Genomic DNA, 57,671 nt, shown 5'->3' with positions numbered 1-57,671 from the left:
TACCCCAAACATAAGCGTCGACCATAACGTCGCCGATAATCAATACATTTAATTTGGAGAAGGATTCAAAGATTTGTTCTAATTCAATTATATTCACTATTTCTTGATTTTTGAATTATGAAAGCAAAGATAAACAAATTCGTGTGTTCGCGAATTTTTAGTACATCCCTTATGTATTTTTAACACTTTTAAAAAACGTACGAGCCCTGTGAAATTGGTTGAGAAGCCAGATGTTCCTATCATTCGGGAAATAGGGCCGGTAGTGAAGTGAAAGATTTGGTTCATGATGCAATTTGTGACGGCTTTGGAGTAAAACGCTTTGTGTTTGCATGAAAAAGCGTATGTTTCGGTGTATTTTACATCGCTAGTGCAGTAAAAAGCTACGTTAAGTCACCAGATAGCATTTTATGCGTAGCTAATAGCATCGAAGTGGTAGTAAAAAGAATCTCGTTCGTAGCTAATAGCATTGAGTAGGTATCAAAGAGAATCGGAAAGGAAGTATAAAGCATCTTATGCGTAGCTTTTAGCATCGATCAAGTAGCAAAAAGTTCTGTTATTGGTGCTTTTAAAATTGAGGAAGAAGTTTTTTACATCGGATCAACATCAAAATTCACTTGAATAGATTTAAATTGATCCATACTTTTTAAATGATTCGCGTGTTGATTTAAAATCCATTTGGCTTTTGATGGCGAACTTTTCTTCTCTATTTTCAAAAGTATATTAACGATGTGGTAGTTTTGAATTCGGTTTATAACAGGCGATTGCGGGCCAAAAACGCGAATGCCAAAAACTTTATGCAAGGATTTTGCAAGGATCGCAGCAGCCTGATTCACCAATGTCTGGTTTTTGTGTTTCAAACAGATATTGATTAATCTGTAGTAGGGTGGATAAATGTATTCTTTTCTTTCTGCCAGTTGACCATTATACATAGATACGTAATCATTTTCGATCACATTTTTAATGATTGGGTGTTCTGGTGTATAAGTTTGAATCAACACTTTTCCTCTTTTCTTTTTTCGTCCGGCACGACCGGAAACCTGAGCCATCATTTGAAAGCTGCGCTCATAGGCACGGTAATCCGGATAATTCAGCATCGAGTCAGCATTCAATACCCCAACTAAACTAACATTATCAAAATCGAGACCCTTTGAAACCATTTGCGTCCCTACTAAAATATCGAGTTCATTGTTTTCGAATTTGTAAATGAGTTTTTCGTAAGCCATCTTTTTTCGAGTGGTATCCAAATCCATTCGTGCAATTCGTGCATCAGGAAATAAGCCCGTCAATTCTTCTTCAATTTTTTCGGTTCCAAATCCCCGGTCTTCAATTTCGGTTGAACCGCAATGCTCACAACTCGTTGGCGGATGAATACTGTGTGCACAGTAATGGCAAACCAGCTGATTGTTGTATCGGTGATACGTTAAGCTAACCGAACAGTTTGGACAATGAGGAACCCATCCACAACTTTTACATTCCAGGTAGGGAGAATATCCTCTTCTGTTCTGAAATAAAATAATCTGTTCCTTATTCTCCAGGCAAGTCTCCATCATTTGCATCAGTTGAGGAGAGAACATTGATTTCATTTGTTTCTTTCGCGTTGCTTCTTTTACATCAGCAATAATTATTTCGGGCATTTCCAGATTTTGGTGTCGCTGAAACAATTCTACCAAACCATACTTGCCCGTTTTGGCATTGTAGTAGGTTTCTATTGCTGGAGTTGCAGTACCCAATAAGGTTTTTGCTTTGTGCAGATGAGCCAGATAAAGAGAAGCATCGCGGGCGTGATACCGGGGAGCCGGATCAAACTGTTTGTAAGTGTTTTCATGCTCTTCATCGACAATAACCAAACCTAAGTTTTTGAAAGGCAGGAATATCGATGATCGAACCCCTAAAATAACCTGATAGGCATTTTCAGGATCATTTTGATTGATGTTGTTGTAGATTTCTACGCGCTCGGCATCGTTAAATTTGGAATGATAGATTCCTACCTTATTTCCAAATACGGTTCGTAAGCGGTTAATAATCTGAGTTGTTAAAGCAATTTCTGGGAGAAGGTAAAGAACCTGTTTACCTTGCTGTAATTGCTCTTGAATCAAATGAATGTATATCTCGGTTTTACCGCTTGAAGTTACTCCGTGAAGCAACACACAATTCTTTTCCTCGAATTGCTTACGGGTCTCAATAATTGCTTTCTGCTGATGTTCATTCAACTCTTTTAGTCCCGAAGTTTCCGTTTCCGAAAGATCAATCCGATCCAGTTTTTCATGGTAAATTTCAAGAATGTTTTTTTCGACTAAACTTTTTAAAATTCCTTTCGAGGCATCAATAGACTTTAGAAGTTCTGTCACCGAAACTTTAAGGGCATTTTCTTCAAAATAGTGTTTGGAAAGATTGAGGTAGGAGTGAAGAATCTCCTGCTGTTTTTTAGCTCTTTTTAAGCCATCAATTACAGCCGCTATATCTGATTCGTTAAAATTAGATGCCAGTCGAACAAATTCTTTCTTTTTCTCTTTATAGGTGTTAATGATTTGTTCCTCAATAGAAACAGCTCCTTTTTCAAGCAAAGATTTTACCTGTGGTAGGGTGTTTTTTAGACCAGTTGCCTGATTTAAAGTCGAAATATTTACATCTTTTGAATGCTTTAGTACATTCAGAATTTGTTCCTCGGTTTTGCTAAGAACTTCCTGAGCCTGAAAATTTTCATTTACAGTTATCTTGGTCTGACTTTCCAACTTTAATCCGGAAGGAAGAGCTGCCTTAAAAACGTCACCTATTGTACACTGATAGTATTGTGAAATCCACTCCCAAAAACTGAATTGAAATGAATTGATAATTGGAGATTCATCCAGACAAGTGATAATCTCTTTGGTGGAATAATCTGTTGGAGGAGTATTGTGAATGCTTTTTACAATTCCGGTGTAGAACTTTTTACTGCCGAAAGGAACAACTACCCTTTTTCCAATGGCAACATCAGCTTTTAATTCCTCTGGAATAGAGTAGGTAAAAAGCTGAGCCAATGGAAGTGGTAGTATGATATCTGCAAAATCGGTAGTCTTGTTCATTAAAGTGTTCATTTTCCTCAAAGTTATGAGTTCTGATTAGAATCTCATCATTCCGATGTTATTTCCTAAAAGGGAAAACTATGCATGAACAAAAACCACCGCGTTTGATAATTTAGATCGAAAGAATATCGTTAAGAATCAGTAATGAATCTTTTACTTTCTTTTTGTTTTTAATTGCTTTGTTGAATGAAACATGTGAAACTTCACCGTGCACCAATCCTACCATGATGCTCTTCTGATCATCAAGTAATGCATCAACAGCAGCAACACCTAAAGTAGATGCAGTTACGCGGTCGAAAGCTGATGGAGAACCACCTCTTTGCATGTGACCCAATATCGAAACACGGATATCGTATTCAGGATGATCTTTCCCAATTTCCTGAGCAATTGTATAGGCACCACCCGATTTATCACCTTCGGCTACAATTACAATACCACTCGTTTTGTGTTCTTTGTATTCTTTTTCAAGGTATGTTTGCAACTCTTGAGTGTGAGTTTCTCTTTCAGGGATCAAAATTGCTTCTGCTCCCGTAGCAATACCGCTGCGTAAAGCAATAAAACCAGCATCACGTCCCATTACTTCAATAAAGAATAAACGGTTGTGAGCACTCGCAGTATCTCGTATCTTATCAACAGCTTCAGTTACAGTATTGATAGCTGTATCGTAACCAATGGTATAATCGGTACCGAACAAATCATTATCAATAGTACCCGGAATTCCAACTACAGGGATATCATATTCCTGAGTAAAAACACGGGCTCCTGAAAAAGTTCCATCTCCGCCAATAACAACAAGAGCATCAATTTTGTTGGCAATCATTTGCTCATGTGCCTTTTTCCTTCCTTCTACGGTTCTAAATTCTTCACTTCTGGCCGAACAAAGAATGGTTCCTCCTCGTTGAATAATGTTGCTTACATCATGAGATTTCATTTTTTTGATTTCTCCATTAATTAAGCCTTCGTATCCTTGCATTATACCTACAACCTCAAGTTTGTTGTAGATCGCAGCACGTACAACAGCTCTGATGGCTGCATTCATTCCTGGAGCATCTCCTCCTGAAGTTAGAACTCCAATTTTCTTAATTTTAGACATGCTTAAATCGCTTTTGTTTTCAAGTTTTATTTTTTCCATTGTTTCATTCATCAGCCAGTTGGGAGTGGATGTTGCACCGCTTACACCAACTGATTGCGCATTCACAAACCAATCCATATTCAGTTCATCAGGGCAAGTGATAAAGTGACTGTTTTGATTCGTTTTTTTACAGACATCGAACAGTAATTTTCCGTTCGAGCTTTTTTTTCCGCTCACAAAAATGATCACATCGTGTTGGTTTGCAAATTCTTCCAATAGAGGAACACGATTTGATACTTTTCTGCAAATGGTGTCGTTGATAATCAGACTGCTTTTGCATTTTTTTTCCAGATGTTCTGAAATTTCAGCAAAGCCGCTAATGGTTTTTGTTGTCTGTGAAAACAACACGACAGGCAAGCTGAAATTCACCAATTTCAGATCTTCTGTGTTTTCAACAACAATTGCCTTGCCTTCGGTTTGACCTACCAGACCATTTACCTCTGCATGACCTTTTTTACCGTATATAATTATTTGTCCTTTGGATTTCTGAATCTCCAGGTACGCTTTTTTTATTTTCTTTTGTAAGTTCAAAACTACAGGACAAGAAGCATCAATAATTTCGATGTTTTGTTTTTTTGCAGTTTCATAAGAGGTAGGAGGCTCTCCATGTGCTCTAAATAAAACTTTTTCTCCTGATAATTTTGAAAACTGAACATGACTGATCGATTTTAATCCTTGAGCAGTAAGACGATCAACTTCAATATTGTTGTGAACGATATCACCAATACAATAAAGTTGATTTTCTTCTTTTAGTATTCCTTCTGCTTTATTTATGGCATTTACTACGCCAAAGCAGAATCCAGCATTGGAATCAATTTCAATCTTCATTCTCTATTCCTATTCCGTTGATTACTTAATCTCATTCATGCGATCAACAATCCAATCCAATTGTTCTTCAGGAGTCAAATGGCTGTTGTTAAGGATGATTGCATCATCAGCTTTTCGGAGCGGACTTTCGTCACGATTTTCATCAATAAAATCTCTTTTTGAAACGTTCTCTCTGATTTCATTCAAAGAAATATCTTCTCCTTTGTTTTTAAGTTCTTTATAGCGGCGAATGGCTCTTATTTCCACATCAGCAGTCATAAATATCTTTAAATCGGCATTTGGAAAAACAACTGTTCCAATATCGCGACCATCCATGATCACACCACCTTCTTTGCTCAATTCACGTTGGAAAGCCACCATCTTTTCGCGAACAAATTTAATTTTTGCGATCAGGCTAACCTTGTTCGAAACATCCATTTTTCGAATCTCATCTTCAACCAATTCGGCATTTAAATAAGTTTCGTGACGCTGTTTCTCAGTGTTGTACTGAAAAGAGATATTTACCTGACTGATTAAATGAGCCAACTTGTTTTCATCTACTTTGTCACCGGAAATTAAGTTGTTTCGCATTGCAAAAAGAGTAATCACTCTATACATTGCACCACTATCGATATAAGTATATCCAATTTTTTTTGCCAAATCTTTGGCTACAGTACTTTTTCCGCACGACGAATGTCCGTCAATTGCTATAATTAGTTTCTTTTCAGGTATATCCATTCTTTTTATTGCTCGATTTTTTTGTGCAATTGGATACAAAAGTATAAAGAAAATCCATCAAATTGTGAGAAATCCCACTAAAAAAGGGGGTGTAAAACCATATGGCTTCCTGTAAACGATTGAAATGCGCTTTTTCGATAAAAATCATCTGAAATTGAAGTCGCTTAAGCGGGTACTTATGGAAAAATGATTGCTCGTGCCAGCTAAATGATACTTCGCAGAAGCAAAATTTATGTGGAAACGGGACACTTTTACTCCGAATCCCCAAGTGAATCCAACGGTAGAGGTTTTTTCATCTACTTTAAGTTCTGCTCTTCGCTGAAAGTTGTAACCTAATCGAATGCTGAAGTTTTTCGATGGCAAAAATTCGATGCCTAAAATAAGGTGTTTCAGAGCTTTGTCGGAGAAACTGTTTTTGTTTGATTTTGAAAAGGAATTGTCTTCACTGTTTAATTCTGATTCGTAGCTCGTATCGAATTCTTCCAAATGGCGATAGGTGAGCGCAAAACGAAAGGGTGCATATTGCAGTTTGGTGCTCATTCCAATCAAAATTTCATTAGGAAGATCTTCCCGATGCGATCCGTAGTAGGCTTTTATTTGATAGCCAAAATTCCGGGCAACAATAGAAGTTCTGAATAGTTTGTTGGAGCTGTCGTAGATCAGAGCCAAATCGGCGGCCAAGCCAAAAGAACTGTATTTCTCTAAAGACGAATAGATTGGTTTCACGGAAGCACCTACCCGAAAATTTGTATTCAATTGACGGCCATAGCTAATAATTAAGGCGTAATCGGAAGCCTTGAAATTACCGGTTCGTTCTCCAAACTCATTTGCTTCGGTAAATTTTCCATAGTTCACGTAATGCATGGCCAACGAAAAGGTGCCAATCTTCTTGTAATATTTGGTGTAGGAAGCGTATCCGTAATTGATATCTGTGAGGTAATTTACGTAATTCAATGCCACTTTCTGATCTAAATCGGGATGTAGGGCAGCAGGATTGTAAAAGGAATAATCAGCATCAACATCGTCCAATGCAATTTGATCTCCTCCCATGGCTGCAACTCTGGCCGAACTCCCCAAATTAAGGAATTCGTAGATGTTCTCACCACCGCTTTGGGCTTTCGCCGAAAGAGTAACAAGAAGATAAATGAAGATTAGAATTACTGTTCGGTTCATGTAATTGATTGCTTAGGCGGCTTAAAGATAGAAATCGAATTGAAAAGATTCTTGCTTAGACTTGTTCTTTTTTCTTTTAAGGCAATCGACTACTTGATAAACTCCGAAGGTTTCCCTCTAAACTATTTTGTCAGGGGGCAATATCCTTGGCGATAACAATCGGACTAATACTCCTGCAACAATTAGCGCATTTCAAACGATCCAAATCTTCAAATATAGTTTGTGAAGCGCGTGAACAATAGAATTCAATTGTTTTGGTTTTTTCTTTTTTAGTTTGGCGTAATATTGTCCCAATTGAGATTTCCGCCCATTATTTCATCCTGGTTTTTGGGAAATTCAGCTTTACTTGCGAGAAATAATAAAATTCAACTTCAGGAATTTGAATGGAATTATGGATATTATTTGAGGAAAGAATGTATTAGCATGAGAAGTCTAATTTCTAGGCGTTAATTGTTGTATGTCAATATGAAATTATTGAAAAGCGATAATAAATAGTTGTAAAACGAGTATTTATGCTAAATTCGTGTAATCATATATCTAATATATTATTGCTATGAAAAGTAACAAAATAGTTTTAAGGCAGTTAGCATCATCTTTTTATTTGTTCTATATAGTCAGCCTTTTAGGCCTAGTTGGTGTTATATTGTCATTTTTTATGGATTTAATTTTTGAGTGGGATGGAGCGGTAGAAATGAGATTTAAGTTAATTTCAAGTTTCGTAGAGCTTCCGACTAGTTTTACAATGCTTGATGGTAGTAAGTTTGATGGTGTTGGTGAGTTCTATATTTTGCCACGTGTTCTTGAAATAAATAATCTATTTTATTGGATTCTCAGTTGGTTAGATCAGTTTGTATTGTTTGGTGTTGTGGTGTTTATAACAAGGCAATTAAAGGAGGTTTTTGGATCAATATCATTAGCTTCAAAGAGTAATCTGTTCTTCGTTCGCGAAAATTACATTCGAATTAAGAGGGTTGGTCTTATTTCAATCATTTTTTGTATTTATGTGTTTATTGAATCTACTATTTATTCATATCTTTTTTTGAAAGATTTACATGTTATGGATATAGCAATCCATGTTAATCCTGACTTTAGTGTATTGTTTGGGATTTTTCCAGCTTTGATAATTCTTGCAATTGCTCAAGTGTACAAAGCAGGAATTGATATGAAAGAGGAGAGCGAATTAACAATTTAACGGAGAGATTGATTTTATGCCTATTATAACAAATTTAGATGTGATGTTGGCCAAGCGAAAGATGAGTTCGAAAGTACTTGCAGATCGAATTGGGATTACTGTAGCCAATTTATCCATCTTGAAAAGTGGTAAAGCGAAAGCCATTCGTTTTTCTACACTTGAGGCGATATGCAAAGAATTGGATTGTAAACCTGCCGATATTTTGGATTACGTGCCCGATGAAGATAATTCTGATAATTAGTATTGGTTGAAATTATTTGGGATGGAATTTTTAGTGAGCTGAAAAATAAGTTTTGCGGACTACTTCGAGAAATATTACTTACACACTTTGCCGGATAGTGTCTTAAAAAAATAACGCATAAAAATTACCTGTTGGAGGCAAGTTTCATGCGTTTCGTTTTTATTTGTAGTTAGTTGTTATTCTGTTATTTCAAGTTGAGCTCTTGCTAAAATATTATTTGAAGCTGCTCCAACTAGTATTTCAAACTGACCGGGTTCTACTTTCCAATCTTCTGATTCTGCATCCCAAAAGGCAAAATCTCTATTGGTTAACGTAAAATATAGAGTTTGTTTATCACCTGCAGCCAACTGCACTTTTTGAAAATCTTTCAGTTCTTTCAATGGTCGTGCTACCGATGATTCAACATCGCGTACATATACCTGAACAATTTCTTTGCCATCAACCGATCCGGTATTTTTAATATCAATTTTGAAGTTAAGCTTTGCTCCGGCTTTTATCGATGCGTTTTCTAATAGTAAGTTGCTGTATTCATATGTTGTGTAGGATAAGCCATACCCAAATGCGTAAAGAGGTTCAATTGCTTTGCTTTCGTACCAACGGTAACCAACAAATACACCTTCGTCATACTTCACATCGTTTATTGGGTCTATAATTCTGTGATCCTGATCCCAACCGGTATACAATTCTTGACCTTCTGGTAGGTACCCATATCCTGGTGAATCTTCAAATTTTTTCTCAATGGTAATAGGCAATTTGGCCGATGGATTAGTGATACCGGCAATTATCTCGGCAAAAGCCGTAAAGCCTATTTGACCCGGATACCAACTGTAAATTAAACCGGCAACATCATCATTCCATTCTGTCATGTTCATCCCGCCACCAGCGTTTACAGCAACAATCGTGTTCTTGTTTAAGGAAGCAATTTGTTTGATTTCTTTGTTAAGTGCTTCTGGGAAATCAAAGGATTTGTCCCATCCTTCAGAATCAAATGTACCAGTGCTATAAATCACATAATCAGCAGCTTTTATCGCTTCGTTATCCGGATTTTCAATATAAGTAAGCTTATTGCCATACACCTCTTTAAGAGCTGTTAGCATTGTTACAGGGTCGTATCCAACAACCTCTGCAGCACCTCCTCCATGGGGTATTTTATCTGAATATTCGCCAGTAAGTAAAATCGAGATTTCACCTGTCTTATCAATAGGTAAAATATTGTCATTTTTAAGAAGTACAATACTTTCTCTTCCGGTTTGCAAGGCTACTTCTACGTGTTGGTCGAAGTTCTTAAAATAAGTAGAGTCTTTTATCGGGCGCTCAAGCAGTCCCATTGCGATTTCTGTCGTAAGAATGTTGGTAACCATTCTGTTGATATCTTCTTCTTTTACTTTTCCTTCTTCGAGAAGCGATTTTGCAGAATAACGTAAAAAGAATTCATCTTTCTTCATGTAATCAGGATATTCAGCTCTTGGCTCCCCAGGCATATCTAGGTCAAGTCCCGATTTTATTACTTTTTCGGCATCATATACCGACCACCAATCACTCATGACCAACCATTTAAAACCTAAATCCTCACGTAAAAGACCTGTTATTACATCTTTGTTTTGTCCGGAATATTCTCCGTTTACTAAATTATAAGATGTCATAACAGCCATAGCGCCTGCATCAACACCAGCTTCGAATGCTGGTAAATAAATTTCGTGTAAGGTCCTTTTATCTACTACTGAATTCGATGTTCTTCTTTTGTAGTCCGTATTATTGGCCACAAAGTGTTTTAAAGTAGCCATAGTACCCGTTCCTTGTATTCCAACCACATAATTCTCTATCATTCGAGCAGCTAGGTATGGATCTTCTCCAAAGTACTCGAAGTTTCTGCCATTTTGTGAGATACGGTAAATGTTCATTCCAGGTCCAAGTAGCACTGCAATTTCACCAGCTCTACACTCTTCACCAATAGATTTTGCATAATTACCTGCCAACTCCTTATTCCAAGTACTTGCTAAGGCTATCGGGCTTGGGAAAGCAACCGATTTTTCAAGCTGATCATCCAGATGAGAACGTATGTTAACTCCTTGAGTTGCATCAGAGAGATACATGGCTGGCACATTAAACTTTTCAAATCCTTTTGTGAAAAATACGTTATGACCGCCTATCATTGATATCTTTTCGTCAATGGTCATCTGATCAAGAATTTTTACTGCTTGTTCTTTTGCATTGTCGTATGCAATGGGTGGTTTAAAAGGTGTAAACATTGTTTCAGCTTTAAATTCATTATTTGCCTTTTCTGTACATGCACTCATGAGAATGCAAATCAGGATGATGGGCACAAGTTTTTTCATAATAAATAACTCTTAATTTTAGTTAGTTGGTTAGGCGCAATAGTAAATATATAATTGTAGTTCTAAATTCAATTACGAGTCCTAAATGTATAAAAAAGAGAGAAAGAATCTAAGTATCTCAAAGGATCTTTTAGTTGTGCGCAAAAACAATAACTGATCATTTGTAGATGTATTAAAGTAGACTCCTGTTTTATTTTGGTAGAGGTGTTAGGCGAGATGTAAAGTGTTGGGGTTTCATCTTTTTTCGTGAGGGGAATTCCCTATAAATAAAAAAAGCAACAGGAATGCTGTTATCCACTCTATGGGAAACTATTTATTTGATCTTGCTGTAAAATGTATGCATCATAGGGCTTTTGAGTATGTTGTGAAAACCGAAACCGCTTTTAGATACCTGAAAAAAAAATATTACATCCATTTTTTCGCTGCAAAATAAAGGAAAAGGAGTCGAGCTTTATAAATGGAGTGGATGTAAGCGCAATTTCAACGCTTTAACAGAGCAAGAGGTTCAATTTATTCGCTAATTCATACTCTTTCCTATAACTACCATAAACGGAAGATAGAAAATACTCAGCTTGAGAGTCGAGTGATGGAAATGGGTAAATTAGAAGCAACAGAGCAAACATATATACAATCACAACACGTGCTGATTTGATGAATGTCATTCTGAGCGTGAATGTTATAACTTAAAACTATAATTATACAACAACAACCGGACTCAATGCATCTACATTTGCAGTGTGAGATTAGTTCACAAAAATGAATAGCGAAACTTATGAATATTAAAAAATTTTTACCGACGCTTGCTATGGCAGTTGTTGCGTTAACCGTAGGTTGTGACGATGATGAATCGACCAACACCAACACTGATAATCCAATAATAATTCCGGTTCAAACAACAGTACAAACTGCTGTTAATCTTAGATCAGCCGGCGATTATGTTATTTTAGCTGGTTCCGGTATCTCAAATGTACCGACCTCAGAAATTACAGGGAATATAGGGTTAAGCCCAGCTGCCGGATCTTTCCTAACAGGGTTTTCAGAAACACTTCCAGCTGGGGGAGCTTCTTCAGCAGCCGATCAAGTGACTGGAGATTTGTTCGCATCCAATTATGCGGTTCCAACTCCTTCTAACTTAACAACAGCTAAAGGTGATCTAACTACTGCATACAACGATGCTGCAGGAAGAACAAGTACTGACATGGTGCTTTTAGCAGGAAATATTGGTGGACTAACACTAGCACCAGGTCTTTACAAATCAAATGGTGCTCTTGAAATATCATCAGGTAACCTTACTTTTGATGCAAAGGGAGATGCTAGTGCAGTATTTATTATTCAGATAGCATCTACACTAAATACAACATCCGGACGTGAGGTTATTCTTAGCGGAGGAGCCTTAGCTTCAAACATCTTTTGGCAGGTGGGTACTTCAGCTACTATTGGAACCACTTCAATATTTAAGGGAATTATTATGGCTGATCAATCAATTTCATTAAATACAGGAGCAACTGTTAATGGTAGATTGTTGGCAAGAATAGGTGAAATAACCTTAGAAGGAAACACAGTTAGTGAATAACATTAATTTGATTAATTAAAGAGGCGCTGCATACTATGCAGCGCTTTTTTTATTTGACTGATGATTCAATCACTGCGCTGATTATTTTGTGACGAAAGCTATCATAGAAGCTCTTTACAATCCCAAATTTTCATCAAAGCAATGTTGGTAAAAGTATCTTTTGAAATTTGAAAAGCGTCAAGAGAGACTGACATGCTCTCTTAAATTAGTTGGCTATGATGATAATAAATAACAGAATTAAAAAGGCAACTACTGATGCCCTAATTGCGATTTCTCGTTGCTAACTTTACAAATTCTTTTGTTGCCTCAAGATATACAGCAACCGAACCTATTGGATCGTTTAACGCAAAGGAAAAAGAATATTGCAGTTGAATACTCCCGTAGTTTTACTTGATTCGCTTGGCTAGTGTTGTGAATGAGAGCCCTTGTTGACCCATTGTTGAATTCATAACTGCCTCAAATAAAGGTTCTGGACAGTTCTTTGGAATTTTCCATTCAATTATAAAATTTGAGCCAGTTCCCCCCTCAGTATCAGCTTCGTCTATTATTATCTCCGTAGTTTCCATTGGCGCTAAATAGATTGGCTTACTGAAATATGTTCGGATAGATTTCCCGTGAGTATCATAATATTCTGCTTTTAGCAAGAAGATTGTGTCGGAATCACTTGTGTTTCGCATACTTGCCGTTGCGGTCAGGTTATGAGTTTTATGTTCGGAGTTGCTGTAAATTTGTGAATAGATAGAAAGATATGATTTCCCATATTCCAAAGAATCTTTCTTGCTGATGTCAATGGCTCTTTTGGCCCAGTTTTCTGGATTTATCGAGCTTATTTCTCTTTCGTGAGTGCATCCGAGAGTTAGTGCAATGATCAGTAAGGATAGGATGTGTTTTTTCATTTTACAGAGCTTTTGTTGTGTAAGATATTGTTTTATCCAATCATCTCCAAGCTACTGATTTTCCGATAATGTGCAGCTTTTATAAAAACTGCTGTTCTGAGAGAATTTAATAGACTTTGGTCTGTTGATTTTGTCGTGCTTTTAATAAAAGCAAAAGTTCTGATTTTATTTTAGCAAATTATTTTCAAGACAGTTGTGTAAGCTAGGAGGTAATTGTTTTTTTACGTTGCTGCAATTTGTGTAACTTCAAACCTTGTTGGCTTTAGGGAATGGTGGGGACTGGTGATGGTATCAATACGGAATTATCCATAAAAACAAAAAACGCAAACAACAGATGAACTGTTATTTGCGTTTTATTTAGGGTGAAAGACCGGTCTCGAACCGGCGACCTCTGGTACCACAAACCAGCGTTCTAACCAACTGAACTACATTCACCATTTTTGCTGTAGTGCGGTGCAAATATAGAGAATTCTTTAATTATTATCCAAGTGTTTTGGTAAAAAAATATAAAAAAATATCCCGAAAGGATTATAAACTCTACCTTTGCAGGCAGTTAACTAATATGAGTAAAATGGATTTTTTTATCGATAGTAATGAAACTGAGGATTTGTTTCAGGAAATTTTCAAGAAAATACAAATTCTTCGCAATGGTGAGACCCACCATGAAATGAAAAAATTTGGATTAAACTACCCAAAAGCATTAGGCGCAACAATTGTAAATTTGCGCGAAATTGGGAATGCTTATGAGCAGAATCATCTTTTAGCACATAAATTGTGGACGAAAGGATTTAGAGAGTCGAAAATAGTGGCGACACTTCTCGAAGAACCTGCAAAAGTGACCGAAGAGCAGTTGGATAGATGGTTTGCCGAGATGGATTCGAATGAACTGCTGGAACAGGCAAGTATGAATTTGTTTCAGTATCTTCCTGCTATAAACGAGTTGATCGAAACTTGGATGAAAAGTGGCATTCGTGCCAAACAAGTTTGTGCAGTTATGGTTGCAGGCCGTTTGGCATTGGATAAGAAAGAGGAGAATGAGCAACTGTTTCTGAATTTTATCAACTTGCTTCCTAGGCATTTTGAGGATGCTTACTTTTTGAGTCAGGTGAAAAGAGCACTAGGGAAGATTGCAAGAAGAGGTGAAGTTGTTGTGGCTAAAGTTGTTGCTTTGGTTTCTGAATTAAAGGCAGAGGATGAGGATTGGAAAGAGATTTGGGATGATCTTCAGTATGAACTTAACTTGTAGGTATATTTTAAGAAACTTTAAGGCTTGATATGGCATGCATATCTAGGAAAATAAAATTAAACAAAGTAAATTTGAACCATATTTTAGTTGAATAGTAAAAATAGATAGTAACGAGTAAAAGTTAATACATATGGGATATACAAAAAGTTCAAATCCTGTTCTAAGCGAAAAAATTTTTAGCGCTTCAAGAAGTGGATCGTACAGCGAAGCAATGACGGTAAGCGGAACCGTTAACAAAGTTGCTTTGTTATTGTTTTTTCTGGTAGCTGCAGCAAGTTACACTTGGGGATTATACAATGATTCGATGGATTCATCAGTGGTGATGCCATGGTTAATAGGTGGAGCCATTGTGGGCTTAATTCTTGCGGTGGTTACTGCTTTTAAACCGGTTTGGTCGCCTTATACAGCTCCTTTTTATGCTTTAGCAGAAGGGTTAATGTTGGGCGGTTTTTCGGCAATGATGAATGCTAGTTATCCAGGTATTGTGGTACAGGCAGTTGGCTTAACATTCGCAACTTTGTTTGCAATGCTTTTTGCCTATAAATCAGGATTAATTAAGGCAACCGAGAAATTTAAGTCTGGTGTTATTGCTGCTACAGGTGGTATTTTTGTATTCTACATGCTAAACTGGATTTTGGGAATGTTTGGCATTGGCTTAAACATCGCAAATGGTTCGGGTTTACTAAGTATTGGAATTAGCCTGTTTATAGTTGTTATAGCTGCACTTAATTTAGTTCTGGATTTCGATTTTATTGAAAAAGGAGCTGAATCCGGAGCTCCAAAATACATGGAGTGGTATGGTGCATTTGGGCTAATGGTAACATTAGTTTGGTTGTATGTTGAGTTGTTGAGATTGCTATCGAAATTGGCAAGACGATAAATTTGCATTGGAAGCCTAAATTACAAAACCTAAATAAAACGAATCGAGTGAGGATAGTTGAAGTTTTAGATCAGAAACATAGAAAAGATTTTTTAGATATTGCCAGAATCATTTATAAGAATGACTCTAATTATGCCTGTCCATTTGATGCAGAGATTGAAGGAGTCTTTGATCCGAAAGAAAATTCTTTTTTTAAACACGGAGAGGCGACTCGTTGGATTTTAATAAATGGGGAAGGAAAATTAATTGGAAGGATTGCTGCATTTATTAATACGAATAAAGCTTTTTCGTTTGATCAGCCTACGGGCGGGTGTGGTTTTTTCGAATGCATAAATGACAAAAAGGCAGCATTTCTTTTGTTTGATACAGCCAAGCAGTGGTTAACAGTCCGTGGTATGGAGGCCATGGATGGTCCTGTGAATTTTGGCGAAAATGATAATCACTGGGGGCTTTTGGTTGAAGGTTTTATTCCTCAGGGATATGGAATGCCCTACCATCAGAAATATTACAAAGCGTTTTTTGAGGACTATGGTTTTAAAGTGTTTTTTGAGCAGTATAGCTATCACCTTGACAGAACCAAGCCTTTTCCTGAGAGATTTTGGAAAATTGCTGAATGGATAGCAAAAAAACCGGGATTTACCTTTGAGCACTTTACGTTTGAAAATTCTGAAAAATACATTCAGGATTTAATTGCGATATACGATGAAGCATGGCAATTTCATGATAATTTTTCGCCGATTGATCCTGATGATATTCGTAAAATGGCTCGTGATGGAAAAGGAGTAATCGACGAAGAATTCATTTGGTTCGCCTATCACGAAGGAAAACCAATCGCATTTTTTGTGATGATGCCGGATGTCAATCAGATATTAGTAAAGATGGATGGGAAATTTAATTTCTGGAACAAGCTGAAATTTTTATACCATTTAAAAACGAAAACAATAACCCGTGCCCGGATTACAATTATGGGTGTGGTTCCTAAATATCAGCGCTTTGGTGTTGAATCGGCTATTTTTTGGCATATGGAAAAGGTGTTAGAGCATAAAACTCATTATAAAGAAGTTGAACTTTCGTGGGTAGGAGACTTTAATCCGAAGATGATTTCGATTTACGAGTCGGTTGGAGGAGTGAAAATGAAGACGCATTTTACCTATCGTCTGCTTTTTGACCCTACAAAACCTTTTAAACGGACACCGATAATCCCTCTGGAAAACAGAGGGAGTAAGGCGAAGGAGAAAAAAGTAAAGGAAAGAGGATAATAATTTATTTATTCGTTTGCAAAACAAAGAACAATATTTATCTTTGCAGTCTATTGGAAGTAGATTATAAGAAACTAAAGGATATTAAAATGAAACAAGGAATACATCCGGAAAATTACCGTCTTGTAGCTTTTAAAGACATGTCAAATGACACAGTCTTTCTTGCAAAGTCGACAGCAAATTCTAAAGAAACTATTGAGTTTGAAGGTGTTGAGTACCCAGTGCTTAAATTAGAGATCTCTAACACATCTCACCCTTTCTATACAGGTAAGATGACATTAGTAGATACTGCTGGTCGTGTTGATAAGTTTATGACTCGTTACAAGAAACACATGGACGGTAACAAAAAGTAAGATTAAAAAATTTACTATATTAAAGAAAGCCTCGATTATTCGAGGCTTTTTTTTATTTTTGATAGTACATAAAATCCTTCGGATTTAAATCACTACTACAATGAACTATATTTTTTTTGATGATGGAGCATGGAATGATCTACGTCCGCTCACATTTACTCGTCCTGTATGCGAAATTCGAATTGGTATTTTAACCATTCGCGAAAAGTGGGAAAAATACCTGTCTGCAAGCTTTAGTTATTATACTCAGGATTACTTATCTGTAAAATATCCAAAGCTGATTCAGGAACAAAATATACTAATTAATGGTTCTGTTCTTCCTAATAAGGAGTTGAAAGAAGCAGTTTTGAATTTAAAAGAGGGTGAATATCTTTCAAAAGAGGGAGTGGTTCTAGCTGCTAATTTTTTGGCCAAAGATATTGATTTAGTCAATAGTGAAGAGATTGTTGGAAAAACGAAGATTGAGTTTGGGCAGGATGTTGTTCGAATTGCGAAGCCGTACGATATATTCGAAAGTAATGATCAGGCGCTACGTGCGGATTTTGAATTGCTGACCAAAGGGAAAAAGTCGCAGGCAATTAGCGATACGGTAAATGTTCTGGGTCGGGAAAATATTTTTCTTGAAGAAGGCGTAAAAATAGAATTTGCAACACTGAATGCCACTGATGGTCCAATTTATATTGGAAAAGATGCTGTTATTATGGAAGGATGTCTTGTTCGCGGTCCATTAGCGATGTGTGAGCATGCAGAGCTTAAAATGGGTGCTAAAGTTTATGGCGCAACTACATTGGGGCCATATTGCAAATGTGGTGGAGAATTGAATAATGTTGTTCTGTTTGGATATTCAAGTAAGGCGCATGATGGGTTTTTAGGAAATGCAGTTTTGGGTGAATGGTGTAATATTGGCGCAGATACGAATAATTCCAACCTTAAAAATAATTATTCAGAAGTGAAATTGTGGAGTTACTCAAGTGAAAGCTTTGAAAAAACAGGCTTGCAGTTTTGTGGTACCATTATGGGAGATCATTCTAAATTAGGGATTAATACCATGTTGAATACAGGTACTGTTATTGGTGTTAGTTCGAATGTGTTTGGGGCTGGATTTCCTCGCAATTTTATTCCGTCTTTTGCTATGGGAGGTAACCATGGTTTTAAAGAATACCGTTTAAATGTCACTTTCGAAGTTGCTGCCTTGGTAATGCAACGAAGAGCTTTGAAATTTGATGAGGTAGAAAAGGATATTTTAACAAAAGTATTTGAAATGACGAAAGAGTATCGAAAGTCATTTTAAAATAAACCTTATTATAGTAACATGAGTTCTTTCTTTTAAATGACAGAGCTCATTTTTTATTTTGGCATAGCTATTGCCTAGTAAGTAGTGACCAATTTATTTTGGTAGAGACAGACATTTTGTCATTTAAGCTATGATAAAAGTTTGTTTTCTTCATAGTGAGTAGTTAGAACATGACAAGCAAAATAATGAGTAGAAAGATAGAAATCAATATAAGTGATATGGCCTTAACGAATATGATGGACGAGGATTCAGATTTTATTCCAATTATAACTGATGAGGATGAAAGTGCGTTGGATGAACTGGTTGTACCTGATAGTTTGCCGATTTTGCCTCTTCGAAATACTGTACTTTTTCCTGGAGTCGTGATTCCAATTTCGGTTGGAAGAGAAAAGTCGTTGAAATTAGTTCGTGAGGTATATAGTAACAAAGGAATGCTTGGTGCGGCCACTCAAATGGATTTGAGTGTTGAAGACCCAAGCTTTGAAGACATACATAAAATTGGAACTGTTGCACAAATCATTAAAATCCTTGAAATGCCTGATGGTTCTACCACAGTTATTTTACAGGGCAAGAAGAGGTTTGAGTTGCAGGAAATGATTTCAGAGGAACCTTATCACATTGCTAAAATAAAGACTTTAAAAGATATTCGTCCTGAGAATGAAGATAATGAGTTTAAGGCTCTTATTTCTTCAGTGAAGGATATGGCTGTTAAAGTGATTAAACTGTCTCCACACATTCCTAATGAGGCTAGTTTTGCCATTAAGAATATTGAAGGATCTTCATTTTTAGTCAATTTTATTTCAAGTAATTCTGAGATCAAACACAATCAAAAGCAAAAATTGCTCGAGATTGATGAGATTGGTGGAAGAGCAATGAAACTTTTGGAATTATTGGTTCGTGAAGTTCAGGTGCTGGAGTTAAAGGATGATATTCAGACGAAGGTGAAAACTGATATGGATCAGCAGCAAAGAGAATATTTGTTGCACCAGCAAATGAAAACCATTCAGGATGAACTGGGCGGTGGTCAAAATGATCAGGATGCAGAGGAGTTGGAAGAAAAGGCACAAACTAAAAAATGGACCGACGAAGTTGCTGCAGTTTTTGAAAAGGAATTGAATAAACTTCAACGTTTGAATCCTGCCTCGGCAGAATATTCGGTGCAGTTAAACTATTTAGAGGAACTGCTGGATTTACCTTGGAGCGAATACACCAAAGATAATTTTGATCTGAAAAGAGCTCAAAAAGTTCTGGATGAGGATCACTTTGGATTAGAAATAGTAAAAGACAGAATTATTGAGCATTTGGCTGTATTAAAACTGAAAGGGGATTTAAAATCACCGATTTTGTGTTTGTATGGACCTCCGGGGGTTGGTAAAACATCTTTGGGGAAATCAATTGCGAGAGCTTTGGATCGGAAATATGTCAGAATGTCCTTAGGTGGTTTGCACGATGAGTCAGAGATTCGGGGTCACAGAAAGACATATATTGGTGCAATGCCGGGAAGAATTATTCAGGGAATGAAAAAGGCTGGTTCTTCTAATCCTGTTTTTATTTTGGATGAGATTGATAAAGTAAGTAATGATTTTAGAGGAGATCCATCTTCTGCATTGCTTGAGGTTCTGGATCCTGAACAGAATAGTGCGTTTCATGATAACTTTTTGGATGTAGATTACGATTTGTCGAATGTGATGTTTGTTGCAACGGCTAATAATGTGGGTGCAATTTCAGCTCCCCTTCGCGATCGTATGGAAATGATTGACGTTAGCGGTTACATTCAGGAGGAGAAAGTTCAGATTGCCAAGAGTCATTTGGTTCCGAAGCAAATGGAGAATCATGGAATTACAGCGAAGAACATTAAACTTTCGAAGGAAGTAATTGCTGAAATTATCGATAAGTATACTCGTGAGTCGGGTGTGAGAGCATTGGATCAACGAATTGCTAAGGTGATGAGACGTGTTGCGCGTAAGGTGGCAATGGAAGATGAGTACGATATTAATATTAAGCCTGAGGATTTGAAAGAGCTTTTAGGCTCACCAATATTTAATCGGGATAAATATCAAGGGAACGAATATGCAGGTGTCGTTACGGGCTTAGCCTGGACTTCAGTGGGTGGAGAAATTTTATTCATCGAATCAAGTTTATCTGCCGGCAAAGGGAAATTGACTCTTACTGGTAACTTGGGTGATGTAATGAAAGAATCAGCCTTATTAGCACAGGAATATTTAAGAGCTCATTGCGATAAATTAAATATCAAAAAGGAATCTTTTGAGGAATGGAATCTTCACGTACACGTTCCTGAAGGCGCGATTCCTAAAGATGGTCCTTCGGCTGGTGTGACGATGGTTACTGCAATGGCATCCATTTTTACTCAACGTAAAGTGAAGAAAAATTTAGCCATGACTGGTGAAATTACGCTTCGAGGAAAAGTATTGCCGGTAGGTGGTATCAAAGAAAAGATCCTTGCGGCTAAACGAGCCGGAATTAAAGAGATTATTCTTTGTAATCAGAATAGAAAAGACATTGAAGAGATTAAGGATATTTATTTAAAAGGCCTGAAATTTCACTATGTTAATGAAATTATGGAAGTTTTGGATATTGCCTTGATGAAACAAAAGGTAGACAACCCAATAAAAATATAATTAGTGCTAGATTATGAAAAGGCTTTCGAAAGAAAGCCTTTTTTTATTTATCCTTGATACCATAAAAATACTTACTTTTAAAGTGTAATATTGATTTGTATTTAGATACAAAACCGACAAAAATTATCATCTACCTATGAATGGAAAAGGAAAATATTTTATTGTTGCTCTTGGATTAATCTTATTGGGCTTACTATTTTGGTATTTCAGTAATATTGTAGCCTACGTTTTAGTTTCTGTTGTTCTTTCTTTTGTTGGACGTCCGGTTGTCGATTTTATGAACGGATTGAAAATTAAGAATTGGCAAGTACCTTCTGCTCTTTCGGCCGGGATAACTCTTGTTTTATTGTGGTTTGTTATGGTTATGTTCTTTCGAACATTTATTCCGATGATTGCCGCACAAGCACAAGATTTATCAAATATCGACGTGAATGCAGCTATGCGAAGTCTCGAAGAGCCAATTCAAAAATTGGAGGCCTTGGTTACTAAATATTCCGCTGATAATGAATCCTTTGATTTAAAAGCCGTATTGGTCGACAATATTACCTCATTTGTGAAGATTTCAGATGTTTCTGATATTTTTGGTTCGCTCGTTGGTACTTTAGGGAATGCTTTTATTGCCTTATTTTCGATTTCATTTATTACCTTTTTCTTCTTGAAAGACAGCAGCTTGTTTAGTGAGGGAGTAGTGCTTCTGGTTCCGGCTCGCAACGAAGACGGCGTTCGTCATGTTTTGGATTCTATAAAAAATCTGCTGATGCGATATTTTGTTGGATTATTTTTCGAAGTGATATTGGTTGGTTTTATGGTGACGATCGGCTTAACCATTGTTGGTTTACCATTTGGGACTGCCGTTGTTATTGGTTTGTTTGCCGGAATGATGAACGTAATTCCTTATATTGGGCCAATTATAGGAGCTTGTTTTGGCATGATTATCGGTATTGCAACCAATTTAAATGTTGATTTTTACACCGAAATCCTTCCACTTTTAGGATACATGGCAATTGTTTTCGCGACAGTTCAGGTCATCGATAATATTTTATTTCAGCCGCTTATTTATTCCAATAGTGTAAATGCACATCCGCTTGAAATATTTATTGTGATTATTATGGCCGGAAGTATGGCAGGTATTTTAGGAATGGTTTTAGCTATTCCGACTTACACCTTAATACGTGTAATTGCCAAAGAATTCTTCAACAATTATAGGTTTGTGAAGAAATTGACCGAGAAGATTTAATGAAAAGGAATTATGAATTATCAATTCTAAATTAAGAATGAAATATTACCACATATTATTAAAAAATATTTTACTGATAACATTTGCTCTGCTTTTTACGAATTGCGATACTGAAGGCATGAGAAAAGTATCGGATGATAAGTTTGTTGGTGTTTGGGAATTGAAAGGACGTTCGATGTTAGATGGAATTAAAGTATCTATTGAGCGTACCGAAAATGGTAATTTTGTAGGTAAGGTTCTAGAGATTAACTCAAATAAATACGTTGACTTATTTTTGGAAGCTGGGAATGTTCTCGTAAGTAATATTCAAAGGTCTTCAAACTTTCAGTTTCGATTGACTGAAAAGAAGATTGGAGCCGGGTTATTTTCGACTTATGGATTGGATTCGAGCAAGGAATTTATGATTGAGTTTATTGATGACAATACAATAGGATTAGGTTCTGAAACTTTAGATCCTTTAAAATCTACAGTTTTCTACAAAAGAATTAAATGATGATCTGTATTGGCAGAATAAAAAAAGCTTGATTCAATATTGAATCAAGCTTTTTTTATTTGGTGAATAACCAATCTATTTTATACTATTTTTAATAATTAGTGATTCATGGCGAGCGAAAAAAAATCGGTATTAAATGCTCGAGGCCTCGAAATGCTCTTTCAGGATTTTCAATTCTTCTTCGAAAGCTAATTTCTCTCCTTTATACAATTTCATAATTCGCTCATCGCGAGCTACCAATTGCTGTGGAAGCTCAAGATGTTGGTTGGTGAAAATCATTTCCATGTCAGGATTTTGTTTTTGCATCACCTCAACTATATCCATGATTGATTTGTTGTATTCCGCCAAATTATAAACACCTGAATCTAATTTTCCACCCAAAAGATTAGCCAGTATACTGCTGGTTTTTTCCAAAGAAATAAACGGGCGTTTTTGGTTTCCACTTCCGTGGATAGAAATACGTCCCACAAAATGAGAATCGAAAACTAAACTGTTCAGAATTCCTGTCATGTTCATACTTACACCATAACCAAAAACATTTCCCAAACGAATAATTTGAGTGTTTACTTTAGACATGATTCGTTCAACATGTTGTTCGCCTCTTAAAATAGAACTTCCTAATGATGTAGTTGGTTCAGGAATTGAGTAAACATCAAATTCATTATCAGAATAACCGTAAATAGCCGTTGAACTAACGTAAATCAATTGTTTTACATTACTTTCTTCAATGGCATAAACCAACTCAGCAGTTCCCCAGTTATTAACTTGTTCGTGAAGATGATGAAGCTTATCGTTGTCTGAAACTTCAGATGCAAGATGATAAACCACATCTACATTTTTCAGTATTTTATCGAGAGTTCTTGAATCCAAAAGTTCACCTTTAACAAAGGTTAGTTTGCCCGGTTTTATTTGGGAGTGTAAAAACAGATTGAAATTGGCCTGATGCAAATTATCCAATACAATAATCTCTTTTACCTCAGGATTCTGATTCAATTTTATGCATAATTCGGTACCAATATAACCGGCACCACCTGTAATTAGGACTCTCATTTTATCTGTTTTTAATTTCGAGTTATTAGCTGCAATTATTATTTATCTTTTTTAATCACCAGATCGGTATTTAAACCACATTCGGTTTTTTTCATTCCAAACCATCGTGCCGATCTGTCGTCTCCCAGAGTCATTTTGCGTGTACAAGGCTCACAGCCAATGCTGTCGTAACCTTTTGCTTCCAGCGGATGACGAGGAAGATTGTGCTCTTTAATGTATTTGTAAATTTCCGGTTTGCTCCAATCCAGCATTGGGTGAAAACGAATTACGTCGTGTGGCGCAGGCTGTTCAATTTCCATAGCTTTACGCACGGCTGATTGATCGGCTCTAACACCATTAATCCATACGTCATGATCTGCTAAAACACCGTCTAGTGGTTGTACCTTATTTAGAAAACAACAGTAATCAGGATCTGAGGTGAAAAGAAAATTTCCTTTTGCATCTTTTTGTTGTGCCTTTGGAATAGAAGATTTGGCATCGATAATGTTCAATCCAAATTCTTTAGCTATTTGATCTTTAAATTGAATGGTCTCAGGAAATAAAAATCCAGTATTGATTGAATATACTGGTATTGTATTGTCTATTCGGCTAATAATATGAAGAAGAACAAGACTGTGCGATTGAAAAGAGGACGTAGTAAACATCTTCTTTCCTTCCGCTTTATATTGTTCTAGTTTCTTTTTAATGTTCTCAAAATCCATTGTAAAATCCTTTTGTCCTGCCAAATAATCAGCGGGTAAATGTTATTAGTAAAGGGTGGTAAAGATACGAATAATTATTTCATTTTAGATGGATTCATTATGGGATAGTCGCTTAGGTTTACCTAAAATTGATGGTACTAAATGATGGATAATATTCATTTTAAATGGGTCTAAATTTGGTCCGGCTTCTTCAATCACGAGTTCCGTGTCATTGTTGTTGTTTAATCGTCACTTCTGGTTATCTTGATTTTCTTTATCGCACAAATAACATTGTTTTGTTAACTTGTTTAAATTTGCATGAATGCATAGTTTGTTTTAATTTCGCTTATAAACAATATTTTATAGTGTTGGTGAAAGAATATCGCCACTGCTAAATATTTGATTTAATTTTATTGTAGTTTAAAATGTCTGCTGGTTTAAGCCACACCTATAATTTCTGATATGATAAAACAACTCATTATTTTATTATTGTTCTCGTTCCATATTAGTGGTGTGTACGCTGAGGATGATTATAAAAAAAACAGATTTAATGATTTGGATAGTTTGAAAGCGGCCATAAATGAGCTCGTGATGGTTGAGGGGAAAATGGAAAATTCCGATAGTGCTATTCGTCTTGTTTCCTTCAACCGGAAACTATTAAAGGAGGAATATCCATCTTATTTACATTTGCTTTTGAATAAAATTAAAACAGATGAAGATACGACTGGTCTGGCCGAAATATATTATCGGATAGGAGTAAATCACCGATATACACATGGCTACGATTCTGCTAAATATTACTATTTTAAGTCTTTGCCCTTTGCTCATAAAATAAAGGATCACTATAAATTAGGTCGTATTTATAATGAATTAGGAGTGGTTTGTCGAAAAACGGATCGGAATGAAGAGGCGCTCAATTATTTTGTTTCGTCAATTAATACAACAAAATTCACGAATAATTTTTATGGAAAGGCAATCGCCGAAAATGGAATAGGAAATATATATTTGGTACAAAAAGAGTATGATAAGGCTCTGTCTTATTTTCGAGAGTCTTTAAAATATGGCTTAAGTAGCGACAATAAATATCATTTAGAGATTAGTTATGGGAATGTTGGAGAGGCTTATCTCTATTTGCAAGAAGCCGATTCGGCAAATTTATATATTAATAAATCGTTGGAGCTGGCTAAGCTACGTGGTAACCCGATTGGGGAAGGAATTTGCTATCAACTATTGGGGCAAGTACAAATGTTTCAAAATGAGTATGAAAAAGCATATGTGTTTTTTGAGAAAGCACTTGATTTACAACGAACAAAAGAGGATGAACGTTATTTAAGTACAATTCTAATTCAACATGGTAATGTTTGTTCGAAGTTAAAACGATACAAGGAAGCGGAGAAGGATTTACTGGAAGGAAGGTTGATTTCAAAAGAAATTCATTCCATAGACAATTTGATGTTTGCGAATCAGGTTTTGTATGAAATCTATTATGCGACCGGCAGATATCAAGAGGCAAGTGATGCTCTCTTATTACATAAAAATTATACCGATTCGTTATACAACAGTGAATCAGATCGTGTAATGAATGATTTGGAATTTAAATACCAATCGGAAAATAAAACACATCAGATAGAGTTGTTAAATGCAAGAAATCAGCTGATTGGAGAGTCTAAAAAAATGCAAAGAAATCAGTTTGGCGTGTTACTATTGCTCTTTGGAGGATTGGCCGCATTTTTCTATTATCTATACAAGAACAAACAAAAGGTTTCGAGTGAGTTACAGAGTATTAATCAGATGAAATCGAAATTCTTCAGTAGTATTTCCCATGAATTTAGAACACCATTAACATTAATAAAAGGCCCTGTAGAAAAGCATTTAACTAGAAGCCATAGTAAAGAGGAGCAGGAAGAGATGAAACTAATTTTGCGTAATTCGGAACGATTACTTTCATTGGTTGATCAATTATTGGATCTCTCTAAAATTGATGCAGGGCATTTTGCTATAAATGCGCAACAAGGCGATTTAGCCACCTTACTAAAAGGGATTGCAAATTCGTTTACTTATCAAGCTACCGAAAAGAAAATTAATTATAAGCTGGAGATAAATGAATCAAGTGTTGTTTGGTTCGATACGAATATTGTTGAAATAATAATTACCAATTTACTATCCAATGCATTTAAATTTGTGCCTGGAAATGGGAACGTGGAAATGAAGCTCGATGGATTCGAGGATCATATAAAAATAACGGTAAGTAATTCTGGATGTACTTTAACAAAGGAAGAATTATCTCATATTTTTGATCGTTTTTATCGTGCCGGAGAAAATGAAACGCAAGGAACAGGAATTGGTCTTTCATTAGTGAAAGAACTCTGTACTTTGTACCGCGCACCTATAAAAATTAGTTGTTCAAACAGTCAAGTTATTCAATTTGAGCTACAGCTACCAACATCTAAAGATCATTTTAGGGCAAACGAGATATCCCTTTTGCCTATTCAAATAAAGGAAACACAGCTTGATGAAGCAAATTTAGATATAAATGGAGATTTGGAAAATGAGGATAAATTTGCTGAATTACCAGTATTGTTAATTGTTGAGGACAACTTTGACATGAGGAAATACATTAAGACTTACTTTGTTCATCAGTACAAAATTTTAGAAGCGGAAGATGGTGAGATGGGAATTAAGATGGCTATTGATCACATTCCTGATTTGATTATTTCTGATGTGATGATGCCAAAAGTAGGAGGCGTTGAGCTTTGTGCCTGTTTAAAAGCAGATGTGAAAACCAATCATATACCAATTATCTTATTGACTGCTAAAGTTGGTGATGTGAATGAACTGGAGGGACTTCAGTCTGGGGCAGATGATTACATTGTGAAGCCATTTAATGCACAAGCATTAATTGTTAAGGTTGAAAGACTAATTGCCACGCGAAGAGAAATGCAAAAGAAGTTTCAAAAGGAACTTGTTATTAATCCGTTAGGCATAGTATTTCAGTCGGAAGAAGAAAAGTTTGCCAAAATTTTACAGGAAGTTTTGGAGAAACATTTGCCTGATCCCGATTTTACGGTCGATCAGTTTTGTGAAGTAAGTTTAATGAGCCGAACACAGCTTCATCGTAAATTAAAAGCATTAACAGGTTTATCTGCAACAGCATTCATTAGAACACAAAGAATAAAAATGGCATCAGAATTTTTATTAAAGCCAAATGTAACGATTAGCGATGTTTGTTTCTCAACAGGCTTTAATGATACTTCGTATTTCTCCAAATGTTTTAAAGAGATTCAAGGTTGTACGCCATCGGAATATATGAAAGAGCATTCCAACTAAGATTTAATTCTAATTAGATAAGCACCAATATATTATCAATTGATAATATATTGGTGCTTTTTTTTGATTTAGGATCTGGATAATTACTGATTGAAGACTACCTGGTTTTCTTCAAAATGACTCAATCTCAAAAACTCAAATCCCAAAAATGATGTTATTGCAAAACTCAAGGCAATAATTTTTTATAATGTATGTCTGGGTATTCTATTTTATTCGTACTGCAATTTTCTGATAATCAAGCATTAATGCATGTGTGGAACATTTGTAATAGCCAGTGGAACATTTGTAATACTCAAGTTGTTTTTTTTCCTCCTCACTATCAAAAATACATCTGTGTCTGTTGAAGGTAAGAAGACGTGGTATTCTTCTGTAAAGCACATAACTAGTAGGTTTTTAAAGATTGAATTGATTAATATTAATTAAATCCTTGTGTTTAATTATGATGTTTCACGTCTTGGAATAAAAATCGTGTTATGTATGTAACTTTTTGCGATAATATTAAATTAAAATAGGTTAATGATCATGTAATCAAGGTTTAGAACATGTGTTTAGGTTTTTGGAACATGACTCCTATTTGGAGATTGATTCCTGCCATACATTTACATTGTATTCGAAACTAAAAAAACGGGACACATGAAAAAGCTTATATTCATAACATTATTAATGTCACTGTGCATCACCCTAGTAGATGCTCAAGTAGTGGAGCCAGAAAAAGTAGTAAAGAAACAAGGAACTCGTCGAGCTAATAATAAAATAGAGCAAGGTGTTGATAAAGGCTTCGATAAAATAGAAGAGGGACTAGGTAGCTTGTTTGGGAAGAAGAAAAAGAAAAAGAAGCAAGAATCGAGTAAGGAAGTTAGCAATTCGGAAGAGAACAATAAGCAAGAGAATCAGAATAATAGTAATGAGCAGGGAGAAGTTGAAGAACAAGTTGCTCATACGCCAAATGTAGTTTGGAATAAATTCGATTTTGTTCCTGGCGATGTTGTGATTTTTGAAGATGGTCCTGCAGTAACAGAGGAAAATGGTGAGTTTCCAAGTCGTTGGGATTTATATCAAGGAGGTGCTGAAATTGCAGAAGTAGATGGGAAACCTGTAATAACATTCATTACCGATATCGGAAACATGCACAGTAAAGGTATTGTTCCTTATTTAAAAAATGCCAAAGAAGACTATTTACCTGAGGTTTTTACTATAGAGTTTGATGCCTTTTTTAATCCAAACGAATATAACGAAAGGTACTACTTTACATTTCATGATCGGAAAAACCAAAGTCGATCTAATATTTCTCAGATAGTAACGTATGTTAATACAATTAAAATGGGAACTATCGAAGGCTCTTTAAAAGATAAGGAAAGATCTAATTACGATAAAATAGCTGGTTGGCGTCATATCTCAATTGCTTATACCAAAGGAAAATTAAAAGTTTATTTAGAGGATCAGCGTTTAATAAACATCCCTCATTTAGAAGGTCAACCAATGGGAATTACATTAGCTGCTGGATCTGGAAATATGTTTCTAAAAAATATTCGCATTGCAAAAGGAGGAGTAAAGTATTACGATAGAGTTCTACAAGATGGAAAGATTATTTGCAACGGTATTCGCTTCGATGTAAACAAGGCTAGTCTTAAGCCTGAGTCGATGGGACCAATCAATAAAATATATCAACTATTACAAAAACAGCCAAGCCTAAACTTTAGTGTCGAAGGTCATACCGATAGCGATGGCGATGATGCATCAAACAAAAGAGTGTCTGAGGCTAGAGCAAAAGTTGTTATGGAGAAATTGATTCAAATGGGCATCTCATCGAACCGATTAAGCTATGCAGGTTATGGTGAAAGTAAGCCATTGGATAATAACAGTACTCCAGAAGGAAAAGCAAATAACCGTAGAGTAGAGTTTGTGAAAACAGAAGGCAAAACAGCTTCCTCTCATTCAAATTCATCCAACAAATCAATGTTTACTTCTTTGGATCGAAAAACAATTGATACTAAAATGAACAGCTTACAAAGTGGAAATATTGAAGTAGCGAATCAATCAGGAGTTGTTTTGCAAAATGGAACTACAATAATTTATGGTACGTCTGACGGGTATCTTGGTAAAATGGAAGTTCTAGATGTTGATCAGAATGACAATTATAAGCTTACCGTTAGATATGTTACCTACGATGATAATGGTTCGGTACATAGTAAATCGGATCATTTGGAAATAGGTGGAACCTATACCTGCGATTTAGATAAAGGAAAAACTGAAGATTTGATCAGTTCAGAAGAAGATTTTTGGTTGAACCGATCGGATGATAAATCCACAACAATTGTTCAAAGTGAAAATACAGGTTTCTATGTAGTTCCAAACTAACAAAAAGAATTTAAAACACATTATAATAAATAAAAAACAGAAGCATGAAAAACACACTAAAGTACCTAAGCATATTATTTTTTGTTGCTGCATTTGTTGCTTGCGATAAAGATGATGATTTAACAAGTAAAGACATTAAAAGATACAATGTAGAAAGCGGAATGATTCATTACGTACACACAATTTCGGGTCCGTATGTGAATGGATCGGGTACCAGTGATTTGTATTTTAAAAAATGGGGAGCTCTTGAAATTCGTTTTGAGGATAAATCGGAAACGCTTACCATCATTAATGCAGAAGGAATAGAGGAATCAACAACCACCAATGCACGTAGTGCTGCCAAAATTGACAATGAGAAGATTTATGTGGTTGATTATGCTGCGGGTATAATTTATACCAAAGAGGATCCTTTAATTGACTACATGCGTCAGAATGATTTAGATGCATTGGAAGCAGGAAGAGAGACGATGATAAGCTTGGGTGGAGTACAATTGGACAATGAAGAAGTTTTTGGTTACGACTGTGAAGTTTGGGAACTTCTTGGGGTGAAGCAATGGATATACAAGGGATTAACTTTAAAATCGGTTAGTAGTCTAGCTGGAATTACCATTATTGAAGAAGCTACAAGCATTAAATTTGATGTTTCTGTTGCCGACAGTTACTTTGAGCTTCCAGATTTTCCTCACCAAGACCTTTATAGCTTGTAAGCTACTTATGGTTATAAATACACGGGTATTTTATTCAACATTTGAAAAAATAAAGGTATGAAACAAGTTTTAGTCATAATGATTTGCCTTTTCACGAGTAGTATTTTATCCGCCCAAATTGAGGAGAAGAAAGACGAAGGGGATAAAATCCAGGAAGCTTACCTAAAGGCAAATAAAAAATCGATTGATACCGCCAAGCCAATGATTGATTTTTTTCTAAAGTATGATGAAAAGGATAGTTTGAAGGATCCCAATCAAGTCGATTTTGATCAGATGTTGAATGAAATGGGAGTTATGGATGAGGTGAAGAATGATAAAAGTGGTTTGACCAAAGAGGATGCTTTTCAATTTATTAATGCATACATCAATGCAGACAATGCCATTGGACAAGAAGGTGGAAAACCAAACAAGCCAGAGCAGGAAAGTCAATTGGATAAGGAACTGAAAAAAGCTGAAAAGCAATTTGATGAAGCCAAACCCGAATTGGAAAGAATGCTGAAAGAAGCCGAAAAGGAATTTGGAAAACTTCATAACGAATCAAATTTCATGTCTTACGAGGATTTCAGAAAACAAGCAAAAGCTAAAAAGCCAGATGCTAGCGAGAGTGAAATTCAAGATGCTTACAATGAAATAATGAAAGTATTAGGTAACCCATTTAAACCCAATCAAAAATGAAAAAAGCAACAATTATTCTTATCGTAATGCTGTCGCTGATAAAAGTGACAAATGCTCAGGATTCAAAAATAAGTGGAAGTTGGTTAGTTACCAAAATAGTAGTGGGAGATAAGGTCGATGAACCTTTAATCATTATTGATTATAATACCGATGGATCTATAATAACGCAGGGAATTAATGTAGGCTCATGGTCGCATAATCAAAAAGAAGAGAAAATGATTATGAGCTCGAATATGGATAAAGATTTTGGTGGCGACTGTATGATTACAAGTCTTAATCAGAAGCAATTCAATTTTACCAAAGGGGATCAGAAATGGTTTTTGTCACGATTAAATATGGCTGAAATTGCAGCGAATAATTTGGAATCGGGGCTTGTCGGAACGTGGAAATTTACTGATGATGCAAATGCTGATGTGACGAGAGTATTGAATTTTGAAGCTCCGGATAGTTTTACATTGATTGAGAAACAGCCCGGAATGGAAAGTAGAACAGGTGGAATGTGGATTTATAATCAAAAAGAGAAAAGCTTGTTGTTGGTTGGCCGAATTGATAAAATTGGTGGCAAAAACAGAGTTTTTAAACTGAGTGATAAAGAATTTCTTTTAGAAAATGCAGGAGTAGAAGTAGTCCTGAATAAATCAGAGGCTAATTCTCAAAAAATTGAAAGATTGAATTTCACGGAAGCCGAATTCTTCGATGAGAATGGAGATTACAAGTATGATGGGGAAGAGGGAAAATTGCCTTGGACTGATCCTTTTGATATGCTGATGTCTTTAGTAAATACGAAGCAGCTAGAATATAATTTCTCAACATTAGTTGAGGGTACAGAAGTTTTTGAGACTAAGAAACTGACTGCCGATGTAACTGCCGATAAAGACGAGCAGAGTTTAAGTATCGATTTTATTTTTTACGGATATGACAGGTACAACTTACCTGATGATGCGGAATTACCTCCTAACAGGTTGGATTTCAATTATTATAATCGTCTGTATCCATTAGGAGACAATTCATTTCGAGTAGTTGGAGAAGAGAAGCTCACAACACCATCAGGAGTTTTCGATTGCATGGTAATAGAGTCGCTAGGGACTTCCGAAGAAAAATATAAACTATGGATGATTAACGATAAGCCCGGAATTTATGCCAAAATAATTGAAGACAAAGAGGGCCGGTTTGGTCATTACTATATCTATGAATTAAATAACATAATTGAAAATAATTAAGCTATGAAAAAAACACTATTTATTCTATTCGCTATGGTGGTTGGATTCACTTCTTGCGATAAAGTAAACGATTTAAAGACAAAAGATTTTTACGATATCGAATTGTCGAAGAATACATTGGTAACTGTAAATACTGTAGAATCAGCCAGTTTAAAGATAGCCGAAACATATCCTTTCTCAGAAACCATTAATCTTGGATTTGCAGATATCGAAGAGATTAAAGATTATTTGAACAAGCTGGAAGCTGTTGATGTAACATCGGTAAACTGTAAAATTACGAACCTTACTAGTGGTGAAATAGAATCTTTAACTATTAGTGTGCCTGATCTAAATTTCGATTTTGACATCCCTACTGTCTCATTGAATCAATCTCTGTTTGTGAATTTCTCTACAGAACAATTGGATGCAATCGCAAATACATTGTTACTGAATAAAAACCTGGAAATTTTAATCACGGGTACGGTTACCGAGCAACCAGTAAGTTTCAATATTGAAATTACAGCCTTGGTAGATGTCGAAGTGGAAGTTCTATAACCTTAATTAAATTTTTTAATAACTAGTAAAAAGTAATCAAATGAAAAACAAGTTAATTTTAGTATTCGCTACCGTGCTTTCAGTATTGTTTAGCCTGACAACTCAAGCACAAGACTCAAAAATTTTGGCCGGAGCTGGTCTTAAGTATGCAACCGAAATCAGTACTATGGGTATTGAAGCTAAGGGTGTTTATTTAGCAAGTGATACTTGGGAAATTGCTCCTGCATTCACTTATTATTTTAAGAAAAATAATGTAAACTGGTCAACCTTAGATTTTGATGCACATTATGTTTTTTCTGCAGATTCTAAAAATACATTTTATGCCATTGGAGGTTTAAATGTTACTTTCTGGAAATTTAAAATGGATGGAGGAAGTGAGCTTGATGACTATTTTGGAGGCTTCGATTTAGATGCTTCGGGTAGCGATGTTGGTGTAAACATTGGTGTGGGAAGTCGTTTTGCTATTTCTGATAAAATGTATTTCAATGCAGATTTAAAGTATACCATTGGTAATGCCAATTATTTGTCAGCAGGAGTAGGTGTATTATACCATTTCTAGAAAACTATTTGACTACATACATTTAGTTAGAACTTCCTGTTTGGGCAACTCAACCAATTCACTTTACAACCAAACAACCTTAATAATTAAAGTCCCAAACAGGAAGTTTTTCTAATCAAATCTTTCTCAATCATTCTTTCTTAAAGCTTACAAATAAGCCAGAACATTTAATTCAAATCCTTTAACTGATGAAACAATTAATTCTGATAGTAACCTGTTTGCTAATGACTCATGTTGCTATTTCTCAACAAAAGAGTCAAATATATGCCATCAAATCGGGGCATGTTGAGTATCAGCTCAGCGGAAATACTACTGGCACCAAATCTGTTTGGTGGGACAACTATGGGAATTCATCTTTTACCGAAACCAAGTCGCTTAGTGTGACTAAGATGTTTGGATTTAAAAGTGAAACAAAGACACATGATATCTCTATTATAAAAGGAGGAAAATTTTGGTCTGCTAACTTAATTGAAAATACAGGGCAAAAAGGAACAATTCCTTTTCAGGATATTACTGATAATATGACCGATGCAGAAAAAAAGAAGATGGGAAAAGACCTTTTGGAATCTTTTGGTGGTGAGATTGTTGGTACTGAATATGTTTTAGGGAATCAATGTGAAGTAGTGAAGTTAATGGGAGCTACCTGTTGGATTTATGATGGTGTAACATTAAAATCAGAAGCAAAAATCTTAGGCATTGAAGCGATCGAAACGGCGACTAAATTCGACAAAAATAGTTCTGTGTCAAGTTCAAAATTCACACCTCCCTCTGGTATCGATTATGAAGATCAGGATAAATACCAGCAAGAAATGTTTGGAGGAATGAGTGATGCTTTTAACGATGATGCTTATGATGATGGCGATGATGAAGCTATGGATTTAGTGCCTGTAAAGTATCCTTACGAGAAATTCCAGAAAATAGCGAACGGATTTAGCTATGATAATTATCGAAAATTGATGGTGATGAATTCTGAAGGGGCGTATAGTGCCATGTTCATGAAAGGAATGAATGGCAATTTGGCAGTCTCCGCAACTTCCCGTCAAAATGGGAATCCAGACCACGAAGGAAATTTTGAAACCTTTACTCATAGTGGGAAAAAGTGTATGTATGGTAAAATGAAAGATGATGAGGATGATGAAGTCAATTCTTTAATTGTCGAACTTTCAAATTACGATACCTATATTATTCTGATATCTAATTCTGTTCAAACTAAAGCAGAGATGCTTCAGCTAATGGATGAATTTAATTTTTAAATAAATAGACATCATGGAAAACAAGCAAAGTTCACCGATCGCATTATTTATTTTTGCAATCGCATTTATTGTTGGAGGTTGGTTTTTTTATAAAAACATAAGTCAAACCATAATTGCCGAGGCTGAAGCTTCTAAGTCATGGCCTACTGTTGAGGGCATTGTTACTTCCGCTGATATCAATACGCACATAAGCGACGGTACAAAAATGTATGCTTCTGATATCAATTATACTTATACCGTAGAGGGGAAAATATATTTTGGAAATAGAATTTCTACTGTCGATGGAAGCAGTAGCAGTGCGTCGGACGCAAAAAAGGATATGCAAAAATATTCGGAGGGAAGTATGGTTATGGTCTATTATGACCCGGAATTGCCTGATGCTTCCTTGCTCGAACCTGGTTCCAGTTTTTTTACTTATATGATTACCTATGGCCCCTTACTTTTTTGTTTTATTGGAGTCTTGATGTTATGGCAATTTGTTAAAAAGATTGGATTGTTTGTTTTGGCCTTGATTATAGGCTCAAGGGGCTGAAATAATTAATAGTCACAAATTTAAAATTCAGAAGTCATGAAATCACACGAAATAGATTATAAAATTATAGGGCACGATATTCAGTTAGTAGAGATTGAATTGGATCCAAATGAAACAGTTATAGCTGAGGCTGGAGCGATGTTATACATGAAAGAAGGGATTGATTTTATAGCCAAAATGGGAGATGGTTCGGAACCAGACAAAGGACTTTTTGGCAAATTACTCTCGGCAGCATCCAGAAAAATTACTGGTGAGTCAATATTTATTACCCATTTCACACATCGTGGATCGGGAAAAAGTCAGGTAGCTTTTGCTGCACCATATCCGGGAACAATTGTTCCACTTGATTTAGAGCAATTAGGCGGTTCTGTAATTGTACAGCGCGATGCGTTTTTATGTGCTGCTTTGGGAACTAAGATAAGTATGCATTTTAACAAGAAATTGGGTGCAGGTTTCTTTGGAGGCGAAGGTTTTATTCTTCAAAAATTGCAAGGAGACGGAAATGCTTTTATTCACGCAGGAGGCACATTAATTGAACATGAGTTGAATGGCGAAACATTGCGGGTTGATACCGGATGCGTGGTTGGTTTTCAAGAAGGAATTGATTTTAGTATTCAACAGGCGGGAAATTTAAAATCGATGGTTTTTGGTGGCGAAGGTTTATTCTTGGCTACGCTGCAAGGAACAGGAAAAGTATGGTTGCAGTCCATGCCAATTCGCAAGCTAATTAGTCAATTATCAACAGGAGGTTCAAATAGTAAAAAGGAAAGTAGTGGAGGCATTTTACAAAGTCTGTTAGAGTCGTAATTAAAATCTCGAAATCATGATAAATATTGAATTTTTAATTGACAGAGTAAAGCTGGTTCTTATTAGTCCTAAGGGAGCATGGGTGAAAATTAGTAGTGAACCAATAGATCGTAAAGATTTTTTGCTGTCCTATGTGCTTCCATTGGTTTTGATTCCTACCATAGCATCATTCATTGGTTATGGGTTAATAGGCTTGGGCAGTTATTTTAAAGTCACTTCTCTTAGTTGGGGACTTCATCAAGCAATACTTGCTTTTGTAGGAGCATTCTTAGGCGTTTTTGTTAGTGCTTTCTGCATTCATAAGTTAGCAGCGACTTTCGATACCCAGGTAAGTCTGAATAATGCAATTAAATTGGTTGCCTACTCTTATACACCAGTTTGGCTAGCAGGAGTTTTTTACATTCTCCCAAGTCTTTCCATTCTTGGTCTAATTGCAGGAATATATGGCCTGTATATTTTATATATCGGTTTTGTTCCAATAACAATGGTGAGTGAGGAAAAAAAGACAAACTACTTTATTCTTAGCTTGATTTTAGTAATTGGAGTGTCTTTTTTAGTTTCACTTCTGATTGGTGCGGTCTTGCTTTCAGCAGGCCTAAATACATATTAAAAAAAAATCCGGAGGTTACAGCCTCCGGAAGTATACAATTAACAGGAATTAAACATCATGTAAGATCTTTTTAATTCCAAATTATTAATCATTTCAAATTTACAAAAAAAATGAAAACGAGTAAACTTTATTTTTTCGCAGTCGCTTTTCTAGCGCTAAGTATTTCGATGGTATCATGCAGTGGTGACGATGGTGAAGCTGGATTATTAGGTCCTAAAGGTGATAAAGGAGAACAAGGTGTAGCAGGAGCAGTTGGAGCTGCAGGAACCGATGGTAGTATTATTTTCAGTGGTGAAGGTGAGCCTGTAGCTACAGTTGGTGCAGTTAGTGATTACTATCTTGATGTTGCAACAGGAATGTTGTATGGGCCAAAAGTAAATGCTGATAATTGGACCGATACAGATGGATTTTCTTTAAAGGGTACAAATGGAACAAACGGTACCAATGGGGAAGACGGAGCAGATGGAACTGATGGCGCTACAACTTTATCTGGTGATGGCATACCAACAGCTGAAGACGGTGAGCATGGTGATTTTTACCTTGATAAGGAAACAGCTATTCTTTATGGACCTAAAAACAACAGAGGTTTAGTAATTGGAGCCACAGGATGGGGAGCTGGTTTAGAGTTGAAAGGTGCTGATGGAAATGCCAATGTAAAATCATATGTGTTCAGTATTTATGAGAATGTTTGGATTTTGACAGATGCAAAAGATAAATTATACATTTACGATGAACGCATTTCTTTATATGATAAGATTACTGATGATATTCTGGATAGTGGTGTTGTTTTGGTTTATAGGATTGATGCAAACGATCATGCAATTTTATTACCAAGTTCAAGCAAGACATCGTTGGGTAATCTCTTAACAGAGTCTTTTACGATTGGTGGGCAAGAAAAAATTTATATGCAAAGAGAGTTATTTACTTTTGCGAATGTAGAAGAAGAATTAGCAAAAGCGGATTATGATTATAGAGCAGTTATTATTACTGGTGAATTAGCTAGTGAAGTAATGTCCAAAGCTAATGATCAAATAGGGTTTGAAGTTGCTGCAGTAGAGATGGGAATTATAGAATAGTTTCCACGCAAAATAACCAAGGGCATTCTTCTAGGAGAATGCCTTTTTTGGTTTAAAGCGTAGTTCTGAGCTTCACTTTCTCATTTGTTTCTGAATTACACCTTTTCGGTATTTTTTTTTAATCAGCTATCCTTAGAAAACATTAATAAAAGAAATGGAAGTTCGGATCTATTGTTGATTGTATTTGCATTTCATTAAGTGAAAGGATATGAAATATTCGTTTAAATTATTATATTTGGTAGAGAGCGAGTAAGTTACGAAAAAGTGTGCTCGGCTGCCTTTTAAAGAAAAGAGAGAGAATAGTAAGATTTGGTGTAGAGAAAGGTTTCGTATTTTGATTTGTATTTTCAATATTGGCTATTATATAAGCTTAATCTGTACCAAATACCTGTTCTATGAGTAAACCCTACGGATTTTTTAATGCCCTGATTATACTTTTTTTGTTTTTTAGTCCACCCGCCCTTTTTGCGATTGAGGCAGATAGTACGCATGTTGCTAAAACAGTAGATCATCATTTTAACTACTTCTTGAATTCTGAGAAACGGGGTGAGCGACTTTTTAAAGGCTTAACCAGAATAAAAACAGATGTAACATCTTGTGTTTCCTGTCACAATATCGATTATATCGATACGCTGAACTGGAATCCTTCCGCAACAGATATTTCAAAAACATTTGCCGATAAATCAATTGCAGAATTTAAAGCTGTATTGATGAGTCCATTGGGTAAAAAGATGGAGGCGTCTCATGTCGGATATACCTATTCGGATGAGGAACTTGGATATATTAAAACATATTTGTCCCAGTTAAAGGAGGATACCCTCTTTGAAACAAAACCAAAGGTCAATAATATATTGGTATTTGTCTTTTTGGGTGCATTAATCACCATGGCTTTAATCGATTTGATCTTCACCAAGAAAATCAAGTACAAGTTAATACCGATATTAATTTTTGTATTCGCCTTTGGATATCAAATAAATATGCTTGCTGATGGAGCAATGGCCTTAGGTCGCAAACAAAATTACCAACCAGCACAGCCAATTAAGTTTTCTCATAAAGTGCATGTTACTGGTAATAAAATTGATTGCAGATATTGCCATACAACAGTCGACGAAAGCAAATCTGCTGGTATTCCTCATGTAAATCTTTGTATGAACTGCCACGTGATTGTGCGCGAAGGAACCAATTCGGGAAAATTCGAAATCAATAAAATACACGCAGCCATAGAAAATAATACTTCGGTAGAATGGGTTCGAATTCATCAGTTACCCGATCATGTATTTTTCAGTCATGCTCAGCATGCTAATGTCGGTAAAAGAGAATGTCAGGAATGCCATGGTTTTGTAGAAGAAATGGATGTTATTCGACAGGTAGAGGATTTATCAATGGGTTGGTGTTTGGATTGTCACGATAAAACTGCCGTTGATTTTCAGGCCAATGGATACTATTCCAATGGATTTAAAGAGTTACACGAAGAATTGGCGACTGGTGTAAGAGACTCTGTTAGAGTTACGGATATTGGAGGAAGGGAATGTGCCCGATGCCATTATTAGAATTGTAAAAGCCGATTGTTGCCCTATTGCATTTTACCTATTGATAATCGTTTATCTATGAAGAAACATTGGAAAAGTCTTGCCGAACGTAAAAATGGATCAGATACTCCCGAAAAGCTAAGTTTGCCTAAGGGGAATCTGGAACAAATACTCGATATATTTGATAATGGAAATGAGAAGTCGCAATCGAACCGACGTGATTTTTTAAAGCTTTGCGGATACAGTCTTGCGATAAGTACCGTATTGGCCAGCTGCGAAAATTCGGTTCAAAAGGCCATTCCATATCTGATTAAACCTGAAGAAATCACTCCGGGGAAAGCGAATTACTATGCCTCATCCTATGTAAATGGAAGTGAATATTGTAGCATCCTTATAAAAACCAGAGAAGGCCGTCCAATAAAAATTGAAGGCAACGATTTGTCTTCGGTTACTTACGGAGGGACAAGTGCAAGGGTTCAGGCTTCAATTTTAGGATTATACGATACAAGTCGATATAAAAATCCGCTGAAAGGCGATACCAAAATTTCCTGGGACGAGCTGGATCAAGACATTATTCAGCAATTAAATCAATTAGAAGGAAATAAAGAAAGCGCAGTTCTTTTGACTCCGACAATATACAGTCCATCTACAAAGGCTGTCATAGAGATGTTTTTAAAATCTTACCCAAATGTGAAATGGGTACAGTATGATAATCGATCTGCATCAGCATTGATAAAGTCCAATGAAATGTGTTTTGGGAAAGCAGGAATTTGCGATTACCGGTTCGATTATGCAGATGTGATTGTGAGTTTTGATGCAGATTTTTTAGGGAATTGGCTGATGCCTGTTGAACACATTCGTCAGTACACCAAAAAGCGCAAGCTTAGCGATGGAAATACAAATATGTCACGACACATTCAGTTTGAATCGCGTTTATCCCTAACAGGAAGTAATGCCGATTATCGGATTCCGGTAAAACCTTCCGAGCAAGCCATGCTGATTGCTCAATTGTACAATGAGATTTTGAAACTAAAAGGATTAGATTCCTATTCCATAAGTGATGCCACTGATGATATTCAAGAATTGGCAAAAGAACTATGGGCAAATAAAGGGAAATCATTGGTTGTTGCAGGTGAAAATGATTTGAACATTCAGGTTTTGATCAATGCGATTAATTACGAATTGGAAAATTACGGAACAACTCTGCGAATTGACAAGCAAATATTGACCAAGCAAGCGATTGATTCGGATATGGAACAATTACTTTCTGATCTGAATTCGGGCAGGATAAAAGCTTTGTTCTCTTACGATGTTAATCCGGTATACGATTATTTTAAAGGAGAGGAATTTGGAAAAGCAATAGAGAAAGTTCCATTTTCGGTATCCTTAAATGCTGCTCCAAGCGAAACAAGTGGTTATTTTAAATATGTAGCGCCCGATAATCATTTTATCGAAAGCTGGAACGATCTCGAACCTAAAACGAGTCGCTATAGTTTAATGCAACCAGGTATTCGTCCATTATTCAATACCCGACAGTTTCAATCTACACTGCTTGCATGGTCGGGTCAGGAAACCGACTATTTAAAATTCATAAAAAATTACTGGGAAGAGAAATTATATCCGCTTCAAACAACTTATCCAAATTTCATCAGTTTTTGGAACAATAGCCTGCAAAAAGGAGTCTTTGAACCTCAAACGAAATCAGTTTTCGACACCAGATTTTCGATGGCTGGAATTGGGGAATTGATGGCTGAAATTGCAAGTACACCAAAATCTTCAGGTTTTGAACTTCAGGTATATGAAAGCTCGGCCATGGGCGATGGGAAAATGGCAAACAATCCTTGGATTCAGGAGCTTCCTGATCCGGTAACGAAAATTTGTTGGGACAATTACCTAACCATATCGCCAAAACAAGCGGAAGAAATGCTTTTAGAGACAGGTGATGTTGTAGAGTTGAATTCAGGAATGAAATTGCCGGTATATATTTTACCAGGACAAGCATACAATACGTTGGCTGTTGCCTTAGGCTATGGCAGAACAGAATGTGGTGTGGTTGGTAAAAATGTAGGAGTTAATGTTTCGAAGTTATCTCAGTTTAAAAATGATTCCCGTATTGATTTTTCAATTGGTGTTGAAATCAGGTTAACAGAAGAGAAGTACGAATTGGCAATGACTCAAACTCATCATTCGATGGAAGGAAGAGCAATTGTTCGTGAAGCTTCCTTGGGAGAATATTTAAAAGATCCGGCGGCCGGAAATGAGTCGCATCATAAATATGAAAACGCAGGTATTTACAAGAAACCAAATTTCCCAAATCATCATTGGGGACTTGTAGTTGATTTAAATTCTTGTGTTGGTTGCGGTGCCTGTTCTATTGCCTGCCAGGCGGAAAATAATGTGCCTGTAGTTGGTAAAAATGAAGTGATTCGGGCGCACGAAATGTCTTGGATTCGTATTGACAGGTATTTTTCAGGCAGCGATTTTAATCCGGATGTTTCCTATCAGCCAGTAATGTGTCAGCATTGCGATAATGCACCTTGCGAGAATGTTTGTCCGGTAGCGGCAACCACTCATAGTAGCGAAGGCCTGAACCAAATGGCTTATAACCGTTGTATTGGGACTCGTTATTGCGGAAATAACTGTCCGTATAAAGTGCGTCGTTTCAATTGGTTCAATTTCACGAATGCGGATTCTATTCCAAATAATTTGCACGATGTTGCTGAAATGACGATCGATTTAAAGCGAATGGTTTTGAATCCGGATGTTACGGTTCGGGCAAAAGGAGTTATTGAGAAATGCTCCATGTGCGTGCAGCGAATTCAGGAAGGAAAATTGAATGCGAAAATTGAGGGTCGAAAAGTTAATGATGGAGAAATTAAGACAGCTTGTCAGCAAGCCTGTCCATCTGGAGCAATCATTTTCGGAGATTTAAATGATAATGACAGCCAGATAGTCAAAGAAACTTCGAGTCAACGAAATTATCATTTGTTAGAGGAGATTCATACGCTTCCTTCGGTGAGCTATTTGACTAAGATTAGAAATAAAAAAACGAACGAATTATAAAACCACGCTTATGTATGTGTCGCCAATTCGTGAACCATTAATCACGGGGAAAAAAACGTATAAACAGATTACTGATGAGATTTCTGCTCCAATAGAAGGAAAAGCGGGGAAAGCTTGGTACGTTGGAATAACAATCACGATATCAGCATTGTTTTTTGGCTTAGCCATGATGGGATGGACCATTTGGCAAGGAATTGGAACCTGGGGATTGAATAAAACCATTGGATGGGGTTGGGGAATAACCAACTTTGTGTGGTGGGTAGGAATCGGTCATGCCGGTACGTTTATTTCGGCCATATTATTACTGTTTCGTCAGAAATGGAGAACCAGTATCAATCGATCTGCCGAGGCAATGACCCTTTTCGCAGTAATGTGCGCCGGTTTGTTTCCTCTAATTCATATGGGACGTCCACTACTTGCTTTCTTTGTGTTTCCTTATCCAAATACGCGTGGTCTTTGGGTAAATTTCAACTCACCACTGCTGTGGGATGTGTTTGCCATCAGTACTTATTTTAGTGTTTCTCTTCTATTTTGGTATGTTGGTTTAATACCAGATATAGGAACCATTCGCGACAAGGTGAAATCAAAATTTAAAAAAGCGATTTACGGATTTTTGAGTTTTGGTTGGACAGGATCTGCCAGACACTGGAGCAGACATGAAACCATGAGTTTAATATTGGCCGGATTGGCCGCACCGCTTGTACTCTCGGTCCACAGTATTGTAAGTTCCGATTTCGCAACTTCGGTAATTCCGGGATGGCACACGACAATTTTCCCGCCTTATTTTGTTTCCGGAGCTATCTTTTCTGGCTTTGCAATGGTGTTGACCCTTTTAATAATAACTAGAAAAGTATTAAATCTGGAAAGCTATATTACCGTTGGTCATGTTGAATCGATGAATAAAATTATTATCGCAACAGGATCGATTGTTGGTATTGCATACATCACCGAATTGTTTATTGCCTGGTATTCGGGCGTTGAATATGAGCAATATGCATTTCTGAATCGGGCAACCGGACCTTATTGGTGGGCCTATGCAATCATGATGACCTGTAATGTGATTTCTCCGCAACTGCTTTGGTTCAAAAAACTGAGACGAAATCTCGCATTTACCTTCGTTCTATCCATTTTCATCAACATTGGAATGTGGTTCGAACGATTTGTAATCATCGTAACCTCTTTGCACCGCGATTATCTGCCTTCAAGTTGGTCGATGTATAGTCCAACTGTTGTTGAAGTCGGAATATTTATTGGAACCTTAGGTTTATTTTTCACCTGTTTCCTTTTATTTATTCGGGTATTCCCGGTAATTGCAATTGCTGAGGTGAAGACCGTAATGAAAAGCTCTGGGGAAAATTTTACAAATAAGGATAAAAACGAATAATCATGAGAAGATATATTTCAGCCTATTTTGAAGATGAGGAGAATCTTCTTCGTGCTACCAAGGAATTGAGAGCTCAGGATGTGTCCATTCAGGATGTTTTGACTCCTTTTCCAGTTCATGGATTGGATACTGCTTTGGGGTACAAACGATCAAATTTGCCAACTGTAGCATTTATTTGTGGAGGCATTGGTTTGGCCGTAGCTTTTGGCTTTCAAACCTGGGCATTTACGGTCGATTATCCATTGTTTATTGGAGGAAAACCTCATTTTGCGATTCCTTCATTCATTCCTATCACTTTTGAATTGACGGTTTTATTCGCTGCTTTTGGAATGGCAATCGCATTTTTTATTCGCTCGAAACTCGGACCAGGAGCTAACAATGTCATTCACGACGAACGAAGTACCAACGATCGTTTTGTGATTATAGTAGATCTGGATGAGGCTGGAAGTCAGGATGCTATTGTGCAAGGCATTTTGGAGAAAGAAGACGCTATGAATATGCAGATTAAGGAGATTGAATCGTAAACCACATAAACCACTTGGTTATGGACAAGAATTATACATTTTCCCGAAAAACCCAAATTACACTACTCGCAGTAGGGGGATTCGGAATTCTATTGCTTTTGCTTGGGTACTTCATTGAAGCTCCCAGCAGTCAGAGGTTTTGGACAAATTATTTAATTAACAACCTGTTTTTCCTATTCATAGCTCTGTTCGGAGGTGTGTTTCAGGCATTGCACAAAATAGCCTATTCGGGTTGGCATATCGCCTTGCAAAGAATTCCCGAAGCCTTAGCTTCATTTTTGCCGATTTCAGCAATTATGATGTTCCTCCTATACTTTGGGATGCATGATATCTATCATTGGTCGCATGAGGGATTGCACGATCCAATTTTAGAGGCGAAAGCCGCTTACCTTAATATTCCTTTCTTCTTTATTCGAATGGCTGTCTATTTTGGGGTTTGGATTTGGTTGACCCGATTACTGCGTAAAAATTCTTTGCAACAAGATTTGTCAAATGATATCAAATACTATAAAAAGGGAAAGTTACTGGCCGCATTATTCATGGTTTTCTTTGCCATTTCAAGTTCTACCATGAGCTGGGATTGGCTGATGTCAATTGATGCACACTGGTACAGTACCCTTTACGGATGGTTTGTTTTTATTGGGCTTTTTGAGATTGGTATTGCTTCTATTATTCTTTTTATTAGCTTTTTGAAATGGAAGGGACACTTGGAATTCATCAACAAAGAACACATTCATGACATGGGGAAATACCTTTTTGCATTCAGTATTTTTTGGATGTATTTGTGGTTTTCTCAGTATCTGTTGATCTGGTACAGTCATATTCCTGAAGAAACAGCCTATTTTGCCCCAAGATTAAATGATCATACTGTACTTTTTTTCACAATTCTGGTTCTTAATTTTTTGATTCCTTTGCTTGGATTAATGACACGAAATTCAAAACGAAATTTGAAGTGGTTATCGCTTATGGCAGTCGTTGTTTTGGTTGGTCAATGGTTGAATATCTATTTATTGGTAATTCCCGGAACAATTGGCAAAACTGCTCAAATTGGATTCACTGAAATAGGATTTGTGTGCTTATATCTTGGTGGTTTCTTGTTTGTCGTATTTGCCTCTTTGGCTAAAGCACCACTATTAAGTAAAAATGATCCTTTGCTCAAAGAAAGTTTTCATTACGAAACTTAATTCATTACCAAAAAAAGAAATTGTTATGCAAAAATTCGTTTCATATTGTAGTGCTTTATTGGTAGTTGTGGTTTTGTTCGCGTCTTGTGATAAAGACCGGAACCATCCAGGGTATTCTTATTTTCCGGATATGGTTCAATCGCGTGCTTTTGAACCTTATTCTACGAATCCTAATTTCGAAGATGGATTGAGTTTGCGATTACCGGCAGAGGGAACTATTCCCAGAGAAATGATTCCTTATCATTTTGAAAAAACACCGGAAGAAAGGATTTGGGCAGGCGAAAATATTATTAATCCCAACGAAATGACCGCTGATGATGTGCAAAGAGGAAAGAAACTCTTTGAGACATATTGTATTTATTGTCACGGAGAGAATGGCGACGGAAAAGGATTCCTATTTACAAGTGGAAAATATCCTTATCCTCCCAAAAGCCTAGTTACTGATGTAATGAAGGCAACTCCCCGAGGTGAGATTTTCCATGTAATAACCGTTGGTTTTGGAGTTATGGGTGCTCATGGTGCTCAAATTAAACAAGCCGACAGATGGAAAATTATTGAGTACATAAAAGTTGAACTGCAGGAACAAAAGTAGGGCGTGCCCTTATGGATTATCGTGAAATTATTTTGTAAATAAACCCGCTTGGTTTATGCTGAGCTTGCTAAGCATCTGGTGGTGTGAGAGGCACAGTGGCGGTCAATAGAGCATTAGCTATCTACCCCATTAGCAACTGGTTTTATGATTGACTTTTAGATAAGTTCATCAAAACTTTAATTGCTTTGTCCGAGTCTTTTTTATCAACGAAAATATGGTCGTGATAATATCCAGCGATTACATTGCAACTAATATTATTTTTTGCCAATTCCGACGAAAATATTGCGGTTAAACCAACAGCATCAAGAGATGAATGAATCATGAGGGTAATCCAAGAGGCAATATATTCATAACTCAAGTTTAGTTCATCTGCTTTCTCTTTTTCAATAACAATAGTTGTTCCTTCCCTTTCTTTGAATTCACAAATAGTGTCTTTTCGGTCAATCTTACTTACATCTTTTATTGTTGTAAAGACATATTCTCCATCGTTTAGTTTTGGAGTCATTCCTTTAATTAATTCAGACAAATTTGTTTCTCCAGCCATTTGCTATTTTTTTTAATTTTTAATCATTGACACAAAATTTAAAACCGTATTATGAGCTTTCTGCTTGATGGTACTTTTTCCCCTCGGCAATTTGGCTCATTTAATTCCTTTTTAAGCCTTCAAGCCTTTATTTTTCCTGTTATCAGTTGCCTGGAAACAGGAGCAATAAACAGTCTGATTTTCTAATTGCATTAGTTAATGCTTTGTGGTTTTTATCTATTGCAGTTTGGCTTTAGCCAACTAAAATTAAAATATTTATAATGTTTTGCTTTAGCATCATCTTACTCCTTCAATAATTTAAAAAATCTAGATTTTTAACCTGAAAAATGAAGCTTTTAAAGCTTGCTAATTAGCAAACTTTTAAAGCTTACATCTTATTTTTTAGAAATACTATTTGGTTGTGCAACGGTTACTTTTGTTATAGCCAGTTTTTATTTTATATTTCTGTCTACAATATATGATAAATAAATTGTCATTTCTCATTATTAGAATAATTATCAAGTCACTTTTTCAAACTTGAAATTACACCATCCAAGGTCTTATAATTGTCATGAGCAATAAACCGAACTGTAATATCGGAAATAATTTCAACTTTTTTATCATTAAGAGATATACCTATCATTTAGTTAATGCTGTAATTACAATAATTGTAATAAAACAAGAAATTCCTGTCAGTATTGGGATGATATAACCAAAGTAGGTTAGTTTCATTCTTAACTTAATACTCTTCTCATTTTCATTTAGCATTATCTTTCTGAACTTTCTAAGGTTTGAAGATTTGAATAGGAAAATTGAAGCGTCATATCCTTTTTTCTGTAATGTCTGAACAATACTAATTTGAAAAGGCACTGAAATAATTACCATTAATATCATTAAAATTGCAAGTTTCGTTATAATTCCCATATTATTAAATTTAGTCTGTAAAAATAAAAATGTGTTATGACCAAGTGGCTAAGATGCGATGCGTCTTATATCACTTTTGTCATTTTGACATTGGGTCAAAAATCAATTTTTCAAGCCTTGTCATATTCACATTGAGTGAAAAACTAATTTTTCAGGCTTTAACGATATATTCATTGATCAAAAAACAATATCCTTAGGATTTTCGCCTATTGGTATTGATCAAAAGGCTCTTGTTTGCTATTGTCATGTTCCTTACTATAACTCACTTATCTTTATTTTTTGCAAGATGCCTAACAAATGTAGCATTTTTTTTAGTTGAACAATACATATTACTATTTAAAATTACTCAATCATTTCTCCCGGTAAATAGGGATCATAATTGAGGATTGGTTTCGATAGGAATTTGCGTGAGGGTTCCGATAGCTATCGGCAGCAACGGAAAGCCCGACCCGAAGTATTGAGGGGCACGCCCTGAGCTATTAATTATTAGTCTAAATAGGGATAGATCGGGGCGATTTTCAATGTAAATACTTATCGGTATCATTTTGCATCGGGTGCAAATTCGCAGCTAAAGTATGGCTTTGGGCTAATTGTGGAAAGGAAAAAGAGGGTGTGCAAAAAGTATCGTTCTATTGTCATTCTGAGCTAGTCGAAGAATCTTTCACTTTGAAAAACAGATGTTTCGACTTCGCTCAACATGACAATCTGGTGCGAAATATTCCTTTTTGGACATCCTCTTTGCAATGTAGCTTCGCAGTATCTGATTTTACTTTTCTACGTGATAACCAATGGTCTCAATTTGCTGTTCAATTTCTTCACGCTTAAGCTTATCTTTTTCCACCTTCACGTTTACTTTACCACTTGTATGGGAAGCCTCCACTTCAAGAACACCATCAATTTGTTGTAAGCCATTTTTAATTGTGTTTTCGCAGCCAGTGCAAGTCATTCCTGTTACAGTCAATTCCATTGTTTCAGATTCTACCACCTGAGTAGTTTCTGCTTTTGAATCGTCACTCACTTTTTTAGTATTCGACTGACAAGCGGCCAGGAAGCCAATTGCAAATACTACTAATAAAATCTTTTTCATCTGAATTTGGTTTAGTTGAAGTCTAAATATAAAAAGGATTGGTGTAAATGTCTAGTCTCTGATAACAATAAAGTTACACTACTAAAAGTAAAGTTTGTCGATACTAATTAGGATCATGATGATGAGGAAGTATAGATTCAGTTGTAAAAATAATTTACGAACGGTTGTTCGGTCGTAATTTTTTAAAAGGACAAAACTGCTCGGGATGATGAATAAAGACATCGCCAGTAAAGACCAAATGAGCACTTTTGACGAGAGAACATCAAAGATGGGGAGCAGCAAAGCGACCATGATTGTTGCCAATATCCATATTAAGGTGATGTTGTGAATTTGTTTCACGCTAAACACATCTATCAGTACTTTAAAGCCACCTTTTTTATAATCTTCGCCATAGAGTAGTAGTAAGAGCCAAAAATGGGGTATTTGCCCGATAAAGAAGAAAAAAGACAGAGCCAAAATTGGCCAATCCAAAAAATTACCACCTGCCGCTACGTAACCAATCATTGGAGGGAATGCACCGCTTAACGCTCCTGGAACAACGGCAAATGCTGAAACTTGCTTTAATGGAGTATAAACCAGATTGTACCAAAAGATTGAAAAAATGGCTAGCCATAAACTTCCGGTAGTGCCTCCTAAAGCCAAAAGGCCACAGCCTGAAAGCAGGAAGAAAACACTCCATTTAACGGCTTCGGAAATGCTGATTTTGCCGGATGGGATGGGACGGAACTTGGTGCGATCCATTAAGGCATCTTTTTTATGCTCCTGAATGTGGTTTAAAGCAGAAGCTCCTGCAACAATCAGAAAAATACCAAACACGACATAAGCCATATCCAGAGAGAATTCCGAAGCATATAGTAAATACCCAGTGAAACAGGAAATGGCTATTGGGATAGCGATTTTAATTTTCCCCAATTCAGAGAGCGTGGATATTTTAGTGCTTGTATGCATATGCTGACTGTAATTTGATATTTAGTCGTTAAGAGTTTTCATGAATTCAATGATCTCATCAATATCACTTTCTTGTAATTCGTTTTTATAGGAAAGCATTAATCCTTTACTAAAGCCTTTTACGATATCATCGTTTGGATTGTATATCGAGTTAATTATATAGGCTCTGTCAATGGTTTGTTCTCTTGTTTCACCCTTACTGACAACAGTTTCGGTTTTGCCATATAAGTTTTTCCAGCTAGGACCAACCAATTTAGATCCATCCAAAGAATGACAAGCCAAACATCCATTTTTCTTTACGATAGTTAGACCTAAGGCTCCTGGTCTATCCGATATAAGTGTAACCGTTTTGGTAGTATCGATGTACCAGCTATCAAATTTATCTTGTGGCATCACAATAACAGAAGTTTGCATGGAGGAATGTTGCAAGCCACAATATTCGGTACAAAACACATCATATTCACCTTCACGTCCGGGTATGAACCACATCATTTGTTCTTTTCCGGGAACAATATCCTGTTTTAATCTAAAGGAAGGAATGTATAAACTGTGTATCACATCCAGCGCAACCAAGTCTAATTTTACAGCACGATCCAAAGGAACATATAGAGTATCTGTTTTTTTTCCATTTTCATATTCAAACTGCCAATTCCACATTCTTCCAACGCTCTTTATCACAAAAGCATCATCAGGAACCTCTTTCATTGGCTTGTATCCCATCCATCCGTAATAGAACATGACCATCACCAATATGGTTGGGATAACTGTCCACAGTATTTCAAGGGGAACACTTCCGTGGATTTGAGTGGCTACCGGATTCCTTTCTTTTCGATAGCGAAATACGAAGTAAATCATGGTAGCTGTAATGGCGATGAGGAAAAAGAAAATAATTCCTAATATTACCTCGAAAGAGGTATCTACACCTTTTACAAAATTAGAAGCATCGGGTATTGCTTTGGAAGTCATAATCTATCGGTATAAGTAGTCTAAGAATGTAATGAAAATAACACAGGCAAATAGTAGTAACACTCCGCCTACCATAAGGGAATAGAACTTTTTATCGAACTTAAGGTGCATGAAAATCAGTAAAACGAGTATTGATTTGATACTTGCCAGTAGTAAGGCTGCAGAAACTGTGTAAGGGCCTAAATTGATACTTGTTATGGCAACCGAAGCGAATGTCATAAAAAGCAAAGCAATTAGAACGAATACATAGGTTTTGTATTTTACAATGTGGGTATGTTCTTTTTCCATGGTCGTACAATTAAGTGATTAGGTAGAATAAGGGGAAAAGGAAAATCCAAATAAGATCGACCAAATGCCAATACAATCCGCTATTTTCAAGAATGACAAAATTGTCGTGTTGAATCTCATCTTTTGCAACCAATACCATTACGTAGGCAATAAAAGCGACTCCAATAATAATATGGATAGCGTGAAGACCTGTCATGGCGTAATACAAGCCAAAAAACAAGATTTCTCCCTGACTGGCTTCCATCAGTGTTGGACTACCAGGGTATATGCCATGTGATATTTTCCCGCTCCATTCAAAATATTTATTCACCATAAATACAGCCGCTAATAAAATGGTAACACTCATTAATATCAGTGTGAGCTTCTTATTTTTGTACTGTATGGCACTTATCGACATCGCAATAGTCATACTGCTGACCAGAAGAATTACGGTATTTACTGTGCCAATAAAAGTATCTAGCTCCTCGGCAGCCAAATGAAAAGCGGCCGGGTTTAAGTATCGGTATACCGAATAGACGATAAACAATCCGCCAAAAAGGATTAATTCAGTAAATATGAAGATCCACATTCCTGTTTTCGCACCTTCATCGTCTCGGTGTTCATCAATGTGTGCAGGCTTATTCATAGTCGTATGGTCGTTTGGTTACTACTGGAATTTCAGCGAAATTTTCTAAAGGTGGAGGACTAGCAACTGTCCATTCCAAGGTTTTACTTTTCCATGGATCGGCTTCTGCAATTTCTCCTTTACGTGCCGATCGAACCAAATTGGTGATGATAATTACCAAGCCGGAAATCATGAGCATGGCTCCAAATGAGGATACGATATTGGGGCCGTGAAATTCTTCAACATAGTCGTAATACCTGCGAGGCATTCCAATCATTCCTAAATAGAACATCGGAAGATATAGCGTGTTAAAGCCTGTGAAGAAGATAGCCAAACCAATATTCGCCCAGCCTTTGTCGTACATTCTACCGAACATTTTAGGATACCAATAATGCAAAGCTCCAAAAAATGCATATCCGGTACCCCCAAAAACAATGAAATGGAAGTGAGCAACTACAAATGCGGTATCGTGTAAATGAACGTTAGCCGATAAAGCACCCAATACCATCCCTGATAATCCACCAATCATGAATACAAAAAGAAAGCAAAGTGCCCATAAAAAAGGCGTTTGAATATCGATGGATGCTTTGTGAAGAGTAGCCACCCAGTTAAATATTTTAATAGCACTTGGAATAGCAACCAAAAATGTTAGAATCGAGAAAGTGTACAAAGCTGTTCCACTCATTCCTGATGTAAACATGTGGTGTCCCCATACAAAGTAGCCTACAAATGCGATGGCAAGGGTTGATATTACGATTGCTTTGTATCCAAAAATGGTTTTTCGGGCGAATGTGGGTATAATTTCAGAAATCACACCCATAGCAGGTAATATCATGATGTAAACGGCAGGGTGGGAGTAAATCCAGAATAAATGCTGATATAAAATTGGGTCGCCACCCAAAGCAGGATCGAAAAAACCGATTTGCATGGTACGTTCCAATACAATCATTAATAAGGTAACACCAACAATTGGAGTTGCGAGTACTTGAATCCAGCTGGTTCCGTATAAAGCCCAAGGGAAAAGAGGCATTTTCATCCAGTCCATTCCCGGTGCTCTCATTCGGTGCATGGTTACTATAAAGTTGATTCCTGTTGCAATAGATGAGAAACCCAATATAAAGGCACCGGTTACAGCAGGCAACATATTGGTGCCGGTTCTAAAACTGTAGGGCGCATAAAATGTCCATCCGGTATCAGGAGGACCATCACCAAAGAACTGAGCCGAAAGAGCAATCGCAGCTCCTAAAATATAGATCCACCAGGATAAAAGGTTGAGCTTAGGGAAAGCTACATCTTTTGCCCCAATCATCAGAGGCAGAAAGAAATTGCCAAACACAGCCGGCAAGCCAGGAACTACAATTAAAAAAATCATGGTTATCCCGTGAAGGGTAAAAAAGCTGTTGTAGGTTTGGGCATCCATAATGGTTCTGCCAGGGGCAATTAACTCTATTTTCATTAGTAGCCCCAGAATAGCTGCTATACTAAAAAGCACCAGCATACTGTATAAATACAACAAGCCAATTCGTTTATGGTCTGTTGAGAAAATCCATGCAAATATACCTTTGTATCGTCCCTTATATTCAAGGTAATTGGGCTCATGGTTTTGAATTACGGTATCAGACATATGTATAGTTTTATCTTATTTTACAATCACCGATTTCACAGATTCTTGCAGATAATAGTTGTGTTAATCTGAGGAATTTGTGGCTTACTGATGCTGTTTCTTTCTAGGTTTTTTAAATACTAACAACAGAAAAACGATTAGTCCCATAACTAAGATAATGGTTCCTGTTACTTTGGTGACATTTAAAACGTAGGCTTGTCCTACAGGATCGTAGGAGTAACAATATTGAAGTATTTTGTTAATGGTTGGTCCTGTTTGGCCTTTGGAAGCTTCCATTATGGCTAGCTTAAATTCAAAGGGTAAAAAATAGGTTCCATTTAAATAGCGGGTAATTTTTGCTTCGGGACTGGTAATAATAACCGTAGCGGCATGAGTGAATTCATTGCCGACTCTTTTATATCTAAAGCCCAGTGCTTTTGTAGCTTTGGCGATATTAAGACTATCGCCTGTATAAAACTTCCAACCCTCTTGTGTGTTTTTTCCTTTAATTAAGGATTTGTAGTTGTTCTTCTTTTTAACTGCAAGATCATAGGTTTCTGTTGGATCGAAACTTATTGTGATGACTTGATAATCTTCAGCGATATTCAAATCACTTTTTTGGATGACATCTGCCAAACCATCCATAAGTGGACTGCAAATTCCAGGACATCTGAAGTAGACAAATACAATTGCAGTTGGTTTGTCAATTTGATCCTTTAGAAAGACCAATTCGCCTGCTTCGTTGGTTAACTGTATGTTTTGTGGAATGGTGTCATCAAGATGCTCTATGACACCAACTTCCATGTCGTAATACAAATCTTTGGCATCTTGGCTAAATGATGAAGTTGTCTTTAGTATTAATAAAAGACAAACAATAATTTTAAGTTTCATAAGTAATCCTCCATAGTTTTAAGGGTAAGGAATGAAATGGGGCAATTATTGTGATAATCATTATTCTGATCTATATAAATATATAAAAATATTTGATGGGTTCTTATGGTTAAACGGCTTTTTTTGCGGTAGTTAGCTATTTAGATGGTAGAATAATTTTGATTGTTTGGTGTGTGTTTACTATTTTTACTGGATCTAAAAAAGAATAAGGACTATGAATAAGCAGAACGTAATATTTTTAACAATTGCATTTTTTTTAATCTCTTGTGGAGGATCGGAAAAGAAAACGGCGAAGAATGAAGTCGTGGAGTCCGAAATATCGACAAATGAACTAGAAAAAGGGGAGCAATTGTACCGGGCCAAGTGCATGAATTGTCATATGATTAAAGGGGGTGGAATTGAAAAGGTTTTTCCTCCTCTGGCTAATTCGGATTACCTGAAAAAAAACAGGGAAGATGCCATTAAAATGGTAAAATTCGGAAGTAATAAACCCATTAAAGTGAACGGCGTAAAGTACAACAGTTTAATGCCTGCATCAGGTTTAACCGATAAGGAATTGGTTGCCGTTTTTAATTATATTCTGAATTCATGGGGGAATGATTACGGACAGGTTTCTCTGGAAGAGGTTGAGGCTGTAAAGCGATAAATAAGCTTTTGGCTATGATATACTTTTCCATAAGCCAAAAGCTTGCTGTATTTTAATGCACATTCGATTTTACACGATAATATTCTTTACGGAGTCGTTTTACACTTAGAACTTTAATCTGTTCTTCTGCGCTTGTTTCACTAATTTTTTTAACTGCAACCTTACCTTTCTTCTGATGATCGGGGTAATGACAAACTTTGTATTTTTTACCGCTATTGCAGAAGCATTTGTCATTTCGTTCAATTCTTACATAGTAAAAGGTGTCTTCTTCTGTGTTGTTGAAAAAAGTCAACAAGTTGTTAAGGATTTTTCTCATAGTGTTAGAATATCAAAAGGTTAAACTTTAAGTTCCTTTAATTTACGAGATATCCTGGTTGGAAACAATAAAAATAAATTCTCGTGTGAATTATTTGGAGAAATATGAAAATGATTATTTTCAAAATTTTATTTATGAGGGTAAATAATTGATTGGTGTTGTGAATACATTATGATGTGGGAGCGTGATGTTAAGTTATGTGTTTTGATATGTAAATAATAAGTTAAATTATAGTGTTTGTTGATAGGCTGATTATTTCTGTAAGATTTTGGTGATGATGAGATTAATTTTGATTTTGGCACTAGCCTTAGCCGTTGTAGCACCTTCTCAAGCACAAAAACTAGGTGAATTTGGTAGTTTAACCGAAAAGAAAATGGGACCTAAAACTATTAAAGTACCTTACACAGATGTTGTTTCGTATTTGGGATACGCAGCTAAAGACACCGAAGATGAGGTGATTGATGGCAAGAAATTTTACTTTATTTATTTGTGGGTTCCAGCAGTGGCTCCTGAATTAGGTGTTCGAATGATGTCTCCAGTTGGTAAAACCAAGGTAAAAGATGCAATAGTTTCGGATGTTTATACCGCTAATGCTGAATCGGAAGACTATTTTGATACTTATATCACTTTGGAACGTTCTGATATTGTTACAGCTGAAAGTATTTCTGCTGAAAAAGTAAAAGGTGCGAAATGGTTTTCATTGGCTAAAAATGATGATAGCAGTGAAATGCCAAAAACTCCAAGAGGAACAAAATACAATTCATTGCTAAGATATAAGAGTGTTGTCGGTAATCCTTTGAAAGCATTAACTGTAGGATTGTACAGAATTGGTTTTACAACTTTTAAAAAAGGGGAAGTAAAAGGTACTTTTATAGCAGAAGTTGGAGCTCCGGTAGAAATTCCTGGAATTGTAATGGCTAAAACAGTTGAAGAGTTAAAAGCTCTAATCAAATAAAGTTTATTGAAAATTTATTTTCGATTTTTCTCAAAACTTGCGAAGAGGCTATATACTAAATGGATGTAGCCTCTTTTTATTTTCTTAATGACAACAATCCGGTTTTGGTTTCGTCACATCCACTTGTTCAGTAGGCACTGTCATTGCTTTCTCCGGAGGACTTAAAAAAGGAATTCCTAAACTCAATCCGCGAAGAACGAATAGAACACCAATAAAAACAATTGCATAAGGAATCAAACGAGTTATTTTTTTTCTCAGTTCAAGAGTTATTAAATTACCAATAAGCGAAATCGCTAACATCATCGGAAGAGTTCCCAAGCCAAAAATAAACATGAAAAGCCCACCGCCAGCAGCCGATCCTGTTGCGATTGCCGCTGCGATAGCAACGTAAACCAATCCGCAAGGAAGTAATCCATTTAGCAATCCAATCAAAAAAAGCGATCCATAACTTCGTTGAGTAAATAACTTTCCTAATGAGAGTTTTACTTTGCCAACAAAGGAGAACAAACCTTTTTCAGCGTTAAAGCGATTCTTATAAATGGAAGGGGTAATAACCGAAAGAATCATGATAGCGCCCATGATAACAGATACCCATTGTTGAAATCCACTCATCACCAAACCTCGCCCCAAAAGACCAAAAATAGCTCCCATAAAGGCATAGGTAAGGGCACGGCCAATGTTGTAAATTACACCACCTGAAATTCTTGCCAGCCATGAAGTTGTTTTCAAAGGAATTGCCAATGCAATAGGACCACACATTCCCACACAGTGAAAACTGCCCATAAGTCCCAATATTAATGCTGATAGATATATCATTATTTTATTTTTTGTACGTGTATGCCTCACCCTTAATCCCTCTCCTCAAGGAGAGGGAAACTTTAATGTATTGTTCTCTCTTCTCCACAAGGAGAAGGCGATAGGGGATGAGGTATTTTATTTATTGAGATAAATAGCCTCTTCTTTATAATATCCAATGCCATCGTGTTCCCAATCTATTTTAATCTTATACATTCCCTTTAATAACTGATCGGTATTTAATTCCTGGAAACCGGTTTCATCAATTTCAATAGCACATTTAATATCTGATTGATAATTCGAAGGCCGATAAAAAATGATTTCACCTTTTACCTGATTGTGCATTTTAGCTGGGAATTGAATTTGAAGCTTACCATTTTCCTGGATAATTTGAACATCTTCTTTCAGTTGCTTTGCATTCTTAATCTTATCAATTTGTTTCTGATATTCTACCTCTTTAGGATAGTAATCTTTAGAAACCAGGTTGATCTGCTGTGTTGTACTAAAGCCAACAAATGCAAGAATTCCGATAACATATATCGAAGCTCCTATTCCAAGCTTTGTGCCCCAACTCATTTTTTTCATTTTTATCCTTTTTAATATTTGATGCTCCTGTCGATTTGTAATCTACAGGTTTTGAGTTTCAGGATTTGTAATTCCGTTTTAAGGAATTGAAAATTCCGAATATTCACTGTTCACTGCTAATTGTTCTTCTTAGTTCGGTCCAACGAAAGTCAGCTTAACTTCTTCTATTAATCGTTCCCCGGAATATACGCCAATGGTAATTGGAATGTTGTCGCTTGTAATTTCTTTAGGAGGAAGAATGGCAAAGAACACACCTTCTTTTATCGAACTGGCTACAGCATTCATTTCTTTCCCAATAATCAGGATATCTCCTTCGTGATTCATG

The 57,671-nt window shown here is 36.3% G+C and carries 53 protein-coding genes and 1 tRNA gene (2 of these 54 running past the window's edge); 31 read left to right on the top strand and 23 right to left on the bottom strand.

From position 1 onward, the window contains the following. The 5 genes from ALGA_RS06465 to porQ all read right to left on the bottom strand — a co-directional run. A protein-coding gene (locus ALGA_RS06465; protein WP_197705718.1) for a bifunctional heptose 7-phosphate kinase/heptose 1-phosphate adenyltransferase crosses the window boundary here: on the bottom strand, nt 1–97 show its start. Its footprint begins 905 nt before the window's first position; only the first 97 of its 1,002 coding nucleotides appear in the window; its start codon is at nt 95–97; the stop codon falls past the left edge of the window. Between the two features lie 490 nt (nt 98–587). After that, nucleotides 588–3,074, bottom strand: a complete 2,487-nt coding sequence (gene priA / locus ALGA_RS06460) for a replication restart helicase PriA (RefSeq protein WP_231706071.1) — start codon at nt 3,072–3,074, stop codon at nt 588–590. Between the two features lie 100 nt (nt 3,075–3,174). Beyond that, nucleotides 3,175–5,022, bottom strand: a complete 1,848-nt coding sequence (gene pfkA / locus ALGA_RS23455; RefSeq protein ID WP_096428550.1) for a 6-phosphofructokinase — start codon at nt 5,020–5,022, stop codon at nt 3,175–3,177. A 21-nt stretch (nt 5,023–5,043) separates the two neighbouring features. After that, nucleotides 5,044–5,739: a (d)CMP kinase gene (gene cmk / locus ALGA_RS06450; protein WP_096428549.1), complete on the bottom strand. Its 696-nt coding sequence runs from the start codon at nt 5,737–5,739 to the stop codon at nt 5,044–5,046. Between the two features lie 144 nt (nt 5,740–5,883). Continuing rightward, entirely contained in the window at nt 5,884–6,912 is a 1,029-nt protein-coding gene (gene porQ, locus ALGA_RS06445) for a type IX secretion system protein PorQ (RefSeq protein ID WP_096428548.1), read from the bottom strand. A 553-nt stretch (nt 6,913–7,465) separates the two neighbouring features. Between porQ and ALGA_RS06440 the strand changes: the two genes are divergently transcribed. Both ALGA_RS06440 and ALGA_RS06435 read left to right on the top strand, forming a co-directional pair. Next, on the top strand, nt 7,466–8,104 hold the full coding sequence (locus ALGA_RS06440; RefSeq protein WP_096428547.1) for a DUF2975 domain-containing protein: 639 nt from the start codon (nt 7,466–7,468) through the stop codon (nt 8,102–8,104). A gap of 16 nt (nt 8,105–8,120) precedes the next feature. After that, nucleotides 8,121–8,345: a helix-turn-helix domain-containing protein gene (locus ALGA_RS06435; RefSeq protein ID WP_096428546.1), complete on the top strand. Its 225-nt coding sequence runs from the start codon at nt 8,121–8,123 to the stop codon at nt 8,343–8,345. A gap of 176 nt (nt 8,346–8,521) precedes the next feature. On the opposite strand, the gene ALGA_RS06430 is transcribed toward ALGA_RS06435, so the two are convergent. Continuing rightward, complete coding sequence (locus ALGA_RS06430) at nt 8,522–10,681, bottom strand: beta-glucosidase family protein (RefSeq protein WP_096428545.1); 2,160 nt, start codon at nt 10,679–10,681, stop codon at nt 8,522–8,524. Nucleotides 10,682–11,453: 772 nt separating this feature from the next. On the opposite strand from ALGA_RS06430, the gene ALGA_RS06425 reads away from it, so the two are divergent. Next, nucleotides 11,454–12,254: an ice-binding family protein gene (locus ALGA_RS06425; RefSeq protein WP_096428544.1), complete on the top strand. Its 801-nt coding sequence runs from the start codon at nt 11,454–11,456 to the stop codon at nt 12,252–12,254. A 386-nt stretch (nt 12,255–12,640) separates the two neighbouring features. On the opposite strand, the gene ALGA_RS06420 is transcribed toward ALGA_RS06425, so the two are convergent. Then, nucleotides 12,641–13,150 carry a DUF3124 domain-containing protein gene (locus ALGA_RS06420; protein WP_096428543.1) on the bottom strand — a complete coding sequence of 170 codons (510 nt, stop codon included), beginning with the start codon at nt 13,148–13,150 and terminating at the stop codon, nt 12,641–12,643. A gap of 360 nt (nt 13,151–13,510) precedes the next feature. Continuing rightward, nucleotides 13,511–13,586 (bottom strand) — tRNA-His (locus tag ALGA_RS06415). A gap of 135 nt (nt 13,587–13,721) precedes the next feature. On the opposite strand from ALGA_RS06415, the gene ALGA_RS06410 reads away from it, so the two are divergent. The 8 genes from ALGA_RS06410 (at nt 13,722) to ALGA_RS06375 (ending at nt 22,551) form a co-directional block, all read left to right on the top strand. After that, complete coding sequence (locus ALGA_RS06410) at nt 13,722–14,396, top strand: DNA alkylation repair protein (protein WP_162845395.1); 675 nt, start codon at nt 13,722–13,724, stop codon at nt 14,394–14,396. 130 nt (nt 14,397–14,526) lie between these two features. Further along, a complete protein-coding gene (locus ALGA_RS06405) occupies nt 14,527–15,276 on the top strand; it encodes a Bax inhibitor-1/YccA family protein (protein ID WP_096428541.1) in 750 nt (249 codons plus the stop codon). Nucleotides 15,277–15,323: 47 nt separating this feature from the next. Then, a complete protein-coding gene (locus ALGA_RS06400; RefSeq protein WP_096433466.1) occupies nt 15,324–16,535 on the top strand; it encodes a GNAT family N-acetyltransferase in 1,212 nt (403 codons plus the stop codon). Nucleotides 16,536–16,624: 89 nt separating this feature from the next. Then, on the top strand, nt 16,625–16,888 hold the full coding sequence (locus ALGA_RS06395) for a type B 50S ribosomal protein L31 (protein WP_096428540.1): 264 nt from the start codon (nt 16,625–16,627) through the stop codon (nt 16,886–16,888). Between the two features lie 100 nt (nt 16,889–16,988). Then, nucleotides 16,989–18,179: a GlmU family protein gene (locus ALGA_RS06390; protein WP_096428539.1), complete on the top strand. Its 1,191-nt coding sequence runs from the start codon at nt 16,989–16,991 to the stop codon at nt 18,177–18,179. A gap of 188 nt (nt 18,180–18,367) precedes the next feature. Continuing rightward, a complete protein-coding gene (lon, locus tag ALGA_RS06385) occupies nt 18,368–20,821 on the top strand; it encodes an endopeptidase La (protein WP_173803994.1) in 2,454 nt (817 codons plus the stop codon). A gap of 136 nt (nt 20,822–20,957) precedes the next feature. After that, nucleotides 20,958–22,058, top strand: a complete 1,101-nt coding sequence (locus ALGA_RS06380) for an AI-2E family transporter (RefSeq protein ID WP_096428537.1) — start codon at nt 20,958–20,960, stop codon at nt 22,056–22,058. Between the two features lie 37 nt (nt 22,059–22,095). Next, entirely contained in the window at nt 22,096–22,551 is a 456-nt protein-coding gene (locus ALGA_RS06375; protein WP_096428536.1) for a hypothetical protein, read from the top strand. 132 nt (nt 22,552–22,683) lie between these two features. Here the strand turns inward: ALGA_RS06375 and ALGA_RS06370 are convergent, their stop codons facing one another. Continuing rightward, nucleotides 22,684–23,601: an NAD-dependent epimerase/dehydratase family protein gene (locus tag ALGA_RS06370; protein ID WP_096428535.1), complete on the bottom strand. Its 918-nt coding sequence runs from the start codon at nt 23,599–23,601 to the stop codon at nt 22,684–22,686. Between the two features lie 38 nt (nt 23,602–23,639). Next, nucleotides 23,640–24,302: a phosphoadenylyl-sulfate reductase gene (locus ALGA_RS06365; RefSeq protein ID WP_096428534.1), complete on the bottom strand. Its 663-nt coding sequence runs from the start codon at nt 24,300–24,302 to the stop codon at nt 23,640–23,642. A 441-nt stretch (nt 24,303–24,743) separates the two neighbouring features. Here ALGA_RS06365 and ALGA_RS06360 point away from each other — a divergent pair, with 441 nt between their 5' ends. The 18 genes from ALGA_RS06360 (at nt 24,744) to ALGA_RS06275 (ending at nt 46,215) form a co-directional block, all read left to right on the top strand. Beyond that, nucleotides 24,744–27,608, top strand: a complete 2,865-nt coding sequence (locus ALGA_RS06360; protein ID WP_096428533.1) for a tetratricopeptide repeat protein — start codon at nt 24,744–24,746, stop codon at nt 27,606–27,608. 633 nt (nt 27,609–28,241) lie between these two features. Continuing rightward, nucleotides 28,242–29,966 carry an OmpA family protein gene (locus ALGA_RS06355; protein ID WP_096428532.1) on the top strand — a complete coding sequence of 575 codons (1,725 nt, stop codon included), beginning with the start codon at nt 28,242–28,244 and terminating at the stop codon, nt 29,964–29,966. A 44-nt stretch (nt 29,967–30,010) separates the two neighbouring features. Continuing rightward, nucleotides 30,011–30,673, top strand: coding sequence for a hypothetical protein (locus ALGA_RS06350; RefSeq protein ID WP_096428531.1), 663 nt, complete (start codon nt 30,011–30,013; stop codon nt 30,671–30,673). A gap of 57 nt (nt 30,674–30,730) precedes the next feature. Beyond that, the gene (locus tag ALGA_RS06345; RefSeq protein ID WP_096428530.1) at nt 30,731–31,348 is read left to right on the top strand and encodes a hypothetical protein; all 618 of its coding nucleotides are present in this window, start codon (nt 30,731–30,733) and stop codon (nt 31,346–31,348) included. Beyond that, the gene (locus tag ALGA_RS06340) at nt 31,345–32,568 is read left to right on the top strand and encodes a hypothetical protein (protein WP_096428529.1); all 1,224 of its coding nucleotides are present in this window, start codon (nt 31,345–31,347) and stop codon (nt 32,566–32,568) included. Before ALGA_RS06345 ends, ALGA_RS06340 begins: the two co-directional genes overlap by 4 nt. A gap of 3 nt (nt 32,569–32,571) precedes the next feature. Then, nucleotides 32,572–33,102, top strand: coding sequence for a hypothetical protein (locus tag ALGA_RS06335; protein WP_096428528.1), 531 nt, complete (start codon nt 32,572–32,574; stop codon nt 33,100–33,102). A gap of 40 nt (nt 33,103–33,142) precedes the next feature. Then, entirely contained in the window at nt 33,143–33,661 is a 519-nt protein-coding gene (locus ALGA_RS06330) for an outer membrane beta-barrel protein (protein ID WP_096428527.1), read from the top strand. A gap of 188 nt (nt 33,662–33,849) precedes the next feature. Beyond that, entirely contained in the window at nt 33,850–34,914 is a 1,065-nt protein-coding gene (locus ALGA_RS06325) for a hypothetical protein (protein WP_096428526.1), read from the top strand. Nucleotides 34,915–34,927: 13 nt separating this feature from the next. Then, nucleotides 34,928–35,446: a DUF3592 domain-containing protein gene (locus ALGA_RS06320; RefSeq protein WP_096428525.1), complete on the top strand. Its 519-nt coding sequence runs from the start codon at nt 34,928–34,930 to the stop codon at nt 35,444–35,446. Nucleotides 35,447–35,482: 36 nt separating this feature from the next. Then, nucleotides 35,483–36,253: a TIGR00266 family protein gene (locus ALGA_RS06315; protein ID WP_096428524.1), complete on the top strand. Its 771-nt coding sequence runs from the start codon at nt 35,483–35,485 to the stop codon at nt 36,251–36,253. 16 nt (nt 36,254–36,269) lie between these two features. After that, the gene (locus ALGA_RS06310) at nt 36,270–36,863 is read left to right on the top strand and encodes a Yip1 family protein (protein WP_096428523.1); all 594 of its coding nucleotides are present in this window, start codon (nt 36,270–36,272) and stop codon (nt 36,861–36,863) included. A gap of 110 nt (nt 36,864–36,973) precedes the next feature. Continuing rightward, nucleotides 36,974–37,939, top strand: coding sequence for a hypothetical protein (locus ALGA_RS06305; RefSeq protein WP_096428522.1), 966 nt, complete (start codon nt 36,974–36,976; stop codon nt 37,937–37,939). A gap of 395 nt (nt 37,940–38,334) precedes the next feature. Continuing rightward, nucleotides 38,335–39,489, top strand: coding sequence for a cytochrome c3 family protein (locus tag ALGA_RS06300; RefSeq protein WP_096428521.1), 1,155 nt, complete (start codon nt 38,335–38,337; stop codon nt 39,487–39,489). A gap of 57 nt (nt 39,490–39,546) precedes the next feature. Then, a complete protein-coding gene (locus ALGA_RS06295; RefSeq protein ID WP_096428520.1) occupies nt 39,547–42,531 on the top strand; it encodes a Fe-S-cluster-containing hydrogenase in 2,985 nt (994 codons plus the stop codon). Nucleotides 42,532–42,541: 10 nt separating this feature from the next. After that, on the top strand, nt 42,542–43,915 hold the full coding sequence (gene nrfD, locus ALGA_RS06290; protein ID WP_096428519.1) for an NrfD/PsrC family molybdoenzyme membrane anchor subunit: 1,374 nt from the start codon (nt 42,542–42,544) through the stop codon (nt 43,913–43,915). A 2-nt stretch (nt 43,916–43,917) separates the two neighbouring features. Continuing rightward, nucleotides 43,918–44,439, top strand: coding sequence for a DUF3341 domain-containing protein (locus ALGA_RS06285; RefSeq protein ID WP_096428518.1), 522 nt, complete (start codon nt 43,918–43,920; stop codon nt 44,437–44,439). Between the two features lie 20 nt (nt 44,440–44,459). Then, nucleotides 44,460–45,623: a quinol:cytochrome C oxidoreductase gene (locus ALGA_RS06280; protein WP_096428517.1), complete on the top strand. Its 1,164-nt coding sequence runs from the start codon at nt 44,460–44,462 to the stop codon at nt 45,621–45,623. A gap of 25 nt (nt 45,624–45,648) precedes the next feature. Continuing rightward, nucleotides 45,649–46,215 carry a c-type cytochrome gene (locus ALGA_RS06275; RefSeq protein ID WP_162845394.1) on the top strand — a complete coding sequence of 189 codons (567 nt, stop codon included), beginning with the start codon at nt 45,649–45,651 and terminating at the stop codon, nt 46,213–46,215. 142 nt (nt 46,216–46,357) lie between these two features. On the opposite strand, the gene ALGA_RS06270 is transcribed toward ALGA_RS06275, so the two are convergent. The 9 genes from ALGA_RS06270 to ALGA_RS06230 all read right to left on the bottom strand — a co-directional run bounded on the left by ALGA_RS06270 (nt 46,358) and on the right by ALGA_RS06230 (nt 54,049). Next, the gene (locus ALGA_RS06270; RefSeq protein WP_096428515.1) at nt 46,358–46,759 is read right to left on the bottom strand and encodes an ACT domain-containing protein; all 402 of its coding nucleotides are present in this window, start codon (nt 46,757–46,759) and stop codon (nt 46,358–46,360) included. A gap of 618 nt (nt 46,760–47,377) precedes the next feature. Beyond that, on the bottom strand, nt 47,378–47,662 hold the full coding sequence (locus ALGA_RS06265; RefSeq protein ID WP_096428514.1) for a hypothetical protein: 285 nt from the start codon (nt 47,660–47,662) through the stop codon (nt 47,378–47,380). 766 nt (nt 47,663–48,428) lie between these two features. After that, a complete protein-coding gene (locus ALGA_RS23160; RefSeq protein WP_197705717.1) occupies nt 48,429–48,749 on the bottom strand; it encodes a cation transporter in 321 nt (106 codons plus the stop codon). Nucleotides 48,750–48,830: 81 nt separating this feature from the next. Beyond that, complete coding sequence (locus ALGA_RS06255) at nt 48,831–49,697, bottom strand: protoheme IX farnesyltransferase (protein WP_096428513.1); 867 nt, start codon at nt 49,695–49,697, stop codon at nt 48,831–48,833. A gap of 21 nt (nt 49,698–49,718) precedes the next feature. Then, nucleotides 49,719–50,663, bottom strand: a complete 945-nt coding sequence (gene coxB, locus ALGA_RS06250) for a cytochrome c oxidase subunit II (protein ID WP_096428512.1) — start codon at nt 50,661–50,663, stop codon at nt 49,719–49,721. A 3-nt stretch (nt 50,664–50,666) separates the two neighbouring features. Then, nucleotides 50,667–50,951, bottom strand: a complete 285-nt coding sequence (locus ALGA_RS06245; protein ID WP_096428511.1) for a cytochrome C oxidase subunit IV family protein — start codon at nt 50,949–50,951, stop codon at nt 50,667–50,669. Between the two features lie 10 nt (nt 50,952–50,961). Beyond that, on the bottom strand, nt 50,962–51,576 hold the full coding sequence (locus ALGA_RS06240) for a cytochrome c oxidase subunit 3 family protein (protein ID WP_096428510.1): 615 nt from the start codon (nt 51,574–51,576) through the stop codon (nt 50,962–50,964). Continuing rightward, the gene (locus ALGA_RS06235) at nt 51,569–53,179 is read right to left on the bottom strand and encodes a cytochrome c oxidase subunit I (protein ID WP_096428509.1); all 1,611 of its coding nucleotides are present in this window, start codon (nt 53,177–53,179) and stop codon (nt 51,569–51,571) included. The genes ALGA_RS06240 and ALGA_RS06235 overlap by 8 nt, the downstream gene beginning before the upstream one ends. An 84-nt stretch (nt 53,180–53,263) precedes the next feature. Further along, nucleotides 53,264–54,049, bottom strand: coding sequence for an SCO family protein (locus ALGA_RS06230; RefSeq protein ID WP_096428508.1), 786 nt, complete (start codon nt 54,047–54,049; stop codon nt 53,264–53,266). A 214-nt stretch (nt 54,050–54,263) separates the two neighbouring features. Here ALGA_RS06230 and ALGA_RS06225 point away from each other — a divergent pair, with 214 nt between their 5' ends. Beyond that, nucleotides 54,264–54,695, top strand: a complete 432-nt coding sequence (locus ALGA_RS06225) for a c-type cytochrome (RefSeq protein WP_096428507.1) — start codon at nt 54,264–54,266, stop codon at nt 54,693–54,695. 52 nt (nt 54,696–54,747) lie between these two features. Here the strand turns inward: ALGA_RS06225 and ALGA_RS06220 are convergent, their stop codons facing one another. Continuing rightward, the gene (locus tag ALGA_RS06220; RefSeq protein ID WP_096428506.1) at nt 54,748–55,011 is read right to left on the bottom strand and encodes an SEC-C metal-binding domain-containing protein; all 264 of its coding nucleotides are present in this window, start codon (nt 55,009–55,011) and stop codon (nt 54,748–54,750) included. A 274-nt stretch (nt 55,012–55,285) separates the two neighbouring features. On the opposite strand from ALGA_RS06220, the gene ALGA_RS06215 reads away from it, so the two are divergent. Next, nucleotides 55,286–55,966, top strand: coding sequence for a Lipl32 family lipoprotein (locus ALGA_RS06215; RefSeq protein WP_197705716.1), 681 nt, complete (start codon nt 55,286–55,288; stop codon nt 55,964–55,966). An 84-nt stretch (nt 55,967–56,050) separates the two neighbouring features. Here ALGA_RS06215 and ALGA_RS06210 read toward each other — a convergent pair whose 3' ends face one another. The 3 genes from ALGA_RS06210 to ccoG form a co-directional block, all read right to left on the bottom strand. Beyond that, nucleotides 56,051–56,782: a sulfite exporter TauE/SafE family protein gene (locus ALGA_RS06210; RefSeq protein ID WP_096428505.1), complete on the bottom strand. Its 732-nt coding sequence runs from the start codon at nt 56,780–56,782 to the stop codon at nt 56,051–56,053. Between the two features lie 117 nt (nt 56,783–56,899). After that, the gene (locus ALGA_RS06205; protein ID WP_096428504.1) at nt 56,900–57,346 is read right to left on the bottom strand and encodes a FixH family protein; all 447 of its coding nucleotides are present in this window, start codon (nt 57,344–57,346) and stop codon (nt 56,900–56,902) included. Nucleotides 57,347–57,475: 129 nt separating this feature from the next. Further along, on the bottom strand, nt 57,476–57,671 hold the 3' portion of the coding sequence (ccoG, locus tag ALGA_RS06200) for a cytochrome c oxidase accessory protein CcoG (protein WP_096428503.1). It continues 1,205 nt past the right edge of the window; 196 of the gene's 1,401 nt are visible here — the last part of the coding sequence; its start codon lies off the right edge, out of view; the stop codon is at nt 57,476–57,478.

It is taken from the genome of Labilibaculum antarcticum (genome assembly GCF_002356295.1).
In the GTDB taxonomy this organism is placed as follows: Bacteria; Bacteroidota; Bacteroidia; order Bacteroidales; family Marinifilaceae; genus Labilibaculum; species Labilibaculum antarcticum.
The sequence above is the reverse complement of the archived record's forward strand: the minus strand, read 5'-3'. Positions and strand labels throughout refer to the sequence as shown.

What these genes read in the sequence shown, in the direction of transcription:
- ALGA_RS06295 (WP_096428520.1), top strand. Translation starts at nt 39,547, where the DNA reads ATGAAGAAACATTGGAAAAGTCTTGCCGAACGTAAAAATGGATCAGAT.
- ALGA_RS06440 (WP_096428547.1), top strand. Translation starts at nt 7,466, where the DNA reads ATGAAAAGTAACAAAATAGTTTTAAGGCAGTTAGCATCATCTTTTTAT.
- ALGA_RS06335 (WP_096428528.1), top strand. Translation starts at nt 32,572, where the DNA reads ATGAAAAAAACACTATTTATTCTATTCGCTATGGTGGTTGGATTCACT.
- ALGA_RS06240 (WP_096428510.1), bottom strand. Translation starts at nt 51,576, where the DNA reads ATGAATAAGCCTGCACACATTGATGAACACCGAGACGATGAAGGTGCG.
- ALGA_RS06395 (WP_096428540.1), top strand. Translation starts at nt 16,625, where the DNA reads ATGAAACAAGGAATACATCCGGAAAATTACCGTCTTGTAGCTTTTAAA.
- ALGA_RS06345 (WP_096428530.1), top strand. Translation starts at nt 30,731, where the DNA reads ATGAAACAAGTTTTAGTCATAATGATTTGCCTTTTCACGAGTAGTATT.
- ALGA_RS06205 (WP_096428504.1), bottom strand. Translation starts at nt 57,346, where the DNA reads ATGAAAAAAATGAGTTGGGGCACAAAGCTTGGAATAGGAGCTTCGATA.
- ALGA_RS06325 (WP_096428526.1), top strand. Translation starts at nt 33,850, where the DNA reads ATGAAACAATTAATTCTGATAGTAACCTGTTTGCTAATGACTCATGTT.
- ALGA_RS06300 (WP_096428521.1), top strand. Translation starts at nt 38,335, where the DNA reads ATGAGTAAACCCTACGGATTTTTTAATGCCCTGATTATACTTTTTTTG.
- ALGA_RS06340 (WP_096428529.1), top strand. Translation starts at nt 31,345, where the DNA reads ATGAAAAAAGCAACAATTATTCTTATCGTAATGCTGTCGCTGATAAAA.
- cmk (WP_096428549.1), bottom strand. Translation starts at nt 5,739, where the DNA reads ATGGATATACCTGAAAAGAAACTAATTATAGCAATTGACGGACATTCG.
- ALGA_RS06265 (WP_096428514.1), bottom strand. Translation starts at nt 47,662, where the DNA reads ATGGGAATTATAACGAAACTTGCAATTTTAATGATATTAATGGTAATT.
- ALGA_RS06215 (WP_197705716.1), top strand. Translation starts at nt 55,286, where the DNA reads ATGATGAGATTAATTTTGATTTTGGCACTAGCCTTAGCCGTTGTAGCA.
- ALGA_RS06435 (WP_096428546.1), top strand. Translation starts at nt 8,121, where the DNA reads ATGCCTATTATAACAAATTTAGATGTGATGTTGGCCAAGCGAAAGATG.
- ALGA_RS06425 (WP_096428544.1), top strand. Translation starts at nt 11,454, where the DNA reads ATGAATATTAAAAAATTTTTACCGACGCTTGCTATGGCAGTTGTTGCG.
- ALGA_RS06270 (WP_096428515.1), bottom strand. Translation starts at nt 46,759, where the DNA reads ATGGCTGGAGAAACAAATTTGTCTGAATTAATTAAAGGAATGACTCCA.
- ALGA_RS06430 (WP_096428545.1), bottom strand. Translation starts at nt 10,681, where the DNA reads ATGAAAAAACTTGTGCCCATCATCCTGATTTGCATTCTCATGAGTGCA.
- ALGA_RS06210 (WP_096428505.1), bottom strand. Translation starts at nt 56,782, where the DNA reads ATGATATATCTATCAGCATTAATATTGGGACTTATGGGCAGTTTTCAC.
- ALGA_RS06230 (WP_096428508.1), bottom strand. Translation starts at nt 54,049, where the DNA reads ATGAAACTTAAAATTATTGTTTGTCTTTTATTAATACTAAAGACAACT.
- ALGA_RS06360 (WP_096428533.1), top strand. Translation starts at nt 24,744, where the DNA reads ATGATAAAACAACTCATTATTTTATTATTGTTCTCGTTCCATATTAGT.
- nrfD (WP_096428519.1), top strand. Translation starts at nt 42,542, where the DNA reads ATGTATGTGTCGCCAATTCGTGAACCATTAATCACGGGGAAAAAAACG.
- ALGA_RS06390 (WP_096428539.1), top strand. Translation starts at nt 16,989, where the DNA reads ATGAACTATATTTTTTTTGATGATGGAGCATGGAATGATCTACGTCCG.
- ALGA_RS06410 (WP_162845395.1), top strand. Translation starts at nt 13,722, where the DNA reads ATGGATTTTTTTATCGATAGTAATGAAACTGAGGATTTGTTTCAGGAA.
- priA (WP_231706071.1), bottom strand. Translation starts at nt 3,074, where the DNA reads ATGAACACTTTAATGAACAAGACTACCGATTTTGCAGATATCATACTA.
- lon (WP_173803994.1), top strand. Translation starts at nt 18,368, where the DNA reads ATGAGTAGAAAGATAGAAATCAATATAAGTGATATGGCCTTAACGAAT.
- ALGA_RS06330 (WP_096428527.1), top strand. Translation starts at nt 33,143, where the DNA reads ATGAAAAACAAGTTAATTTTAGTATTCGCTACCGTGCTTTCAGTATTG.
- ALGA_RS06285 (WP_096428518.1), top strand. Translation starts at nt 43,918, where the DNA reads ATGAGAAGATATATTTCAGCCTATTTTGAAGATGAGGAGAATCTTCTT.
- ALGA_RS06235 (WP_096428509.1), bottom strand. Translation starts at nt 53,179, where the DNA reads ATGTCTGATACCGTAATTCAAAACCATGAGCCCAATTACCTTGAATAT.
- ALGA_RS06355 (WP_096428532.1), top strand. Translation starts at nt 28,242, where the DNA reads ATGAAAAAGCTTATATTCATAACATTATTAATGTCACTGTGCATCACC.
- ALGA_RS06275 (WP_162845394.1), top strand. Translation starts at nt 45,649, where the DNA reads ATGCAAAAATTCGTTTCATATTGTAGTGCTTTATTGGTAGTTGTGGTT.
- ALGA_RS06255 (WP_096428513.1), bottom strand. Translation starts at nt 49,697, where the DNA reads ATGCATACAAGCACTAAAATATCCACGCTCTCTGAATTGGGGAAAATT.
- ALGA_RS06365 (WP_096428534.1), bottom strand. Translation starts at nt 24,302, where the DNA reads ATGGATTTTGAGAACATTAAAAAGAAACTAGAACAATATAAAGCGGAA.
- ALGA_RS06315 (WP_096428524.1), top strand. Translation starts at nt 35,483, where the DNA reads ATGAAATCACACGAAATAGATTATAAAATTATAGGGCACGATATTCAG.
- ALGA_RS06305 (WP_096428522.1), top strand. Translation starts at nt 36,974, where the DNA reads ATGAAAACGAGTAAACTTTATTTTTTCGCAGTCGCTTTTCTAGCGCTA.
- ALGA_RS06280 (WP_096428517.1), top strand. Translation starts at nt 44,460, where the DNA reads ATGGACAAGAATTATACATTTTCCCGAAAAACCCAAATTACACTACTC.
- ALGA_RS06310 (WP_096428523.1), top strand. Translation starts at nt 36,270, where the DNA reads ATGATAAATATTGAATTTTTAATTGACAGAGTAAAGCTGGTTCTTATT.
- ALGA_RS06375 (WP_096428536.1), top strand. Translation starts at nt 22,096, where the DNA reads ATGAAATATTACCACATATTATTAAAAAATATTTTACTGATAACATTT.
- ALGA_RS06405 (WP_096428541.1), top strand. Translation starts at nt 14,527, where the DNA reads ATGGGATATACAAAAAGTTCAAATCCTGTTCTAAGCGAAAAAATTTTT.
- ALGA_RS06245 (WP_096428511.1), bottom strand. Translation starts at nt 50,951, where the DNA reads ATGGAAAAAGAACATACCCACATTGTAAAATACAAAACCTATGTATTC.
- ALGA_RS06380 (WP_096428537.1), top strand. Translation starts at nt 20,958, where the DNA reads ATGAATGGAAAAGGAAAATATTTTATTGTTGCTCTTGGATTAATCTTA.
- ALGA_RS06420 (WP_096428543.1), bottom strand. Translation starts at nt 13,150, where the DNA reads ATGAAAAAACACATCCTATCCTTACTGATCATTGCACTAACTCTCGGA.
- ALGA_RS06225 (WP_096428507.1), top strand. Translation starts at nt 54,264, where the DNA reads ATGAATAAGCAGAACGTAATATTTTTAACAATTGCATTTTTTTTAATC.
- pfkA (WP_096428550.1), bottom strand. Translation starts at nt 5,022, where the DNA reads ATGAAGATTGAAATTGATTCCAATGCTGGATTCTGCTTTGGCGTAGTA.
- ALGA_RS06370 (WP_096428535.1), bottom strand. Translation starts at nt 23,601, where the DNA reads ATGAGAGTCCTAATTACAGGTGGTGCCGGTTATATTGGTACCGAATTA.
- ALGA_RS06320 (WP_096428525.1), top strand. Translation starts at nt 34,928, where the DNA reads ATGGAAAACAAGCAAAGTTCACCGATCGCATTATTTATTTTTGCAATC.
- coxB (WP_096428512.1), bottom strand. Translation starts at nt 50,663, where the DNA reads ATGACTTCCAAAGCAATACCCGATGCTTCTAATTTTGTAAAAGGTGTA.
- ALGA_RS23160 (WP_197705717.1), bottom strand. Translation starts at nt 48,749, where the DNA reads ATGAAAAAGATTTTATTAGTAGTATTTGCAATTGGCTTCCTGGCCGCT.
- porQ (WP_096428548.1), bottom strand. Translation starts at nt 6,912, where the DNA reads ATGAACCGAACAGTAATTCTAATCTTCATTTATCTTCTTGTTACTCTT.
- ALGA_RS06350 (WP_096428531.1), top strand. Translation starts at nt 30,011, where the DNA reads ATGAAAAACACACTAAAGTACCTAAGCATATTATTTTTTGTTGCTGCA.
- ALGA_RS06220 (WP_096428506.1), bottom strand. Translation starts at nt 55,011, where the DNA reads ATGAGAAAAATCCTTAACAACTTGTTGACTTTTTTCAACAACACAGAA.